50 protein-coding genes (1 of these 50 running past the window's edge) are annotated in these 57,671 nt (G+C 64.8%); 18 read left to right on the top strand and 32 right to left on the bottom strand.

Annotation, left to right across the window (positions count from 1 at the left end):
• Positions 1 to 127, top strand: the end of a protein-coding gene (locus F3J20_RS23460) for a ShlB/FhaC/HecB family hemolysin secretion/activation protein (protein ID WP_167284662.1). It extends 1,580 nt beyond the left edge of the window; 127 of the gene's 1,707 nt are visible here — the last part of the coding sequence; its start codon lies off the left edge, out of view; it ends in the stop codon at positions 125 to 127.
• A gap of 213 nt (positions 128 to 340) precedes the next feature.
• The gene (locus tag F3J20_RS23455; RefSeq protein WP_167040157.1) at positions 341 to 826 is read left to right on the top strand and encodes a DUF2147 domain-containing protein; all 486 of its coding nucleotides are present in this window, start codon (positions 341 to 343) and stop codon (positions 824 to 826) included.
• A gap of 171 nt (positions 827 to 997) precedes the next feature.
• Here F3J20_RS23455 and F3J20_RS23450 read toward each other — a convergent pair whose 3' ends face one another.
• The 6 genes from F3J20_RS23450 to typA form a co-directional block, all read right to left on the bottom strand.
• Complete coding sequence (locus F3J20_RS23450; RefSeq protein WP_167284661.1) at positions 998 to 1,456, bottom strand: transposase; 459 nt, start codon at positions 1,454 to 1,456, stop codon at positions 998 to 1,000.
• A 120-nt stretch (positions 1,457 to 1,576) separates the two neighbouring features.
• Positions 1,577 to 2,674 (bottom strand): cell division protein ZapE, encoded by a 1,098-nt coding sequence (gene zapE / locus F3J20_RS23445; RefSeq protein ID WP_167040161.1) that lies wholly within the window; start codon positions 2,672 to 2,674, stop codon positions 1,577 to 1,579.
• 89 nt (positions 2,675 to 2,763) lie between these two features.
• Complete coding sequence (gene lpdA, locus F3J20_RS23440; RefSeq protein ID WP_167284660.1) at positions 2,764 to 4,194, bottom strand: dihydrolipoyl dehydrogenase; 1,431 nt, start codon at positions 4,192 to 4,194, stop codon at positions 2,764 to 2,766.
• Positions 4,195 to 4,329: 135 nt separating this feature from the next.
• Positions 4,330 to 5,598 (bottom strand): 2-oxoglutarate dehydrogenase complex dihydrolipoyllysine-residue succinyltransferase, encoded by a 1,269-nt coding sequence (gene odhB / locus F3J20_RS23435; protein ID WP_167040165.1) that lies wholly within the window; start codon positions 5,596 to 5,598, stop codon positions 4,330 to 4,332.
• 158 nt (positions 5,599 to 5,756) lie between these two features.
• Entirely contained in the window at positions 5,757 to 8,618 is a 2,862-nt protein-coding gene (locus tag F3J20_RS23430) for a 2-oxoglutarate dehydrogenase E1 component (RefSeq protein WP_167284659.1), read from the bottom strand.
• Positions 8,619 to 8,898: 280 nt separating this feature from the next.
• The gene (gene typA / locus F3J20_RS23425; protein WP_167040169.1) at positions 8,899 to 10,725 is read right to left on the bottom strand and encodes a translational GTPase TypA; all 1,827 of its coding nucleotides are present in this window, start codon (positions 10,723 to 10,725) and stop codon (positions 8,899 to 8,901) included.
• 343 nt (positions 10,726 to 11,068) lie between these two features.
• Between typA and F3J20_RS23420 the strand changes: the two genes are divergently transcribed.
• From F3J20_RS23420 to F3J20_RS23405, 4 genes are all read left to right on the top strand, one after another.
• On the top strand, positions 11,069 to 11,584 hold the full coding sequence (locus F3J20_RS23420; protein ID WP_167040171.1) for a MarR family transcriptional regulator: 516 nt from the start codon (positions 11,069 to 11,071) through the stop codon (positions 11,582 to 11,584).
• Positions 11,585 to 11,633: 49 nt separating this feature from the next.
• A complete protein-coding gene (locus tag F3J20_RS23415) occupies positions 11,634 to 13,160 on the top strand; it encodes an efflux transporter outer membrane subunit (RefSeq protein ID WP_167284658.1) in 1,527 nt (508 codons plus the stop codon).
• Between the two features lie 84 nt (positions 13,161 to 13,244).
• A complete protein-coding gene (locus F3J20_RS23410; RefSeq protein WP_167040175.1) occupies positions 13,245 to 14,486 on the top strand; it encodes an EmrA/EmrK family multidrug efflux transporter periplasmic adaptor subunit in 1,242 nt (413 codons plus the stop codon).
• A 45-nt stretch (positions 14,487 to 14,531) separates the two neighbouring features.
• Positions 14,532 to 16,094 (top strand): DHA2 family efflux MFS transporter permease subunit, encoded by a 1,563-nt coding sequence (locus F3J20_RS23405; RefSeq protein WP_167040177.1) that lies wholly within the window; start codon positions 14,532 to 14,534, stop codon positions 16,092 to 16,094.
• Positions 16,095 to 16,176: 82 nt separating this feature from the next.
• On the opposite strand, the gene truB is transcribed toward F3J20_RS23405, so the two are convergent.
• From truB to F3J20_RS23360, 9 genes are all read right to left on the bottom strand, one after another.
• The gene (truB, locus tag F3J20_RS23400) at positions 16,177 to 17,112 is read right to left on the bottom strand and encodes a tRNA pseudouridine(55) synthase TruB (protein WP_167284657.1); all 936 of its coding nucleotides are present in this window, start codon (positions 17,110 to 17,112) and stop codon (positions 16,177 to 16,179) included.
• A gap of 75 nt (positions 17,113 to 17,187) precedes the next feature.
• Complete coding sequence (gene rbfA / locus F3J20_RS23395) at positions 17,188 to 17,553, bottom strand: 30S ribosome-binding factor RbfA (protein WP_167040181.1); 366 nt, start codon at positions 17,551 to 17,553, stop codon at positions 17,188 to 17,190.
• A 125-nt stretch (positions 17,554 to 17,678) separates the two neighbouring features.
• On the bottom strand, positions 17,679 to 20,600 hold the full coding sequence (infB, locus tag F3J20_RS23390; protein WP_167284656.1) for a translation initiation factor IF-2: 2,922 nt from the start codon (positions 20,598 to 20,600) through the stop codon (positions 17,679 to 17,681).
• Between the two features lie 94 nt (positions 20,601 to 20,694).
• The gene (gene nusA / locus F3J20_RS23385; protein ID WP_167040185.1) at positions 20,695 to 22,170 is read right to left on the bottom strand and encodes a transcription termination factor NusA; all 1,476 of its coding nucleotides are present in this window, start codon (positions 22,168 to 22,170) and stop codon (positions 20,695 to 20,697) included.
• A complete protein-coding gene (gene rimP / locus F3J20_RS23380) occupies positions 22,167 to 22,625 on the bottom strand; it encodes a ribosome maturation factor RimP (protein WP_006052964.1) in 459 nt (152 codons plus the stop codon). Before rimP ends, nusA begins: the two co-directional genes overlap by 4 nt.
• 654 nt (positions 22,626 to 23,279) lie before the next feature.
• Positions 23,280 to 25,046, bottom strand: coding sequence for a 23S rRNA pseudouridine(2605) synthase RluB (rluB, locus tag F3J20_RS23375; RefSeq protein WP_167284655.1), 1,767 nt, complete (start codon positions 25,044 to 25,046; stop codon positions 23,280 to 23,282).
• 64 nt (positions 25,047 to 25,110) lie between these two features.
• Positions 25,111 to 26,259: an SMC-Scp complex subunit ScpB gene (gene scpB, locus F3J20_RS23370; RefSeq protein ID WP_167284654.1), complete on the bottom strand. Its 1,149-nt coding sequence runs from the start codon at positions 26,257 to 26,259 to the stop codon at positions 25,111 to 25,113.
• Between the two features lie 533 nt (positions 26,260 to 26,792).
• On the bottom strand, positions 26,793 to 27,992 hold the full coding sequence (locus F3J20_RS23365) for a pyridoxal phosphate-dependent aminotransferase (protein WP_167040191.1): 1,200 nt from the start codon (positions 27,990 to 27,992) through the stop codon (positions 26,793 to 26,795).
• Between the two features lie 123 nt (positions 27,993 to 28,115).
• Complete coding sequence (locus tag F3J20_RS23360; RefSeq protein WP_167040193.1) at positions 28,116 to 29,018, bottom strand: LysR family transcriptional regulator; 903 nt, start codon at positions 29,016 to 29,018, stop codon at positions 28,116 to 28,118.
• A 406-nt stretch (positions 29,019 to 29,424) separates the two neighbouring features.
• On the opposite strand from F3J20_RS23360, the gene F3J20_RS23355 reads away from it, so the two are divergent.
• Entirely contained in the window at positions 29,425 to 29,826 is a 402-nt protein-coding gene (locus F3J20_RS23355) for a transposase (RefSeq protein ID WP_167284653.1), read from the top strand.
• 370 nt (positions 29,827 to 30,196) lie between these two features.
• Positions 30,197 to 30,451, top strand: coding sequence for a hypothetical protein (locus tag F3J20_RS23350; RefSeq protein WP_167040197.1), 255 nt, complete (start codon positions 30,197 to 30,199; stop codon positions 30,449 to 30,451).
• A 369-nt stretch (positions 30,452 to 30,820) separates the two neighbouring features.
• On the opposite strand, the gene F3J20_RS23345 is transcribed toward F3J20_RS23350, so the two are convergent.
• A complete protein-coding gene (locus F3J20_RS23345; protein ID WP_167040199.1) occupies positions 30,821 to 31,144 on the bottom strand; it encodes a hypothetical protein in 324 nt (107 codons plus the stop codon).
• Between the two features lie 267 nt (positions 31,145 to 31,411).
• Here F3J20_RS23345 and F3J20_RS23340 point away from each other — a divergent pair, with 267 nt between their 5' ends.
• From F3J20_RS23340 to F3J20_RS23330, 3 genes are all read left to right on the top strand, one after another.
• Positions 31,412 to 32,131, top strand: coding sequence for a YdcF family protein (locus tag F3J20_RS23340; protein WP_240158863.1), 720 nt, complete (start codon positions 31,412 to 31,414; stop codon positions 32,129 to 32,131).
• Positions 32,132 to 32,396: 265 nt separating this feature from the next.
• On the top strand, positions 32,397 to 32,639 hold the full coding sequence (locus F3J20_RS23335; RefSeq protein WP_167040203.1) for a hypothetical protein: 243 nt from the start codon (positions 32,397 to 32,399) through the stop codon (positions 32,637 to 32,639).
• A gap of 415 nt (positions 32,640 to 33,054) precedes the next feature.
• A complete protein-coding gene (locus F3J20_RS23330) occupies positions 33,055 to 33,312 on the top strand; it encodes a hypothetical protein (RefSeq protein ID WP_008923870.1) in 258 nt (85 codons plus the stop codon).
• Between the two features lie 185 nt (positions 33,313 to 33,497).
• Here the strand turns inward: F3J20_RS23330 and F3J20_RS23325 are convergent, their stop codons facing one another.
• A complete protein-coding gene (locus tag F3J20_RS23325; protein WP_167040205.1) occupies positions 33,498 to 33,788 on the bottom strand; it encodes a putative quinol monooxygenase in 291 nt (96 codons plus the stop codon).
• Between the two features lie 564 nt (positions 33,789 to 34,352).
• On the opposite strand from F3J20_RS23325, the gene F3J20_RS23320 reads away from it, so the two are divergent.
• A complete protein-coding gene (locus F3J20_RS23320; RefSeq protein WP_240158864.1) occupies positions 34,353 to 35,675 on the top strand; it encodes an EAL domain-containing protein in 1,323 nt (440 codons plus the stop codon).
• A 74-nt stretch (positions 35,676 to 35,749) separates the two neighbouring features.
• Here the strand turns inward: F3J20_RS23320 and arfB are convergent, their stop codons facing one another.
• Positions 35,750 to 36,154, bottom strand: a complete 405-nt coding sequence (gene arfB, locus F3J20_RS23315) for an alternative ribosome rescue aminoacyl-tRNA hydrolase ArfB (RefSeq protein WP_167040207.1) — start codon at positions 36,152 to 36,154, stop codon at positions 35,750 to 35,752.
• A 217-nt stretch (positions 36,155 to 36,371) separates the two neighbouring features.
• Here arfB and F3J20_RS23310 point away from each other — a divergent pair, with 217 nt between their 5' ends.
• Positions 36,372 to 37,013, top strand: a complete 642-nt coding sequence (locus F3J20_RS23310) for a VC0807 family protein (RefSeq protein ID WP_167284652.1) — start codon at positions 36,372 to 36,374, stop codon at positions 37,011 to 37,013.
• 104 nt (positions 37,014 to 37,117) lie between these two features.
• Here F3J20_RS23310 and F3J20_RS23305 read toward each other — a convergent pair whose 3' ends face one another.
• The 7 genes from F3J20_RS23305 to F3J20_RS23275 form a co-directional block, all read right to left on the bottom strand.
• Positions 37,118 to 39,310, bottom strand: coding sequence for an AAA family ATPase (locus F3J20_RS23305; RefSeq protein WP_167284651.1), 2,193 nt, complete (start codon positions 39,308 to 39,310; stop codon positions 37,118 to 37,120).
• On the bottom strand, positions 39,307 to 43,035 hold the full coding sequence (recB, locus tag F3J20_RS23300; RefSeq protein ID WP_167284650.1) for an exodeoxyribonuclease V subunit beta: 3,729 nt from the start codon (positions 43,033 to 43,035) through the stop codon (positions 39,307 to 39,309). The genes F3J20_RS23305 and recB overlap by 4 nt, the downstream gene beginning before the upstream one ends.
• Positions 43,032 to 46,436, bottom strand: coding sequence for an exodeoxyribonuclease V subunit gamma (gene recC, locus F3J20_RS23295; protein WP_167284649.1), 3,405 nt, complete (start codon positions 46,434 to 46,436; stop codon positions 43,032 to 43,034). Before recC ends, recB begins: the two co-directional genes overlap by 4 nt.
• A 202-nt stretch (positions 46,437 to 46,638) precedes the next feature.
• A complete protein-coding gene (locus F3J20_RS23290; protein ID WP_167040223.1) occupies positions 46,639 to 47,013 on the bottom strand; it encodes a hypothetical protein in 375 nt (124 codons plus the stop codon).
• The gene (locus F3J20_RS23285) at positions 46,995 to 47,216 is read right to left on the bottom strand and encodes a hypothetical protein (protein WP_167040225.1); all 222 of its coding nucleotides are present in this window, start codon (positions 47,214 to 47,216) and stop codon (positions 46,995 to 46,997) included. Before F3J20_RS23285 ends, F3J20_RS23290 begins: the two co-directional genes overlap by 19 nt.
• Positions 47,203 to 47,619, bottom strand: a complete 417-nt coding sequence (locus F3J20_RS23280; protein WP_167040227.1) for a DUF4279 domain-containing protein — start codon at positions 47,617 to 47,619, stop codon at positions 47,203 to 47,205. The genes F3J20_RS23285 and F3J20_RS23280 overlap by 14 nt, the downstream gene beginning before the upstream one ends.
• A gap of 10 nt (positions 47,620 to 47,629) precedes the next feature.
• On the bottom strand, positions 47,630 to 47,845 hold the full coding sequence (locus F3J20_RS23275) for a hypothetical protein (protein ID WP_167040229.1): 216 nt from the start codon (positions 47,843 to 47,845) through the stop codon (positions 47,630 to 47,632).
• A 120-nt stretch (positions 47,846 to 47,965) separates the two neighbouring features.
• Here F3J20_RS23275 and F3J20_RS23270 point away from each other — a divergent pair, with 120 nt between their 5' ends.
• Positions 47,966 to 48,280: a D-Ala-D-Ala carboxypeptidase family metallohydrolase gene (locus F3J20_RS23270; protein WP_167284648.1), complete on the top strand. Its 315-nt coding sequence runs from the start codon at positions 47,966 to 47,968 to the stop codon at positions 48,278 to 48,280.
• Positions 48,281 to 48,420: 140 nt separating this feature from the next.
• Here F3J20_RS23270 and F3J20_RS23265 read toward each other — a convergent pair whose 3' ends face one another.
• The 4 genes from F3J20_RS23265 to F3J20_RS23250 all read right to left on the bottom strand — a co-directional run bounded on the left by F3J20_RS23265 (position 48,421) and on the right by F3J20_RS23250 (position 49,952).
• Entirely contained in the window at positions 48,421 to 48,675 is a 255-nt protein-coding gene (locus tag F3J20_RS23265) for a hypothetical protein (RefSeq protein ID WP_167040231.1), read from the bottom strand.
• The gene (locus tag F3J20_RS32210) at positions 48,672 to 49,163 is read right to left on the bottom strand and encodes a hypothetical protein (protein WP_240162878.1); all 492 of its coding nucleotides are present in this window, start codon (positions 49,161 to 49,163) and stop codon (positions 48,672 to 48,674) included. Before F3J20_RS32210 ends, F3J20_RS23265 begins: the two co-directional genes overlap by 4 nt.
• Before the next feature lie 16 nt (positions 49,164 to 49,179).
• Positions 49,180 to 49,374: a hypothetical protein gene (locus F3J20_RS23255; RefSeq protein ID WP_167284647.1), complete on the bottom strand. Its 195-nt coding sequence runs from the start codon at positions 49,372 to 49,374 to the stop codon at positions 49,180 to 49,182.
• Between the two features lie 125 nt (positions 49,375 to 49,499).
• Positions 49,500 to 49,952, bottom strand: a complete 453-nt coding sequence (locus tag F3J20_RS23250) for an Arm DNA-binding domain-containing protein (protein WP_167284646.1) — start codon at positions 49,950 to 49,952, stop codon at positions 49,500 to 49,502.
• Positions 49,953 to 50,083: 131 nt separating this feature from the next.
• Here F3J20_RS23250 and F3J20_RS23245 point away from each other — a divergent pair, with 131 nt between their 5' ends.
• Positions 50,084 to 52,630, top strand: coding sequence for an FUSC family protein (locus F3J20_RS23245; RefSeq protein ID WP_167284645.1), 2,547 nt, complete (start codon positions 50,084 to 50,086; stop codon positions 52,628 to 52,630).
• A gap of 45 nt (positions 52,631 to 52,675) precedes the next feature.
• Here F3J20_RS23245 and F3J20_RS23240 read toward each other — a convergent pair whose 3' ends face one another.
• Positions 52,676 to 52,888 carry a hypothetical protein gene (locus F3J20_RS23240; RefSeq protein WP_167040239.1) on the bottom strand — a complete coding sequence of 71 codons (213 nt, stop codon included), beginning with the start codon at positions 52,886 to 52,888 and terminating at the stop codon, positions 52,676 to 52,678.
• Between the two features lie 345 nt (positions 52,889 to 53,233).
• Here F3J20_RS23240 and F3J20_RS23235 point away from each other — a divergent pair, with 345 nt between their 5' ends.
• Together F3J20_RS23235 and F3J20_RS23230 are read left to right on the top strand one after the other, a co-directional pair.
• Complete coding sequence (locus tag F3J20_RS23235; RefSeq protein WP_167284644.1) at positions 53,234 to 53,752, top strand: DUF2778 domain-containing protein; 519 nt, start codon at positions 53,234 to 53,236, stop codon at positions 53,750 to 53,752.
• Complete coding sequence (locus tag F3J20_RS23230) at positions 53,733 to 53,993, top strand: hypothetical protein (protein WP_167284643.1); 261 nt, start codon at positions 53,733 to 53,735, stop codon at positions 53,991 to 53,993. The genes F3J20_RS23235 and F3J20_RS23230 overlap by 20 nt, the downstream gene beginning before the upstream one ends.
• A gap of 45 nt (positions 53,994 to 54,038) precedes the next feature.
• Here the strand turns inward: F3J20_RS23230 and F3J20_RS23225 are convergent, their stop codons facing one another.
• On the bottom strand, positions 54,039 to 54,521 hold the full coding sequence (locus tag F3J20_RS23225; protein WP_167284642.1) for an Lrp/AsnC family transcriptional regulator: 483 nt from the start codon (positions 54,519 to 54,521) through the stop codon (positions 54,039 to 54,041).
• Positions 54,522 to 54,817: 296 nt separating this feature from the next.
• On the opposite strand from F3J20_RS23225, the gene F3J20_RS23220 reads away from it, so the two are divergent.
• Positions 54,818 to 55,327: a cysteine dioxygenase family protein gene (locus F3J20_RS23220; protein WP_240162879.1), complete on the top strand. Its 510-nt coding sequence runs from the start codon at positions 54,818 to 54,820 to the stop codon at positions 55,325 to 55,327.
• A 168-nt stretch (positions 55,328 to 55,495) separates the two neighbouring features.
• Here F3J20_RS23220 and F3J20_RS23215 read toward each other — a convergent pair.
• A partial coding sequence (locus tag F3J20_RS23215) for a mechanosensitive ion channel domain-containing protein (RefSeq protein ID WP_167284640.1) occupies positions 55,496 to 57,671 on the bottom strand: 2,176 nt, incomplete at its 5' end.

Below are 57,671 nucleotides of genomic sequence, written 5' to 3'. Positions count from 1 at the left end.
CCGCATTACCGATGCGCGCTTCTACAGCCTCGATCTGTCGGTCGCGAAGGCGGTCGGCGACGCGCCGGTGGAAAGCCCGTCGCGCAGTCCGCGCATCAATGCGACGTTCTCCTACCAGTTGAATTGACACGCCTGCGCAAGCATCGGGTACGCGTTGCCGATTAGAAGTCCTACTATCAAACGGCATGCGTACTTTCGCGTATTCTGCGCTGACGATGCCAACGGCAACGCGCCGGCATCGTCCCGCATCGCGCCGGCCGGTGGCGCATCAGCCGCCGGCAACGATGCTCATAACGCCGCGCGACCACGATCGCGCCGTCTCTCATCAAGGAGGAAGACAATGACGCAATTCACTCAACGCGCCCGCGCGATCGCGCTGCGCACCGCCCGGCACGCAGCGCTCGCCGGCGCCCTGCTCGCGAGCGCCGTGACGGCGATGGCGCAAACCGATACGCCGGTCGGCACCTGGCAAACGATCGACGATCACACCGGCCAGCCGAAGGCACTCGTGCAGATCACCCAGGACGGCAACGGCGAGTTGAGCGGCAAGGTCATCAAGGGGCTCGGCGCGAACGACCAGCCCGATCGCCGCTGCACCGAATGCACCGATGCGCGCAAGGACCAGTTGATTCTCGGCATGACGATCGTCGACAGCATGAAGAAGGATGGCGACAGCTGGGATCACGGGCAGATTCTCGACCCGGAGAACGGCAAGGTCTACAAGTGCAAGATGCATCTCGAAGACGGCGGCAACAAGCTCGTGGTGCGCGGCTATATTGGCGTCTCGCTGCTGGGCCGCTCGCAGACGTGGGTGCGCCAGCAGTAAGACACGACGCGTAAAGCGCGGCAGCCCGCCCGGCGCCTTGCCTGAACGAATGCGAAGCGGCAGCGCAGATCGATAGCGCGTTCGTGCGAAAGCGCGGCATACAAAAGAAGCGGCCGGCGATGAAAATCGCGCGGCCGTTTTTTATTGGCGGACGTCCCTGCGAAATAACAGCTATGCGGCCTGCCTGAGCGACGTGCCATAGACGAACGGCGACTCCGACGACGGCGTGGCGATTGCGGGACTGCACACGCCGGGCTTCACGTGCACCACCGCGGGCGCCTTTGCCGCGGCCTTGCCCTTCTGCGGCACGTTCGCATGCGTGCGCATGCGCGCTTCCATCAGGCGACAGAGTTCCTCGCTCGACGCACCGAGCAGCAGCCCGGTCACGCGCTTGAGCACGCCGGACTCATACCATGTTTTGAAGCGGCGGTGACAGGTTTGATACGACGGGTATTTGCGCGGCATCGCGGACCAGGTCGCACCGCTGTACATGACCCACAGCACGCCATTGAGCACCGCGCGCGTATTGGCAAGCGGCCGGCCGCGCAACTCGACGCGCGGACGCAGTTCGGGCAGTAGCGGCGCGACGCGGCGCCATTCTTCATCGGTAATATCGCGGTACGGATTCATGCTTCCTCCTTTGTCAGAACTACAACAAAAGATAGCCAGTCATCCGTTCGCGGAATATAAGACGACTCCGAATCTTGAAATGCGTTGTCCGATAAATCCGGATGCGCGACCGCAGCCGGCTTACGTCAGCGACGTATCGACGATCCGGCGCGGCGTATCGAGATATTCCTTCGACTGCATCTCGACGATGCGCGACACCGTGCGCGTGAATTCGTTAGCCATCGGCCCGTCGACGTACAACTGCTCCGGCGGCACCGCGGCCGACATCAGCAGCTTGACCTTGTGGTCGTAGAACACGTCGATGAGCCATGTGAAGCGGCGCGCTTCCGAGGCCATGCGCACCGTCATCTGCGGCACGCCGGAGAGAATCACCGCGTGAAAACGGCTCGCGAGCTCAAGGTAGTCGTTCTGCGAGCGCGGGCCGCCGCACAGCGTCGCGAAGTCGAACCAGACGACGCCGTCGGCGCGGCGCAGCGCCTTCAGCTCGCGCTTCTCGATATGCAGCAGCGGGCTTTCGTCGGGCACCGCGGCAAGCCGCGCGAAAGCGTCGCGCAGCGCCTTGTCGGCGGCGGCGCCGAGCGGCGAGTGATACATCTCGACCTGCGCCAGCGTGCGGCGCCGATAGTCGATGCCCGCATCGACGTTGAGCACGTCGAGCCTGTTCTTGATGAGCTCGATCGCGGGCAGCATGCGGTCGCGATGCAGACCGTCCGGATACAGCGTATCGGGATCGTAGTTGGACGTCATCACGAACTGCACGCCGTTCTCGAACAGCTTGTCGAGCAGACGGTACAGAATCATCGCGTCGGCGATGTCCGACACGTGGAATTCGTCGAAACAGATCAGCCGGTAGCGCTTCGCGATGCGGCGCGCGAGTTCGTCGAGCGGATCGGCCTGGCCTTTCAGTTCTTCGAGTTCGCGATGCACTTCGCGCATGAACTCGTGGAAATGCAGACGCGTCTTTCGCTGCACCGGCACGATCATGTAGAAGCTGTCCATCAGGAAGCTCTTGCCGCGCCCGACGCCGCCCCACATGTACACGCCGCGCGGTAGATCCGGGTGATTGATCAGCTTCTTGAACGCATTCGAGCGGCGCGACTTGTATTCGACCCACTCTTCATAGCACCGCTGCAGGCGGTCGACCGCCGCGCGCTGCGCCGGGTCCGATTGATAACCGCGAGTCTGCAGTTCTTTTTCGTAGTATTCGGTGACGTTCATCGTGTTGCTGCAAAAAAGAAAGGCGGGAGGGAGTGAACCCGCCCGCCTTCGGCGATACCAGGATTGCGTTTCGGCTCAGGCGTGCGCGCTTACATGTTCAGCGCGCGCTTGTCCACGGCGAGTGCCGCTTCGCGCATGACTTCCGACAGCGACGGGTGCGGATGGCAAATGCGGCCGATGTCTTCCGAGGCTGCCTTGAATTCCATCGCCACCACGGCTTCCGCGATCAGGTCCGATGCGTTGGCCGAAATAATGTGCACGCCGAGCAGCTCGTCGGTCTTCGCGTCGGCGATCATCTTGACGAAACCGTCCGCCTTCGCAATGCCGAGCGCGCGGCCGTTCGCCATGAACGGGAACTGGCCCGTCTTGATCTCGCGGCCTTCGGCTTTCAGTTGCTGCTCGGTCTTGCCGACCCATGCGATTTCCGGCTCGGTGTAGATCACCCACGGAACGCAGTTGTAGTCGATGTGCGGCTTCTGGCCGTCGATCACTTCCGCGACCAGCACGCCTTCGTCTTCGGCCTTGTGCGCGAGCATCGGGCCGCGCACCACGTCGCCGATCGCATACACGTTCGGCACGGCCGTCGCGCAGTGGTCGTTCACGTCGATGAAGCCGCGCTCGTTGGCCTTCAGGCCGATCGCTTCGAGGCCGAGGTTGTCGGTGTTCGGCACGCGGCCGACCGACACGATCAGACGGTCGGCTTCGAGCGTCTGCGCGTTGCCGTCCTTATCCGTGTAGGCGATCGTCACGCCGTTCGCGCTCGTCTTCACTTCGCCGACCTTCACGCCGACGTGAATGTCGAGACCCTGCTTCTTGAACTGCTTGGCCGCTTCTTTCGAGAGCGCCTGGTCAGCCGCGCCGAGGAATTCCGGCAGCGCTTCGAGCACGGTCACTTCCGCGCCGAGGCGGCGCCACACCGAGCCGAGTTCCAGACCGATCACGCCCGCGCCGATCACGGCCAGCTTCTTCGGTGCCGAGTCGAACGAGAGCGCGCCTTCGTTGTCGGCGATCAGCTTGTTGTCGACCGGAATGCCCGGCAGATGACGCGCCTTCGAACCCGTCGCGATGATCACGTTCTTCGCCGTGACGACTTCGGTTTCGCCTTCGCCGCTCACTTCGATCTGCACGCCGGCGTCGGTCTTGCCGGCGAACTTGCCATGGCCCTGGAGCCACGTGATCTTGTTCTTGCGGAACAGGAATTCGATGCCCTTGGTCATCTTCTCGACGATGCCGTCCTTGCGGGCCATCATCTTCGAGATATCGACCGTCACGTCGCCTACCGAAATACCGTGGTCAGCGAGGTGATGCGAAGCGTTTTCAAACTCTTCCGACGACGCGAGCAGCGCCTTCGACGGAATGCAGCCGACGTTCAGGCAGGTGCCGCCGAGCTTCAGCGCGCCGGCCGGATTCTTCCACTTTTCGATACATGCGACGGTCTTGCCGAGCTGCGCTGCGCGAATGGCGGCGATATAACCGCCGGGGCCCGCGCCGATCACGACGACGTCAAATTCTTTGGACATGACAATCCCTTTGATGACGGAACGGCGCCGGGCCATCTAAGGTGGCGCGCGCCGTTCCGGTACTGCTGAATGCTTGAAGACTTACTGCGGATGGCGCCGGCTGGCCACGCCGGCCGGCGCCAGTGGAACGTGCGCTTACAGGTCGAGCAGCAGGCGCGCCGGATCTTCCAGCGCGTCCTTCATCGCGACCAGCGACAGCACCGCTTCGCGGCCGTCGATGATACGGTGGTCGTACGAGAGCGCGAGGTAGTTCATCGGGCGGATCACGATCTGGCCGTTTTCGACCACAGCGCGTTCCTTGGTGGCGTGCACGCCGAGAATCGCGGACTGCGGCGGGTTGATGATCGGGGTCGACAGCATCGAGCCGAACACGCCGCCGTTCGAGATCGAGAACGTACCGCCCGTCATTTCTTCGATCGACAGCTTGCCGTCCTTCGCCTTCTGGCCGAATTCGGCGATCTTCTTCTCGATGTCGGCGAGGCTCATCTGATCCGCATTGCGCAGGATCGGCACCACCAGACCGCGCGGCGAACCGACCGCGATACCGATGTCGAAGTAGCCGTGATAGACGATGTCGTTACCGTCGATCGACGCGTTCACGAGCGGGAACTTCTTCAGCGCGTGAACAGCCGCCTTCACGAAGAACGACATGAAGCCGAGCTTCACGCCGTGTTCCTTCTCGAACTTGTCCTTGTACTTGTTGCGCAGGTCCATGACCGGCGCCATGTTCACTTCGTTGAACGTCGTGAGGATGGCGTTGGTTTGCTGCGACTCGAGCAGACGCTCGGCGATACGCGCACGCAGACGCGACATCGGCACGCGCTGTTCCGGACGGTCCTTGAGCCACTGGTCGGCCGATGCCGGAGCCTTGACGTCCGGCAACGACGGCTTGGCGGCCTTCGGTGCGGCAGCCGGTGCCGGTGCAGCCTTGGCAGCCGGAGCGCCGGCGGCGAGCACGTCGCCCTTCGTGATGCGGCCATCGCGGCCCGTGCCGGCGACGTCGCCAGCAGCCAGGCCCTTCTCCGCCATCAGCTTGCCGGCAGCCGGCGAAGCCGCGGTGTTCGAACCCGTTGCGGCGGCAGCCTGAGCGGCCGGTGCCGCAGCAGCTTCGGCAACCGGAGCCGGCTTCACTTCGGCTTCGACGGCAGCGGCGCCTGCCTTGCCTTCGGTGTCGATCTTCGCGATCACCTGGTCGGCCACGACGGTGTCGCCGTCGTTCGAGATGACTTGCGCGAGCACGCCCGCAGCCGGAGCCGGCACTTCGAGCACGACCTTGTCGGTCTCGATTTCGATGAGGATTTCGTCCTGGGCGACAGCCTCGCCCGGCTTCTTCTTCCACTGCAGCATGGTGGCTTCCGAGACCGACTCGGAGAGCTGGGGAACCTTGACTTCAACAATAGCCATTATGAGTATCCTGAATACGTATCGGGTGACGGCGCTTCTTCACGACCGCCTGCGAACCTCGGGCGCCGCGCCTGAACCTCATGGGAACCGTTCGACGCGGTTCGGCGCGGCGCGGGAAAAATGCACTACGGTGCACCTTTCCCGGCTCGACTGTTTCCTTATTTAGCGATCGACGCGCTCTTGAGGCGGCCGAAAGCGCCTTCGACCAGCGCCTTCTGCTGCTCGTAGTGCTTCGCGTAGTAACCGACTGCCGGCGAGGCCGAAGCCGGACGGCCGCTGTACGCCAGCTTCTGCCCGTCCTTCATGCCTTCCTTCAGGTGGTGCTCGATGTAGAACCACGGGCCCTGATTCTGCGGCTCGTCCTGCACCCAGACCACTTCGGTCGCGTTGTCGTACTTCTTCATTTCCGCTTCGAACTGCTTGTGCGCGAACGGATAGAGCTGTTCGATACGGATGATCGCGACGTCGTTCGCCTTCGCTTCGCGGCGATGCGCGACGAGGTCGTAGTACACGCGGCCCGAGCAGGCGATCACGCGCTTGACCTTCTTCGCGTCGATCGACTCGTCGGTTTCGCCGAGCACCGGCTGGAACGAGCCCTTCGCGAGTTCCGACAGATCCGACACGGCTTCCTTGTGGCGCAGCAGCGACTTCGGCGTGAAGACGATGAGCGGCTTGCGGAACAGGCGGATCATCTGGCGACGCAGCAGGTGGAAAATCTGCGCCGGCGTGGTCGGCTGAACGACCTGCATGTTGTGGTCCGCGCACAGTTGCAGGAAACGCTCGATACGTGCCGACGAGTGCTCCGGACCCTGGCCTTCGTAGCCGTGCGGCAGCATCATGGTCAGGCCCGAGACGCGGCCCCACTTCACTTCGCCCGACGAGATGAACTGGTCGATCACGACCTGCGCGCCGTTCACGAAGTCGCCGAACTGCGCTTCCCATGCCACGAACGTGTTCGGTTCAGCGGTCGAGTAGCCGTATTCGAAGCCGAGCACCGCTTCTTCCGACAGCACCGAGTCGATCACCGTGAACTTCGCCTGACCTTCGGCGATGTTCTGCAGCGGCACGTAGGTGCCGTCGTTCCAGCGCTCGCGGTTCTGGTCGTGCAGCACCGCGTGACGGTGCGTGAACGTGCCGCGGCCCGAATCCTGACCGGTCAGGCGCACCGCGTAACCCGATGCGACCAGCGACGCGAACGCGAGGTGCTCGCCCATGCCCCAGTCGAGCTTCGCTTCGCCGCGGCCCATGGCGCGACGGTCGTTGATCACGCGCTCGACGAGCGGGTGCACCTTGAAGTTTTCGGGAATCGTGGTGATGCGCTCGGCGAGGCGCTTCAGTTCCGCGAGCGGCACGGCCGTGTCGGCCGCGTCGGTCCACTTGCGGTTCAGGAACGGCACCCAGTCCACCGCGTACTTGCTCTTGTAGTTCGAGAGCACCGGGTCGACCGTGTGGTGGCCTTCGTCCATCGCCTTGCGGTAGGCCTTGACGAATTCGTCGCCTTCGTCGGCCGAGATCACGCCTTGCTGCACGAGCTTTTCAGCGTACAGCGCGCGCGTGCCCGGATGCTTCGCGATCGTCTTGTACATGAGCGGCTGCGTGACCGCCGGGGTGTCCTGCTCGTTGTGGCCGAGCTTGCGGAAGCAGACGATGTCGACGACGACGTCCTTGTGGAACTGGATCCGGAAATCGATCGCGAGCTGGATCGCCAGCACGACCGCCTCGGGATCGTCGCCGTTCACGTGCAGCACCGGCGCCTCGATCATCTTGACGACGTCCGAGCAGTACAGCGTCGAGCGCGAATCGCGCGGGTCCGACGTCGTGAAGCCGATCTGGTTGTTGATGACGATGTGCAGCGTGCCGTGCGTGCCGTAACCGCGCGTTTGCGCGAGGTTCAGCGTTTCCATCACGACGCCCTGGCCCGCGAAAGCCGCGTCGCCGTGGATCTGCACCGGCAGCACCTGCAGGCCGGTTTCGTCGCCGCGACGGTCCATACGGGCCTTCGCCGAACCCTCGACCACCGGGTTGACGATTTCGAGGTGCGACGGGTTGAACGCGAGCGACAGGTGAACCGGGCCGCCTTCCGTTGCGACGTCCGACGAGAAGCCCTTGTGGTACTTCACGTCGCCGGCCGGCAGATCGTCGACGTGTTTGCCTTCGAATTCGGCGAACAGGTCGGCCGGCATCTTGCCGAGCGTGTTGACCAGCACGTTCAGACGGCCGCGGTGCGCCATGCCGATGACGATTTCCTGGACGCCGTTCGCGCCGCCGTGGCGCACGACTTCGTCCATCGCCGCGATGAAGCTCTCGCCGCCTTCGAGCGAGAAGCGCTTCTGGCCGACGTACTTGGTGTGCAGGAAACGCTCGAGGCCTTCAGCGGCCGTCAGGCGGTTCAGGATGTGCTTCTTCTTGTCGTTGCTGAAGTTCGGCGTCGAGCGGATCGATTCGAGCCGTTCCTTCCACCAGCGCTTCTGCTCCGGATCGCTGATGTACATGTACTCGGCGCCGATCGTGCCGCAGTACGTGTCGCGCAGCGCCTTGACGATGTCGCGCAGCGTCGCCCGCTCGAACCCGAAGTACAGGTTCGTTGCACTGAACTCCTGGTCCATGTCGGCTTCGGTGAAGTCGTAGAACGCGGGTTCAAGTTCGGGGATTGCGGGACGTTCGCGGCGCTTCAGAGGATCGAGATTGGCCCATTGCGAGCCGAGGAAGCGATATGCGCCGATGAGGGACTGGACGTAGACCTGTTTGCGGGAAGTGGCGAGGTCTTCGCCGCCGGCCGTTGCGCGCGGCAGGAAGGCATTGGCCTTGGCGCGCTGGGCAAACGACTCGACGATCGGGCCGTGGGCCACGTCGTTGGCGTTGCTGCCGTCCGATGCGGGCACGTTTTGCAACGCATCGAAATAGCTGCGCCAGGTCTCGGGCACTGACGCCGGATTATCGAGATACGCTTCGTACATTTCTTCGACGTACGGAGCATTGCCGCCGAACAGATAAGAGTTCGACTGGAATTGCTTCATCATTTTTACGCTCACCTTTCTTCGAGCTTCTCGAGAAATAGCGGGTTACAGAACCTTCCGCGACACGGCCTGACCGTTTAGCGGATTGCGCGAATCAAGTCTTGCTTGGAAGGACCTAAAACAGTGCACCCGGGAGCATAGCACAGAACGAATAGCCCAGATAGCGAACCGCATAGGGGCAAACGCCCGTGACGGCGGGCGTTTCACGGATGGGCCGAAAACAGCGAAGCCACCCGAAGGTGGCTTCCATTACTGCTATCCGGTCACGCCGGCTTGCGGTCGCTTACTCGGCAACCTTGTTGCGGCTCGCGCTGCGGCGCTCGTGTTCCTTCAGGTAGCGCTTACGCAGACGGATCGACTTCGGCGTGACTTCGACGAGTTCGTCGTCGTCAATGAATTCGACCGCGTATTCGAGCGACAGCTGGACCGGCGGCACGAGACGCACGGCCTCGTCGGTGCCCGAGGCGCGCACGTTGGTGAGCTGCTTGCCCTTGATCGGATTCACGACGAGGTCGTTGTCGCGGCTGTGAATGCCGATGATCATGCCTTCGTACAGCGCCTCGCCCGGCGACACGAACATGCGGCCGCGGTCCTGCAGCTTCCACAGTGCGTACGCAACGGCCGCGCCGTCGTCCTGCGAGATCAGCACGCCGTTGCGGCGCTCGCCGACCGCGCCGTCCTTGACCGGCTGGTACGAATCGAACGTGTGGCTCATCAGGCCCGTGCCGCGCGTGAGCGTGAGGAATTCCGACTGGAAGCCGATCAGGCCGCGCGCCGAAATGCGGTACTCGAGACGCGTGCGGCCACGGCCGTCCGATGCCATGTCGAGCATTTCGCCCTTGCGGCGGCCGAGTTCTTCCATCACGCCCCCCTGGTGGGTGTCTTCCATGTCGACGGTCAGGTTTTCGTACGGCTCGTGCTTGACGCCTTCGACTTCCTGCATCACGACGCGCGGACGCGACACGGCCAGCTCGTAGCCTTCGCGGCGCATGTTTTCGACCAGAATGGTCAGGTGCAGCTCGCCGCGGCCCGCCACTTCGAACGTGGTTTCGTCGCCGGTATCGCGCACGCGCAGCGCGACGTTGTGATTCAGTTCCTTCATCAGGCGGTCGCGAATCTGGCGGCTCGTGACGAACTTGCCCTCGCGGCCCGCGAGCGGCGACGAGTTGACGAGGAAGTTCATCGTCAGCGTGGGTTCGTCGACCGTGATCATCGGCAGCGCTTCCGGCTGTTCCGGCGAACAGATCGTCACGCCGATGCCGACTTCCTCGATACCGTTGATCAGCACAATGTCGCCCGCTTCAGCCGAGTCGACCTGCACGCGGTCGAGCCCCTTGAACGACAGCACCTGGTTGATCTTGCGATTGAGGATTTCGCCTTCCGGACCCGAGCGTACCGCGACGGCCATGCCCGGCTTGATGCGGCCGCGCGTGATACGACCGATACCGATACGGCCGACGTACGACGAATAGTCGAGCGAGGTGATCTGCAGTTGCAGCGGACCTTCCGGGTCGGCCGGGCGCACCGGCACGTGCTTGAGGATCGCCTCGAACAGCGGCCGCATGTCGCCGTCGCGCACGTCCGCCGTGAGGCCGGCATAACCATTGAGACCCGATGCGTAGACGATCGGGAAATCGAGCTGCTCTTCGCTTGCGCCGAGCTTGTCGAACAGGTCGAAAGTCTGGTTGATGACCCAGTCGACGCGCGCACCCGGGCGGTCGACCTTGTTGACCACGACGATCGGCTTCAGGCCGAGCGCGAGCGCCTTCTTCGTGACGAAGCGGGTTTGCGGCATCGGGCCTTCCACCGCGTCGACGAGCAGCAGCACCGAGTCGACCATCGACAGCACGCGCTCCACTTCGCCGCCGAAGTCGGCGTGCCCCGGCGTGTCGACGATGTTGATGTGCGTGCCTTCGTACTCCACCGCGCAGTTCTTCGACAGGATCGTGATGCCGCGCTCCTTTTCGATGTCGTTCGAGTCCATCACGCGCTCGGCGATCTGCTGGTTCTCGCGGAACGTGGCGGTCTGGCGGAGGAGCTGGTCGACGAGCGTGGTCTTGCCGTGGTCGACGTGAGCAATGATGGCGATGTTGCGTAGGGCGCGGGTCATAGGAAACCTGGAGACAGTTGGAGTGCGCCGCTTGCTTATGCTGCTGGTTGGGGAGATCACCCCGACAACAAGCCCAAAGCGCACTTTTGGGAACCCAACATTATAGCATGGCGAAATGATGCTCTCTGGTATTCCCTGATAGACCGCTCTCTTTTCCTCTTCCCCAGTGCGCGCCGATCCGCAGCCCGGCCCGATGCCGCTGCCACGACGAACCATCTCCCTTGACGCCCAACCGGAAAACAATCGGGGAAAAATCCTTGCCTAAGCTGTAAGAACGCTTGTCGCGTCAATCAACAGCCGACTATACTAATGCCTAGTCAACCATTGCATTCGCACGAGAATCATGTCGGAGCCGTCCACCGAATCCATGCCGGACCTTAGCGAGTATCAACTCGGCGAAAGCGTCGGCTATCTCCTCTCGCGGGTGAAATCGACCATGTCCAACCTGATCACGCAGCGCAGCATGGCCGAGTTGGGCATCACCAGCCAGCAGGGCAGCATCCTGTTCATGGTGGCGAGCGGCAAATGCCTGCTGGCCGCCGAACTGGCCCGCGAATACGGCATCGACGCCAGCGCCGTCACCCGTCTGATCGACCGGCTCGAAAAGCGCGGCCTGCTCACCCGGGTGCGCAGCAACGAAGACCGGCGCGTCGTGCGCCTCGCGCTGACACCCGAAGGCCACGCAATCGCCGCCCGCATGCCGGGCATTTTCAATAGTGTGCTCGACAGCCTGCTGAACGGTTTCACCGCCGAGGAAGTGGGTTTCCTGAAGAGCATGCTGCGCCGGGTGCTCGTCAATTCCGGCGAACAGACGGGACTGACCCGCGAGGCCGCCGGCAATCCCGACGGTAAATCCTGAGAAATTGCTTGCTGCGTCCATCATTACCTTCCACTCAAAGAGTCGAGCGATGAAATCCCTTTTCCTGTCCGCGCCCGCGCTTCCGAGCCGGGCCGCCGTCGCCGCCGCGGTGACGGCGCTCGCCCTCACGGGGTGCGCGAACTACATCGGCGTGAAGAGCGACAAGCAGATCGCGTCGCCGGCGCAGTATGAGTCGACGCAGAGCCTGCCCAGCGAAGGTGGCCAGTGGCCCTCGCTCGACTGGGCCAACCAGTTCGGCGACCCGCAACTGCCGAAGCTGATCGCGGAAGCGCTCGAGGGCAGCCCGTCGATCGCCCAGGCGCAGGCGCGTCTCGCGAAGGCTTCGTCGTATATCGAAAGCTCGCGCTCGGCGCTGTTCCCGAAGGTCAACGGCAGCTATTCGTGGACGCGCGAACTGTTCTCGGCGAACGGTCTCTACCCGCCCCCGTACGGCGGCACGTGGTTTAGCGAAAACAACGTGCTCGCGAGCGCGTCGTGGGACCTCGACCTGTGGGGCAAGAACCGCCAGCGTCTCGGCCAGGCCGTGTCGCAACAGAAAGCCGCCGAAGCGGACGTACAGCAGGCGCGCGTGACGCTCGCCGCGTCGGTGGCGAGTACCTACAACCAACTCGCGCAGCTGTATGCGTTCCGCGATATCGCCGCGCGCGAGATCGCCAACCGCCAGGATGTCGGCCGCATCACCAACGGCCGCGTGGCCGCCGGTCTCGACTCCAACGTCGAGAAGCAAACGGCCGTCGGCAACATCGCGACCAGCCAGTCGAACCTGACCGACCTCGACGGCCAGATCACGGTCGTGCGCTATCAGCTCGGCGCGCTGCTCGGCAAGGGCCCGGACCGCGGCATGCAGATCGCCAAACCCGCGCTCACGGGCGGCGACACGGTCGCGCTGCCGGACAACATCCCGGCCGATCTGGTGGCGCGCCGCGCGGACATCGTCGCCGCCCGCTGGCAGGTCGAAGCCGCGATGCACGACGTCAAGGAAGCGAAAGCCGAGTTTTTCCCGGACGTGAACCTCGCGGCCGGTTTCGGTTTCGACGCGCTCGGCTGGGGGCGCTTTCTGACCGCGGCGAGCCGTCAGACCCAGTTCGGCCCGGCGATCCATCTACCGATCTTCGACGCCGGCGCGCTGCGCGCGCAGCTGAAGGGCCGCTATGCCGACTTCGACCTCGACGTCGCGAACTACAACCAGACGCTGATCAACGCGCTGCAGGACGTGTCGACGCAGGTATCGTCGATCCGCTCGATCGACCAGCAGTCGGGCGACGCCCAGCGCGCGCTCGACGCGTCGAGCAAAGCGTATCAGCTCGCCGTGGTGCGCTACAAGGCGGGCCTGTCGCCGCAGTTGCAGGTACTGACCGCCGACGAGAACAGGCTCGCCGCCGAGCAGACGGTGACGGGGCTGAAAATGCGCCGCCGCGATCTGCAGATCGGCCTCATCAAGGCGCTGGGCGGCGGCTTCGACGCAACCCGGAGCGGTCTCGTGGTGCCGACCGACGCCCCGGCATCGGCAACGGGCACCGATACGAGTGCCGCCGCCAGCACCGCCGCGAAATAAGCCGCCCACCGCCACGCCGACGCCAACGCATCCGCACGAATCAACGAGTCAACGACGCCGTACAAAAGAACCCGGAGCACATCAATGAGCACTCCCCAACAGCCCGCCACCCCGCCGCAAACGGCGAACAACGGCAAACGCAAGCGCATGATGACGCTGCTCGTCATCGTGATCCTGATTGCCGCGGTCGCGTACGGCCTGTACTACTTCCTCGTCGCGCGCTTTCATGAAGACACCGACGACGCTTACGTGAGCGGCAACGTCGTGCAGATCACGCCGCAGGTCACGGGCACCGTGATCGCGGTGAACGCCGACGACACACAGGTCGTCAAGGCCGGCGACCCGCTCGTCGTGCTCGATCCGGCCGACGCGCGCGTCGCGCTCGAACAGGCCGAGGCCAATCTCGCGCAGGTGGTGCGCCAGGTGCGCGGCCTGTTCGCCGACGACAGCCAGTACGAAGCGCAGGTCGCGGCGCGCCAGGCCGATCTGTCGCGCGCCGAGGACGACCTCAAGCGCCGTCTGGCCGTCGCGCAAACCGGCGCGGTGTCGCAGGAAGAAATCTCGCATGCCCGCGATTCCGTGAAAACCGCCCAGGCCGCGCTCGACGCCGCCAAACAGCAACTGGCGGCAAACCACGCGCTGACCGCGAACACCACGATCACCGATCACCCGAACGTGCAGGCCGCCGCCGCGAAGGTTCGCGACGCGTATCTGAACAACGCGCGCAACACGCTGCCGGCGCCGGTCACGGGCTACGTCGCGAAGCGCTCGGTGCAGGTCGGCCAGCGCGTCTCGCCGGGCACGCCGCTGATGGCGATCGTGCCGCTGCACGACGTGTGGGTCGACGCGAACTTCAAGGAAGTGCAGCTCAAGCATATGCGCATCGGCCAGCCGGTCGAACTGACGGCCGACGTGTACGGTTCGTCGGTGCCGTATCACGGCAAGGTGGTCGGCTTCTCGGCCGGCACGGGTTCGGCGTTCTCGCTGCTGCCGGCGCAGAATGCGACCGGCAACTGGATCAAGGTCGTGCAGCGTCTGCCGGTGCGTATCGCGCTCGATCCGCAGGAACTCGAAAAGCACCCGCTGCGCATCGGTCTGTCGATGCAGGCTGACGTCGACATCAAGGACGAGACCGGCGGCCAGCTCGGCCAGGCACCGACCACGGCCTACCAGACCAATGTCTTCGACAAGTACGGCGACGAAGCCGATGCGGTCATCGCACGCATCATCGCGGAAAACGCGGGGCCGAATGCGAACGGCGGTGCGCAGAAGTCGACGGTGCAAAACGGCGGCGCGGCCGCCCAGCCGACGGCGAAGAAGGGCTAAGGAACAGCTAAAACTCCGCGCGACGATTCATAGAAGGCTTTTTCAATGGCTCAGGCTCAGGCGCAAGTCCCTCACCCGCCGCTCGAGGGCGCGCAACTGGTGATCGGCACCATCGCGGTGTCGCTCGCCGTGTTCATGAACGTGCTCGACACGTCGATCGCGAACGTGTCGATCCCGTCGATTTCCGGCGACCTCGGCGTATCGTCGGACCAGGGCACGTGGGTCATCACGTCGTTCGCGGTCGCCAACGCGATCTCGGTGCCGCTGACTGGCTGGCTCACCGACCGCATCGGCCAGGTGCGCCTCTTCATGGCGTCGATCGTGCTGTTCGTGATCTCGTCATGGATGTGCGGACTCTCGCCGAACCTGCCGTTCCTGCTCGCCTCGCGCGTCTTGCAAGGCGCGGTGGCCGGTCCGATGATTCCGCTGTCGCAAACGCTGCTGCTCGCGAGCTATCCGCGCGCGAAGGCGCCGATGGCGTTGTCGATGTGGGCCATGACCACGCTGATTGCGCCGGTCGCCGGCCCGATTCTCGGCGGCTGGATTTCCGACAATATCTCGTGGCCGTGGATCTTCTACGTCAACATTCCGGTCGGCGCGATCGCGGCCGCCGCGACATGGATGATCTTCCGCAACCGCGATTCGGTCATCAGGAAGGCGCCGATCGACGGCGTCGGCCTCGGCCTGCTGATCGTCTGGGTCGGCTCGCTGCAGGTGATGCTCGACAAGGGCAAGGACCTCGACTGGTTCTCGTCGACGACGATCGTCGTGCTCGCGCTCGTTGCCGTGATCGCGCTCGCGTTCTTCATCGTATGGGAGTTGACGGCCGAGCATCCGGTGGTCGACCTGTCGCTCTTCAGCCGGCGTAATTTCACGGGCGGCACGGTCGCGCTGTCGATCGGCTACGGGCTCTACTTCGGCAATCTCGTGCTACTGCCGCTGTGGCTGCAAACCGATCTCGGCTACACCGCAACCGAGGCCGGACTCGTGATGGCGCCCGTCGGACTGTTCGCGATCCTGCTCTCGCCGATCACCGGCAAGGTTCTGCCGCGCACCGATCCGCGCTATATCGCGACGCTGTCGTTCCTGATATTCGCGCTGTGCTTCTGGATGCGCTCGCGTTATACGACCGGCGTCGATACGTGGTCGCTGACGCTGCCGACGCTGATTCAAGGCATCGGCATGGCCGGCTTCTTCATCCCGCTCGTGTCGATCACGCTGTCGGGTCTGCCGGGTCATCGCATTCCGGCGGCATCGGGTCTGTCGAACTTCGTGCGGATCATGTGCGGCGGCATCGGCACCTCGATCTTCCAAACCGCGTGGGATCACCGCACGATCACGCATCACGCGCGGCTGACCGCGCAGGCGAACGTGTACAACCCGGTGTTCGATCAGTCGATGCAGCAGATGGGTAGCGCGGGCTTCAGCCAGGCGCAGACCTACGGCCTCTTCAACAACATGGTCTCGCAGCAGGCCGCGCAACTCGGCGTGAACGATCTGTTCTTCACTTCAGCCGGCATTTTCGTCGCACTGATCGCGCTGATCTGGATCACACGGCCGGAGCGGGCGGGCGGCGATGCCGGCGCGGCAGCGGCCGCGGCGCACTGAGGTTTCGTAACGGTTCGGCAACGTAAGCAGGACGGCATGAAGTCGCTGCGCTTCCGGATCAGACATCACGCGTTACGCGAGCCTAGCTCCCGGTCGTCACCACCAGGCGTTCGGGCGCCAGCACGCCTTCGCCCTGTTTCGCGACGCCGAGGAGCCGCCCCTGTGCCGCGTACACCCTCACGCGCGGCGCGTTCGCGGCGTCGGCGCCAATCGTCAACGACGACAGCTTCAGGCGCTGGCCGTGCAGAAAGCGACGCGTGTCGTCTTCGTTCAGGTGGACCTCGGGAAACGTCGACAGCAACGCATCGACCGGTTGCAGCCATCCGTCTCGCTCGGCTTGCGTCGCGTCGGACAAGGCATCGAGCGTAACCGCGTGTTCGAGCGTCAGCGCGCCGACGCCCGTGCGCCGCAGCGCAACCAGATGCGCGCCACAACCGAGCGCTTCGCCGATATCCTCGGCCAGCGTGCGCACATAGGTGCCCTTGCTGCACGTCACGCGAAACGTCACATCGGGCAGCGCGCACGCGATCAGTTCGAGCGCATGGATCGTCACCTGACGCCCTTCGCGCGCGACCGTCTGCCCGGCCCGCGCGTATTCGTAGAGCGGCTTGCCGTCGCGTTTGAGCGCCGAATACATCGGCGGCACCTGGACGATATCGCCAATAAAGCGCGCCAAGGCCACCCGCACTGCCGCTTCGTCGCAGGTCACGGCGCGCGTGTCGAGCGCTTCGCCTTCAGCGTCGCCGGTGGTCGTGCGAATGCCGAGGCGCATCGTGGCCTCGTAGGTTTTGTCGGCTTCGAGCAGGTCTTGCGAAAACTTGGTGGCCTCGCCGAAACACAGCGGCAGCAGACCGGTCGCGAGCGGGTCGAGCGTGCCGGTATGGCCCGCCTTTTTCGCCAGATAGAGACGCTTCGCGCGAATCAGGGCGTCGTTGCTCGACAGCCCGATCGGCTTGTCGAGCAGCAGCACGCCGTCGAGCGCGCGACGCGGCACGCGGGGGCGTTGAGGTGCAGTCATGTCAGTGAGGCAAAGACTTCGAGGAATACGAAACGGCGCCGGGCGCTACGGCGAACACCGCGGCACGGGACACGCTCAGTCGTCTTTCGCGCGCGTGGCGTTCGCCTCGTCGATCAGACGCGACATCTCGACGGCGCGCTCGATCGTTTTGTCGTAATGGAAATGCAGCGTCGGCACCGTATGGATATGCAGGCGCTTGAACAGCATGTTGTGCAGATGGCCCGCCGCATGACTGAGCGCTTCGAGCGTCTGCTGCGGGTCACCGGTCAGCGTCGTGAAGTAGACCTTCGCGTGCGCATAGTCTGGCGTCAGCTCGACGCTCTGAATCGTGACGATGCCGATGCGCGGGTCCTTGACCTCGCGCAGCAACTCCGACAGGTCGCGCTGGATCTGGTCGGCGATCTGCACGTTGCGATTGGGAGAAGAACGTTTTTTAGGCATGGTGTTGATGATCCGCGTTGACGGATACAAAAAATGGTTCGCGCGGTCGCGCAACGGCGGCCTCAAAAACAACGGGCGGAGCGGGCGTTAAAGCCCGCTCCGCCCGTTGTGCCGTGTCGCGTGAATTACAGCGTACGCGCGACTTCGGTGACCTCGAACACTTCGAACTGATCGCCTTCGACGATATCGTTGAAGTTCTTGATCGACATACCGCACTCGAAGCCCTGACGGACTTCCTTGACGTCGTCCTTGAAGCGCTTGAGCGAATCGAGCTCGCCCGTGAAGATGACGACGTTGTTGCGCAGCACACGCACCGACGACGAGCGCTTGACGAAACCGTCCGTGACCATACAGCCGGCCACCGCGCCGACCTTCGGCACCTTGAAGACCTGGCGCACTTCGACCGTGCCCGTCACGACTTCGCGCTTCTCCGGCGCCAGCATGCCCGACATGGCCGCCTTCACCTCATCCACTGCGTCATAGATGATGTTGTAGTAGCGAATGTCGACGCCGTTGGATTCCGCGAGCTTGCGAGCCTGCGCATCCGCACGGGTGTTGAAGCCTATGATGACCGCCTTCGACGCCGTTGCCAGGTTGACGTCCGACTCGCTGATGCCGCCGACCGCGCCGTGCACGATCTGCACGCGCACTTCGTCGGTGGAGAGCTTCTGCAGCGACTGGACCAGCGCTTCCTGCGAGCCCTGCACGTCGGCCTTGACGATGAGCGGCATGTACTGCACTTCGCCTTCGCCCATCTGCTCGAGCATGTTTTCGAGCTTCGCGGCCTGCTGCTTCGCGAGCTTGACGTCGCGGAACTTGCCCTGACGGAACAGCGCGACTTCACGCGCCTTGCGATCGTCCGGCATGACGATGACTTCTTCCCCGGCCTGCGGCACTTCCGACAGCCCCTGGATTTCGACCGGGATCGACGGGCCAGCGGACTTGGTCGGCTTGCCGGTTTCGTCGAGCATGGCACGCACGCGGCCGTAGGCACTGCCCGCGAGCACGACGTCGCCACGGTTCAGCGTACCCGACTGCACGAGGATCGTGGCCACCGGGCCCTTACCCTTGTCGAGCTTCGCTTCGATGACGAGACCCTTGGCCGGTGCTTCGACCGGTGCCTTCAGTTCCAGCACTTCGGCCTGCAGCAGCACGTTTTCGAGCAGATCGTCGATGCCCGCGCCGGTTTTCGCCGACACCGGCACGAACGGCGAATCGCCGCCGTATTCTTCCGGCACGACACCTTCCGCGACGAGCTCCTGCTTCACGCGCTCGAGGTTCGCATCCGGCTTGTCGATCTTGTTGATCGCGACGACGAGCGGCACGCCGCCGGCCTTCGCGTGGGAAATCGCTTCCTTCGTCTGCGGCATCACGCCGTCGTCGGCGGCCACGACCAGAATCACGATGTCGGTGGCCTTCGCACCGCGTGCACGCATTGCCGTAAAAGCTTCGTGACCTGGCGTGTCGAGGAACGTGATGACGCCGCGCGGCGTTTCGACGTGGTAAGCGCCGATGTGCTGCGTAATGCCGCCCGCTTCGCCCGCCGCCACCTTCGCGCGGCGGATGTAGTCGAGCAGCGAGGTCTTGCCGTGGTCGACGTGACCCATCACGGTGACGACCGGCGGACGCGGCAGCGCTTCGGCATCGCTCACTTCGCCTTCGACCAGCATCGCTTCCGGATCGTCCAGCTTCGCCGCGACCGCGTGGTGGCCCAGTTCCTCGACGATGATCATCGCCGTTTCCTGGTCCAGCATCTGGTTGATCGTGACCATCTGGCCGAGCTTCATCATCACCTTGATGACTTCCGACGCCTTCACCGCCATCTTGTGCGCGAGATCGGCAACGGTGATAGTTTCCGGCACGTGCACTTCACGCACGATCGGCTCGGTCGGCGCCTGGAACGTGGTGGACTGTTCCTGATGCTTGCCGCGGCCCTTCGGACCGCCGCGCCAGCCGCGATCGACGCCACCGCTCGAATCGCCGCGCGTCTTGATGCCGCGGCGCTTCGCTGCGTCGTCCTGCCAGCTGCCGCTCTTGCCGCCGCCGGGCTTTTTCTTGTCGCCGGCGGACGGAGCGCTCGTGGTCGAGGCCGGCGCCGCGGCTGCCGGCTTTTTCGCAGCCGGACGGGCCGGCGCTTCGCCTGCCGGACGGGCCGGCTTGTGCAGCGTGCCCTTCGCTTCGGCGGCCTTGGCCGGCTCGACGGGCTTCGGTGCTGGTTCCGGCGCCTTCACCTGCGCCTTGCGCGGCGTGTTCATCATTTCGCGAATCGCGCGCGCTTCGGCTTCCGCCGCCGCGCGGCGCTTGGCGATTTCTTCCTGCTCGGCACGCGCTTTCTCGGCGGCCTGACGCGCGGCGTCTTCCGCTTTTTTCGCGGCTTCGCGTTGCGCAGCACGTTCCGCCGCCGCGCGTTCGTCGTCCTGCTCGCTGCCCTTCGCGGCAACCGGCTCCGCAGCCTGTGCCGCCTGCTGGGCCTTCTCGCGAGCCGCCGCTTCGGCCACAGCCGCCGCGCGCTTCTTCGCCTCTTCTTCCGCGCGCTGACGCTCGGCTTCCGCAGCCTGCTCGCGCGCCTGGCGCTCGGCCTCTTCGCGTTCGAGCTGTTCCTGGCGAGCTTTCAGTTCCTGCGCCTGCTTTTCGAGCAGTTCGGCCTCGTGACGCGCTTCCTCTTCACGACGCTGAAGTTCGAGATCTTCGGCATCCGAACTCTCGGCCACATGATTCGATGCATCCCCGCCTTCCGCGACGGTCTCGTCGCGGCGGACGAACGTGCGCTTCTTGCGCACCTCGACCTGAATGGTGCGAGCTTTGCCCGTCGCATCGGACTGCTTGATCTCCGACGTATGCCGGCGCGTCAGCGTGATCTTGCGCTTGTCGGCATCGTTCGAGCCATGCGACTTGCGCAAGTGATCGAGCAGACGCGCCTTGTCCGCCTCGGACAGGTTGTCGTCTTCGCTCACCTTCTGGACGCCCGCTGCCTGCAGCTGCTCGAGCAGCACGCCAGCAGGCATTTTCAGTTCCGCGGCAAATTGGGCTACGTTGTTACTCGCCATTCATTCCTCTTAATGCAAGGACCGATTCCTTGCGGTTAGCATCGGGTCATGCGGCCTCGCGGCCGCGTTCAATTCAGTGCGCCATGGTCATTTCTCACTGGAACCAGTGTTCACGTGCTTTCATGATCAACGCCTTAGCGGCATCCTCTTCCATTCCGGTCATCTCGACCAGTTCATCCACGGCCAGCTCGGCGAGTTCGTCGCGCGTCTGAACCTGATGTTCGGCCAGCTTCGCGAGCAGGTCGGCGTCCATGCCGTCCAGGCTCTTCAGGTCGAGCGCTACATTTTCGACCTTTTCTTCGTTCGCGATCGCCTGCGTCAGCAATGCGTCGCGCGAGCGGTTACGGAGTTCGTGAACGGTGTCTTCGTCGAATGCCTCGATTTCGAGCATTTCGTTGAGCGGCACGTAGGCGATCTCTTCGAGGCTCGTGAAGCCTTCGTCGATCAGGATGTCGGCGACTTCCTCGTCGACATCGAGACGCGCCATGAACAGGTCGCGCAGAACGCCGCGCTCCTGATTCTGCTTCTGCGCAGATTCGTCCGGCGTCATGATGTTGATCTGCCAGCCGGTGAGTTCGCTGGCAAGACGCACGTTCTGGCCGCTGCGGCCGATCGCGACCGCGAGTTCGTTCTCGTCGACGACGACGTCCATCGAATGTTTTTCTTCATCGACGACGATCGACTGCACGGCTGCCGGCGCGAGAGCGCCGATCACGAACTGGGCGGGGTCTTCCGACCATAGCACGATGTCGACGTTTTCGCCACCGAGCTCATTACGGACGGCCTGCACGCGCGAGCCGCGAATGCCGACACAGGTGCCGATCGGATCGATGCGCTTGTCATAGGCGACCACGCCGATCTTCGCGCGCACGCCCGGATCGCGAGCGGCGGCCTTGATCTCGAGCAAACCCTGCTCGATTTCCGGCACTTCCATCTCGAACAGCTTCATCAGGAATTCGGGCGCCGTGCGCGACAGCTCGATCTGCGGACCACGCGCGGTGCGGTCGACCTTGGCGATATAGGCGCGCACGCGGTCGCCCACGCGCAGGTTTTCCTTCGGAATCAGCTGGTCGCGGCGCAGCAACGCTTCGACACGGCCCGATTCGACGATGAAGTTGCCCTTGTCGAGGCGCTTCACCGAGCCGGTCATGATGTGCTCACCGCGCTCGAGGAAGTCGTTCAGGATCTGCTCGCGTTCGGCGTCGCGCACCTTCTGCAGGATCACCTGCTTGGCGGCCTGCGCGCCGATACGGCCGAATTCGATCGACGGCACCGGTTCTTCGATGAACTCGTCGAGCTGGATATTGGGCTGCTGCTCGCGAGCCTCGAACAGCAGGATTTCCTGATCCGGCTCCTGCAGCCCGGCTTCGTCCGGCACCACCTTCCAGCGGCGAAACGTTTCGTGCTCGCCGCTTTCACGGTCGATATGGACGCGGATATCCGCATCTTCTTCGAAGAGTTTCTTGGAGGCCGAAGCGAGAGCCGCTTCGAGCGCGGCAAATACCACGTCCTTATCGACATTCTTCTCGCGTGCCAGCGCATCCACCAGCATCAACACTTCGCGACTCATTGTTTGCGGCTCCTAAAGTCAACTTTCGGAACAAGGCGCGCCTTGTCCATGTCCGCGAGCGTGAAATCGAGCATCGCGGCGCCTTCTTTTCCTTCAAATTCCAGACCGATCGTCTCGCCTTGCGGAGCATGCAGAATGCCCCGGTACGATTTCCGTCCGTCCAATGGCTTTTTCAGTGTGATTACCGCCTCGCTGCCCGCGAAGCGCTCAAAATCCGCCAGTTTTTTCAGCGGGCGGTCGAGACCCGGCGACGACACTTCAAGCCGCTCATAATCGATATTTTCGACCGTCAGAACGTGCTGGAGCTGACGCGTGACCTTCTCGCAGTCTTCGATCGCGATGCCGGCCGGCTGGTCGATATAGATACACAACATGCCGCGCCCGGTGCGCTCGAGATCGACGAGCTCGTAGCCGAGTCCCACGACCGTGGTTTCAATCAGTTCCGTCAGTTGCACAGTGCCCTCTTAGATGTTCGCGCAGCGAGCCTCGCGCCTCTTCAGCAAACAACCAATGCGGGCCGCGCGCCAAGCCGGCGCACGTTCGTGCGAACCCGAGATGCCGAACCACGCTGAAGTAAGCGGCAAAAAAAAATGGGCTGAACGCCCATCATCTTGTTGCCGGTGGTCGCACCTGAGCCGCACATGAAAAACCGTACGCCCAGCGACTCCGCGATTGTAGCCATTTTTCGGCCCAAACGCAATCCGCCGAACGCTGCACGGCGCGCATTTCCGCTTGATTTAATAGGAATCTTTGGGAAAAGCGGCGGCAAGATCGGGCTTTTACGGAACGGCCCGTATTGCCTCAAACAGCACCCGGACGAATCTCGCCGTTGAGTTTGGGCGACTCGTCCCGCATTGATTCGCGCCGCGGTTTCGCGCGCATTCCCAAATCCGAAAGACCTGCTGAGCGCGGCCAATGGCGAGCCGGAAAAACCGCTAAAAACGAGTCACGGCTCGCTGTCGTGCGCAAACGGCGTCGCTTGCCGAAGGGATCGATCAAGCGCCCGACGCTGTCGATGGCAGCATGACCGCCATCCGCTGATTACCTGGGGACAGCCGCCTTGCCTCGTTCAAGCAGGCGGCCGCCCCAACCACCACGAGAAACTCCGCTTAGCGGCCGCGCGAACGGCCGCGTGCCGTACCGCCACCGTTGCCACGATTTGCGCCGCCCGCCCCTGTGTTGCCGCCGCCGCGATTGCCGCCCGGTGCGCGATTGCCCGTGTTACCGGGAGCGGCACGCTTGCCGCCCGGGCGGGCGCGATTGCCGTTGGGCGACGGCGCACGATTGCCGTCGACATCGCGGCCGCGCTGACCGCCGGCACCGCGGTTGCCGTAGCCGGTACCGGCACCGCCGCCCATACCCGTACCGAAGCCGCCGCCCGCCGCACCCCGGCGGCCCTGACCGCGCGGCTGCTGCTCGAAGCGGCTATGCGACATCAGCACCGGCTCGCGGTTGATGAAGCCCATCGACGTCTGCATCGGGTCCGGCTGCCGGCGCTCCGGCGCCGCATTGCGGCCACCGCGCTCCTCGCTCGGCGCCTTCAGGCCGACCGACGCCATCAGCGCGCGCACCTGGTTGTCGTCGAGTTCCTCCCAGCGGCCGCGTTTCAGCCCCTTCGGCAGCGAGATCGGGCCGTGGCGCGTGCGGATCAGCCGGCTGACCATCAGCCCGGCTGCCTCGAACATACGGCGCACCTCGCGGTTACGCCCTTCGGCAAGCGCGACGTGATACCAGTGATTGGTGCCTTCGCCGCCGCCATCGCGGATGCGCAGGAAATTCGCCGGACCGTCCTCGAGCTCGACGCCGTGCAGCAGCTTCTGGCGCATGCCTTCCGCGAGTTCGCCGACCACCCGCACCGCGTACTCGCGCTCGACGCTGTAGCGCGGATGCATGAAGCGGTTCGCGAGATCGCCCGAGGTGGTCAGCATCAGCAGACCTTCGGTGTTGAAGTCGAGACGGCCGACGGCGACCCACTTGGCGGTCTTCATCGGCGGGAGTTTGTCGAACACCGACGGACGGCCTTCCGGGTCCGCGTGGCTGACGATTTCGCCGGTCGGTTTGTGGTACAGCAGCACGCGCGGCGGCTTGCTCGCCAGCTTGCGCTTGACCGGCTTGCCGTTGATGCGAACCTGGTCGGTCGGCATGATGCGCTGGCCGATGTGCGCCGGTTCGCCGTTCACCGACACGCGGCCGGCGATGATCAGCTCTTCCATGTCGCGGCGCGAGCCCATGCCCGCTTCGGCGAGCACCTTGTGCAGCTTCGGCGCGTCGTCGTCCGGCGACAGCACGCGCTTCGGAGCAGCCGCCTTGCCTCGGCGCAGCATCGGCGCGCGCACGCCGCCGGTCGTGCTGTTGTCGGCGTCGAACGCCGGCGACGTCACGTACGAGAACAGATCGTCTTGAGCGGAATCCGCAGCCACGCTTGCGTCGGCGCCGCGACGGTTCTGGCGCTGCCCCTCGCGTTGACCCTCACGCGGCTGACGCTCGCGCTGGCCTTGCTGACCCTCGCGTTGCCCCTCTCGTTTCGCGCCGCCCGCATTGCGCCGCGCGCCCTGCTTCGCGCCCGCGTCCTTGCGCGGCATGCGCACCTGCGCGACGACCTCGCCATCCGGCGGCGCCTCGGTAACGACCGGCGCGGCCTGCATGGACGCGTTTTCGGCAGCCTTCGTCTTCGCCCCGGCGCGGCGGCGCGCGATCAGGCTGCGCGGCCCGCGACGCAGACCGCGGCGCGGACGCTCTTCGCCGTCGGCTTCCGCGCTCTGTGCCGGGCGCTCGCCCTCGCCTGCCGGCGCTTGCGGGTTGCGCGCTTCGTCGGCCCGCGCCGACGGCACGGCGCGCTCGGATTCGGACGAATCGGTGTCGTGGGTATGTGTCAAAACAACCTCAAAATGTCAGGTCGCGCGCGCCCGTTGCGGGCGCGGCAAAAAAAGTTCGGTTACGTCAGGCGCTGCGCGACTCGGTTTCGTCGTCGGTCAGAAAGCCTGCGTCCTGTGCGGCCTCACGGCGATCCTCGGAATCGTCGTGCGCCGCCTCGATCGGGTTCGGCCCGGTCGCATGCTCCGTGTTGCGAGACATGCCCGAGTCGTGCGCGAGTGCTGCCGAATCGGTCTGGGAGACCGGATCGTGATGCTGTGCAGTCCCGGCGACGCCGCTCCGCGGTACTGCGTTTGCCGTTTCGGCGTGTTCTTGAGCGGCGTTTGTGGCGTCGCTTGCTGCGGGGTTGGTTGCGTCTGTCGCGTCGTTTGTAACTTCGTTCGTGACTTCGCGTATTGCTTCGTGCGCCGCGCCAGTCTCGCCGACGGCGCCGCCCGGCCCGGCCATATCCGGACGCTGTGGCGCTTCGAATGCCGGCCCGGTCTGTGCTGCCTGGCCGGCCGGTTCCGTTTGCGCCGACTTCTGCGCCGCTTCCGGTTCGCCCGTCACGTCAGTCGCCACGGCCATTTCAACGGGCGTTACCGACTCCGACGACGGCTCGTCGCCCTCGCTCTGCGCATCGCCCGCTCCCCGCGCGGCCTCAGCCTCGCCCTCGGCGAACTCGATGGCGTGCTGGCCCAGCAGATCCGCATTCAGTTGCGCCGACGGATCGGCAAGCGGCGGCAATTCGTCGAGCGCCGTGAGTCCGAGGTCGTCGAGAAACTGGCGCGTGGTCGCGTAGAGCGCCGGACGCCCCGGCACGTCGCGATGACCGATCACTTCGATCCAGCCGCGATCCTCCAGTTGCTTGACGACCTGCGTATTCACCGTCACACCGCGAATTTCTTCGATATCGCCCCGCGTGACCGGTTGCCGGTAGGCAATGATCGCGAGCGTTTCGAGTACCGCACGCGAATATTTCGGCGGTTTTTCCGGATGCAGACGATCCAGATACGAACGCATCGCGGGCTTGCTTTGAAACCGCCAGCCCGACGCCAGCCCGACCAGCTCCACACCGCGCCCGGACCAGTCCCGCTTGAGGTCTTCGAGCAACATCCGAACGGTGTCTGCCGACACGCCATCGGCAAAGAGCTTGCGCAAATCGCCGAGCTTTAACGGCTCCTGCGCGCAGATCAAGGCAGTCTCGAGGACGATCTTCGCCTCTTGGGTATTCATGCAGCTAGGTCAGACCCTGTGGTCAAAGAACCGGATCAAACAGACGATGTGGAACTGAAGACGCGCTCGCCCGATTCTGATCGGTCATATTGATGGGAGCACGCACCGGGGGGCGGCGAACAGACTTATCGAACCTGACCCAGCCGGACGGAGCAGCGATATTCCTGAAGGGAATCGCGTGACTGAGCGCCATATTACGCAAAAACGACCGGGGCGTAAAGCCGGAATCCCCCACGTACCGTCTCGTCGCGCGCCGACGGACACGCCCGGGCGCCAAACGGATGAACGGAAACAGAAAATCCGCCGAGGCCATTTTTTTGCCGTTCGCGAGGCGTAGGCCACCGGCCGGGGGGCGGGTCTGCTGCCTACGCATTTCCGGCAGCGACCGAGGCAAAGTTCGCCGGAAGCCTCATCGATTTCCGCTCAGCTTCAGCCGCGCGCTATCCGAGCCTCAGCCCCCATTCGGCCCGGGCTTCGGGCTCAGTCGCGAAATCCCGCTCGACGCCGGAATCCGCGCCGCCAAGCCTCCGCGCTCAGGCGCCCGCGGGGCGCGCCAGAAACTTTCTCAGCCGCTCGACGCCCGCATCCAGCCGCGCCGTATCGCACGCATAGCACCAGCGCACGAAGCCCTCGCCCTGCGGCCCGAACGCGCTACCCGGCGCAATACCGAGCCCCGCCTCGCGCACCATCGCCTTGCACAGTTCGAGGCTGTGCGCCGCGCCCGGCATCGAGAAGAACAGATACATCGCGCCCAACGGCGCCTTCACGTCGACACCCGGCACCGTCGATAACGCCTGCACCAGATGATCGCGCGACGCCTTCAGGTCGCGCACCAGCTCCTGCGTGAACCGCTCGCCCTGCTCGAGCGCGGCAATGCCCGCCTGCTGGACGAACGAGGGTGCGCACGACGTGTTGTACTCGACGAGCTTGGCCAGATCGTCCATCAACGCGGCCGGCGCGACGATCCAGCCGAGCCGCCAGCCCGTCATCAGCCATGCCTTCGAGAACGAATTCACGCAGATCACACGTTCGTCGCGCGTGGCCAGATCGAGAAACGACGGCGCGGTGCGCGCGCCGTCCGCGTAATAGAGCCGCTCGTAGACCTCGTCCGCGACGATCCAGATGCCATGACGACGGCAATGCTCGAGCACGCTGCGCTGATCGTCGCGGCTCATCACCCAGCCGGTCGGATTGTTCGGCGAGTTGATCATCAGCATCTTCGTGCCGGGCGTCAGCGCGGCCAGCAATTGGCCGACGTCGAGTTGCCAGCCGCGCTCGCCATAGCCGAGCGAAACGGTTTCGACATGCGCGCCGAGAATCTTCGGAATCTCGACCAGGTTGGGCCACAGCGGCGTCACCGCGACCACGCGATCGCCGGCGCCGACCACCAGTTGCGCGGCCAGCATCAGCGCGTTGACGCCGGCGCTCGTCACCGCGACGTGATCGGCCGACGTCGCACCGTGCAGCTCGCTCACATAGCGGGCCAGCGCCGCGCGCAACGGCGCGATGCCGAGGTTATGCGTGTAGAACGTGGCACCGGCGGCCAGCGCGGCACTGGCGGCGTCGCGGATAAACGCGGGCGTGACCCGGTCGGACTCGCCGAACCAGAACGGCAGCACGTTCTCGACACCGAAACCGGCATTGGCGACTTCGCGGATTTGCGACGGACGCAGCGCGCGCACGGCGTCGCGCGCATTCGGGGTGGAGGGCACGGGCAGGTCCAATTCGCTCATCGAGGCTTCCGGATGGATGAAAGATAGCGGCTCGGGGCGCACGCGCGACAGGCGTGCCCGGCCAAGGCGGTAGTTTAGCGCGCCGTGTGGCCGGGCAGCGGCGCGGTGGCTGCGGATTGCCCGCTAGGGCAACTCCTCGGCCCGTCCCGGCAACTGCCGGATCAGGTTCCACACGGCCTCGGCCGCCGGCGACAGCGATCGATCGCGCCGCCGCACGAGCTCCACCCGGCGCTCCGCGCGCGGCACGAGCGCTCGCGCGACCAGCGACGCGCCAGCCGGCAACGGCAACGCGAGCCACGGCAATACGCTGATGCCGACGCCCGCCTCGACAAGCCCGAAGACGGTCGCGGAATGCCCGAGCTCCTGCACGACGCTGGCGTTCACGCCCTGCTCCTGCATCACGGCGTCGATGATCGGCCGGCTGCCCGAGGCATAGTCGAGCATCACGAGCCGCTCGCCGTCGAGATCCCGCCACGCGACCTGGTTGCGCGCGGCGAGCCGATGATCGTTGCGCGAGACGACGCAGAACGAGTCGGTCATCAGCGTTTCGCTGAGCAGATCGTCGTCGGTGAAAGGGCCGATGATCACGCCGAAATCGACCTCGCCCGACTTCACCTTGCGCATCACGTCGCTCTGCACGTCGTCGCGCAAGCCCAGCGTGACGTACGGAAACTGCTGCACGCACGACGCCACCACGCGCGGCATCAGCCGGCACGCGACGGTCGGGCTCGCCGCCACCACCACGCGGCCGCGCCGCTGCTCGCCGATTTCGCGGATTTCGCGCAAGGCGTCGTCGAGATCCGCGAGCAGCCGCGACACGCTCGACACGAGGTTGCCGCCGACGTCGGTCAGCTGCACCTCGCGCGTCGTACGGTCGATCAGTTTCAGGCCGATCTCGCTCTCGAGTTCGCGCACGCAGCGACTGACCGCCGACTGCGTCAGGCCGATTTCATCGCCCGCCCGGCTGAAGCTTTGCAAGCGGGCCACCTCGATGAAAACCCTGAGTTGCCGCAGCGTCACATTCATTTATCTACCTCATCAATAGCGCGATTTGATGCGCATTCTAAGGCCAAATGCAGGCGTATCGCGCCTTCGGCGGGATTCGCTGCAATGCGGCAAAAAAGGCGCAAACGCACGCTGGCCGGGCTTGACTGCACAAGATTGGTGATTGTCCCGATTTGCGAAATGGTTTTTTTGGATTCTCATACGGCCCTGGCTGGCGCCCGCACTGGCCCGCTGCCACGGGGTTTTCAGGCGATCTGAACCAGATTGGCACACTTCGTGCATGAGGAGACGCACAGGGTCGGCGCCATGACTTCTGGCCGATTAGCGGATCGTGGCGAGCCGTCCCCTTTGGCACTCGCCCTGTCGAGTGCGGAAAGAGTGCGCGGCGCGGGGCAGCGCACCGGAGTTAGCTTCGCTGAGGTGAAACATGATGCTGTTCGACGATTTGAGAGACAACGAGTGGGCGCTGGTCGAAGCTTTGTTCTGCGCCGAACCGGCGCGTAGCGAACGGCGTGGCCGGCCGCGCGTGGAAGCGCGCGCGGTGGTCAATGCCGTGCTTTGGGTGCTGTCGACGGGTGAAGGCTGGTCCAAGTTGCCGGGCCGTTATCCGTCCCCGCCGACTTGCCGCCGGCGCTTCGACGAGTGGCAGGCCGATGGCACGCTCGCGGAAATAGTCAAGCTGCTTGGCACGAGCGGCCGTGAAATTTCGCTGCGCGGCCGGATCGGGGCAACCGCCGCGAAACCGCCGGCGCCGCCGAGCCGCGATCGTCTGCGCGGCGCGTTCTGGACCAATCCGGAATCGTGGCGCGCGCCGGCCAAGATGGCCTGACGCAACACTGCCGAAACTGCCTTAATTGCCTTGCCACCGGGCGCCTGCGGGCGCCCGGTTTTTATCCGGCCGCGATCCGCATCGTGGTTCGTACGCGAGCCCGAGACTTGCCGCGGGCGCCCCGCTTCCCGCGCTCCCCTTCCTGTCTTCCTGTATCCGCTCGCGCTTACGCATAGGGAGCCTGCTTTTCCTTTCCGTCCACCGCCAGGCGCGCCTCGTCCCGCGCCGTCTCCGGCAGATACGCCGGGCCACGAACGGCTCCGGGTGAAACATCCATTTACTATTAATTACAGCGCGCTTTCGCGACCCGGCCTACCTTTGTAGCTATGCAAACAGGCCTTGACTCCAGGGGCTTGAGGGGGACCTCAGCATGAAACCAATGTCCGTGCTTGTGTGTGGCATTGTGATTTCAGCGATGGCCGCACCAGCAGTCGCTCAACAGCATCCGCAGGGATGGAACTGGCGGCCGGACCGGCCGGCCACGCTCGAAGCATGGCAGCACGGCGATGCGCGCAACCGCGACTTCACACCGCCCGTGCCGCGCGGCGACTTGCGCGGCGATATCGCCAGCAATGTGCGGGCGCGGCCCGATGCTCAACGCGACGATCAATCGCGACGTCGTTAGTCGTGCATGGATCGGCGTCCGGCCCGTGGGCGGCGGGGCCGATCGCATGAAGTCGTATCCCGATCGAATCATCGGGGAACCACCGGGCGCCGGGCGCAGTCTGATTCAACGCCATTAGCACAGCGTGGCAGTAGTAATTCCGGTACGCCCGTATCTTCGCGATACGGGCTTTTTTTCGCGCACGCGCAACGGCATCGCGCAAGCGCGCCGGAGGTTCATCGAGGAATGGAAGCAGCGGATCACCACCTGCCGTGCGATGCGGCCGGTCAGCGGAAGAAACCGCCCGCCGAGGAAACGATGGACCTATGCGGACGTTACACGAGCAATGGCAAACAACCGGCGCACATTGCGCCTGAGGGAACGATGAACCTAATTCCGGGCTTCGAGCGTCGCGGCGGACTGCGGTTCGGCCGCGGCGAGCACATAGTCGTTCATGCGCTGCGCGGTCCACGTGAGCATCCGCTCGTCGTGCTCGAGCCTTGCGAATTCGGCTCTGCCCCGCTCGGTGAGCACGGCGATGTCGACGGGGGCATGAAACCCCGGCGCCGGCGCGACGGTGCGCTGTCGAACGGTATCCATCAGACCCAGCGCGCGAAGATACTGGAAAACACCAGGCCTTCTGGCCCAGGGAACCTGACGATATTGCGCTCGCCGCAGCGCTTCAAGTACAGCTTCGTTGGAATACGTTGTCATCTCACTTCTTTCTTAAAGTGCAGCCATGACACATCCATGCCAACACGTCACCGCGCCACTGGTCACGCGTGTGGCACCCGCCTCTCTGGCCCGCGGCTCGGCCTAGGCCGGCTCGCGGATTTCCGCCAGGTGCTGCCTGGTCTCGTTTTCGGAACCCCCGTCCGAACGGCATGTTAGCGTTCTGTCTACGAACCGACGATGCAACCGCCGCGGCGCGATGGCAAGCCCGTAGATTTGTCCCGAAAGATATACGTTACCGCATTTAAATTGATTCTATTCACTTTATTGACGCTTTTTTTTGCAGCAATCGTGTTATGGAAACGCGTGCGCCGCCCTCTGGCCGTTTGCGCGATCGTCCTGTTCTGGCTGCTCGCGGCCGGCTGGCTGACCGTGCCGCTGCTCGATCTCGCGCAGCCCGACCGGCATAGCGCGGCGCCCGCGGCGTTTGCGCCGCGCACCGCGATCATCCTGCTCGGCGGCGGCACGATCTACGACGACAACGACGTGCTCGTGCCGCCGCGCGACGCGCTCAGGCGCATCGAGGTGAGTGCGCAGAACTACGCCGCCTGCAAGCAGACGGCGGCGACCTGCGCGGTGATCGTGAGCGGCGGCAACCCGCAGCGGCACAGCGCGACCGAAGCCGACACCTACCTGCCCTATCTGCTGCGCCGGCAGGTGCCGCGCGCGGACATCGTGCTCGAGAAAGACAGCCGCACGACATACGAAAACGCGCGCAACGTCTCGGCCATTGTGGGCCATTCACATTACGACACGTTGATACTGGTCACGTCGGCGTATCAGATGCCGCGCGCGCTGCTCGACTTTCATCACTTCGGGATCACGCCGCAGCCGCAGATTTCGAGCGCCCGGCATGTGCGGCTTGGGATGCTGCCGCATTACGACAATCTCGTGGCCGCCGAAATCGCGCTGCATGAGCTGATCGGGATTGCGCAATTTCACGTGTATCGGGCACTGGGCTGGTTCTGACGGCCTACGGCCCGACGCCGTGATGCCGCATGTCATTTAACAATGCGAAATACTCTCCCGGCTGCGCGCCAAACCGGCGCGGCACGCCCGATGCCGATTTGAAGCGGCTTGCAATCGATGGGAAAAACGACTAATTACAAGGTGTAACAAATGTTCATAGCGGTTACAAAGGTATCCGCTGGAGCGAAGATTGCTCGATAGAATGCATTGTCTTTCTCAATAGACATGCAATACTCGGGTCCACCACCACTCTACGGAGGTAACGATGAAGAAAGTGTCCCTGGCGATCCTGGTTTCCCTCTGTGCCGTAACGGGCGCGGCTTATGCGCAAGACAACGGCATCGTGACGAGCACCGATCCGGCCAAGGTGGCCGAGTTCGAGCAGCATGCGCAAGATCTGCAAAACCGCCAGCAAACAATGGGAGGCGCTCCCGCCATGCCGGCCAGGCATCACAAGATGGCACCGCATCACCACCACAAGAAGGCTCCCGACGCTTCGAGCTCCTGAGCGAGCCTGAAGTCCCGCTTCGCGGCCATGCCGTGAAGTGAAAAGCCGAAGCTGGCGCCGCCGGTTTCGGCTTTTTTGTTGTCCGCCCGGTGTCGACCATAGATTTCGGATACGGCGCGTAAAGCGCGTGAGGCGGGGCCTGTGTCGCCAGTGCGTGGCGGCATGGCGGTGGTGATCCGGCATGCTCGATACCTGTTCGATGCACGCACCCAAACGCTCTGCGGAAACAGGCTTGCGACATCCCTTCGAGCCCCGCCCGGGCGGGCCCGGTTCGCGCGCTTGCTGGCATCCGCCCGCCATCGCCCGTTCGCCGCGGCATGCCGTCGGGCCGCCGCTTTCGGTATGCTAAAGTCGCGCACCGGCCGGCACCCTGCCGGCATCCCTAACCCGTGCGCACCCCGGTGCGGAGGACAGCATGAGCAACATCCAGCTAGATATCGAATGGACGGAAGCAGCATCTCGCAAAATCGAAAAACTGATGCCGCGTGGCGGTCAGGAAGCGTACCTCGCGCTGCCGCCCGTCGAATGCCTGCCGATGGAAGGCGACGTGCTGTTTCTCGGCCCGGCTGGCAAGCAGCAGCCGTTCATCGTCGCGGAACGCCAGTATCACCATGACGGCGACGCGGACTGGACCATCATCCTGATCCTCGACGTACCGCAAGCAACGCATTGATGCCCGGCGGCAAACCGCGGCGCGACGGATCGGCCGCCTTACCGCCTTACCGCCTTACCGCCTTACCGCCTTACCGCCTTACCGCCTGGCCGATCCAGCCGGACCACCGCGCCGCCTCGTGCCCGGTGCGCGCCGGGCTCTTCACCCGGCACCTGCCCGCTTGCGGCGCTTCAACCCACAGACACTCAGACGATCTTCGACACGACGCGAATTTCCGAGTGCTCGACCCAGTCGGCGACCGCTTTCCGGTACGCCAGGATATGCGCCGACTTCGCATGCGCAGCAAGCGCTTCCTGGCTCTCCCAACGCTCGACGAACACGAACCGGCGCGGCTCCTGCACATCGCGATGCAGGTCGTACTGAAGCACCCCCTGCTCATTGCGCGTCGGCCCGACGATGCCTTCCAGTACCGTGCGCAGTTGCTCCTCGTACCCCGGCTTTGCCACCGAAATTGCGACCACCGCGATTTCCGACATGCGTCTCTCCTTTCGACAAAAAGCAGCAGCATACCTGCCGCTCGCCGACTCTGCCCGCGATGCGGTCCACGCTCCGCGCTCCGCGAACGACACCGCCGTGCCGCCTCGACCAACCCCAGCGCCCTGAACCGAACGCGTCGAACACGTCGGAAAAGACACAATCCCGGCCATCGCCCCCGAGCACCGTCCGCGCCTGGAATTTGGCGGGCGGCCACTGACCACCCTGCTACCCTCGGCTGATACAGCATGCGATTGAGCATCGGTTTCGCGCGAGACAAGCGCGCAAGACAAGCCGGCACATTGTTTGAAACGCATGATCGGATGGCCGTGAGCAGACGGTTTGCTGACCGCCAGGGTGCTCGGGCGTCTGTGATAACCCGCACATTCTCGCCCCCTGCAAACTGCTAGACTCGTTTTGACCAATTCGCCGGAGTCCAGCATGGCTGGCATCGCGCTTCGCGTTTGCGGGCAGTATCCGTCGTGCCCCGTCGACGCTTCGGGCGTGCAACCGTTGCGCGCCGAATGGGTTTGCGCGCCCCCTCACCCGCTTGCCGCAAGATTCCCATGTCAGCTCTCATGCCCGCTTCCATGCCATCCGTCAGCGAATTGACCGTCAGCGGCCTGCTCCCGCATCTGGTCCGCGGCGAATCAGGCTGGACCGCGACATGGCGCGCGCTGACGCTGCACAGCGTGTTCCAGCCGGTGCTGTCGGTGACGCATCAATGCGTGGTCGGCTACGAAGGGCTCTTGCGCGCGTTCGACCCGGTCGGCCTGCCCGTTTCGCCCGACGTGCTGTTCTCCGGCACGCGTTCGGCCACCGAGGCGCGCGAACTGGACCGCATCGCGCGCTGTCTGCACGTCGCCAATTTCATGGAGCAAGGCATCAGCACGGGGTGGCTGTTTCTGAACACGCGCCCGCAGGTATTCGAAACCGGCTGGCCGCAGCGCGCGTTCATCGACGAGCTGTCTGCGCATTTCGGGCTACCGCAGGAGCGCATCGTGATCGAAGTGCTCGAGCAGCCCGCCGACGATGAATCCGCGGTCGCGAGCATGCTCGCGGCGTCGCAACCGCGCGACTTCCTGATCGCCATCGACGACTTCGGCACCGGCTTTTCGAACTTCGACCGCGTCTGGCGCTTCCGTCCCGACATCGTCAAGCTCGACCGCTCGCTCGTCGCGCGGGCCGGCAAGCACGAAGGCGACGATTCGATGATCAGCCACCTGATCGCGATGCTCCATCAATCCGGCACGCTCGTGCTGGCCGAAGGCGTCGAAACCGACGAGGAGCTGATGCTCCTGATGCAGGCCGACGTCGATTTCGTGCAGGGTTTCTGGTTCGGCCAGCCGAAGGGCTCGGTGCAGGCAGCCTGCACGAAAGTGCCAAAGCTCGTCGAATCGATCTGGAGCAAGTTCGCCGACTACGAACGCGCGCACGACGCTCACCCGCGGCTCGGCTTCGAAGGATTCGCCGAAGCGCTGCTCGCCGCCGCCGACCTCTACAAGGCAACCGGCGACCTCGAACAGGCGGCGCAAAAAATCCTGCATCTGCCCGAAGCGCGCCGCGTATTTCTCACCGACGGCCAGGGCGAGCAGACCCGGCCGTCCGTGACGGCCGCCTCGGTGCCGCCGCCTCCGCAGCGGCTCGCGCCGCTCTATGCCGAAACGCGCAGCAACTGGTCGCGGCGCGCGTATTTCCGGCACGCGCTCGCCGCGCCCGGACGCGTCGCGATGATGGGCCCGCACTATTCGCTCGCGGACGGTCAGGACTGCTACACCGCGGCAATCGCGTTCGAGCATGACGGCATGCATGTGCTGTGCGTCGATTTCGTGCCGGCGACGGCAAACGCGGACGCGCGCCCAGGACAGCGCGGAGCCCGGCGCTCCTGAGCGAGCGCCGGCGGTTCGCGCCGTTATTCGCCGTTATTCGCCGTTATTCGCTGCTATGCGTTGTTGATGCGCCGTTATTCGTGGACCCGGCCGCGGCCCGATTTGACTTCGCCGCGTTTCGCCTTGCTGTCGAGGCGCCGCAGATTCGATGCACGCGTCGGCCGGGTCGCGACGCGCGGTTTGCGCGTGACGCTGACGCTTTCGATCAGCTCGTCGAGCCGCGCAAGCGCCGCCGCGCGATTCATCTCCTGAGTCCGATGCTCCTGTGCCTTGATAATCACCACGCCATCGCGCGTGAGCCGGTGATCGGACAGCGCGAGCAGGCGCATTTTCAGCACCTCGGGCAATGACGAAGCCCGCACGTCGAAGCGCAGATGAATGGCGCTCGACACCTTGTTGACGTTCTGGCCGCCCGCGCCCTGTGCACGCACGGCGGTCAATTCGATTTCGTTCGATGGGATCGGATAGCGGGATGTCATGGGCGGGATCGGGCAAAGGTCGGTCAGTGTACAAGCGGCAGCGGCAATGCGTGTGGCGCGGGTTGGACAGCGCGGCCCCCCGCTAGTAGCCGGTCATGTGAAACACCCACACCCGCGTGAAGCGACGGACCACCGGCCGCGAACATGACGAAAAACTATTTGCGTCGACGTGGCCTGTTCATCGATACTGCCTTTTTCGCTTACAGCGTAAATTAACATGAAGATTCGTCCCGGTTTTGTGCTCGAACTGGCCGTCAACTTCCTGCTGCCGTGGCTCGCCTACCGCCTCGCCTTGCCGCGCCTCGGCGAAACCGGCGCGCTGATCGCGTCCGCGGTGCCGCCGCTCGTCTGGAGCGCGATCGAGCTGGCGCGCTTTCGCCGCGTCGATGCGCTCAGCGCCATGGTCATCGCGGGCATCGTGCTGTCCGTCGCGGCCATGGCGCTCGGCGGCAGCCCGCGCATGCTGCTGCTGCGCGAATCGCTCGTGTCCGGTGCCGTTGGCGTGGCGTTTCTCCTATCGCTGCCGATGCGCCGCCCGCTGATCTTCTATCTCGCCCGCGCGACGGTCGCGCGCGAAATGGAAGGCGGCGCCGCGCGCTTCGAGGCACTGTGGCGCGAGCGTCCGGGTCTCGCACCGGCCATACGAACGATGACGCTGATCTGGGGCCTCGGCCTGACCGGCGAAACCGCGCTGCGCGCCTGGATGGCGCTGACATGGCCGATCGGGCGCTTCCTGATCGTGTCGCCGTTCATCGGCTATGGCATCTACGGCGCGCTCGCACTGTGGACGCTGTGGTATCGAAAGACGATGCGCAGCCGTGTCGAGGCGAGTGCGCGCGCGAGCGGGATCGCAGGCTGAAGGGTGGCGCGCGAAAGAGAAGGCTACTATGCCTCGCGCCAGCCGCATCGTCCGGCGTGTCGCCGCCCCTTGCTCCTTGCTGCCCTTCACCGCCCTTCACTACGTTAGCTCCGCGCGTCGCTCTTCATCGCCACATTCGCACCGGCAATCCGCGCGGCCAGCCCCGAATCGCGCTGTGTCGGCGTCGCGATCGCCTGCGCGAGCACGGCCCGCGCGCCGATCACCTCGACCCGCTCGCGCGCACGCGTAATCGCCGTATACACGAGTTCGCGCGACAACACGCGGCTAAACACCGACGGCAACACCAGCACCGCGTGCTCGAACTCGGAGCCTTGCGACTTGTGGACCGTCAGCGCAAACGCGGTGTCGTGCGGCGGCAGCGCGGCCGGCGAAACCGCCCGCACGGAACCGTCGCCGGTACGGAAATACACGCGCAACGCGCCGCCCGCGCCCGGCAGCGCAATGCCGATGTCGCCGTTGAAGAGGCCTAGCGCATAGTCGTTGCGCGTCACCATTACCGGCCGCCCGGCAAACCACTGCGCACCGACCGCGAGCGTCACGCCCGCGGCACGGCGCACCTGAGCCGCCATCGCCGCATTGACCTGATCGACACCGCGCGGCCCGAGACGGGTCGCGCACAGAATGCGGAAGCGGTTCAACGCATCGAAAAGCGGTAACGGATCGGGGGTATCGCCGGGGAGTGCCACGGCGAGGGCCTCCGCGTACGGAGCGAAGCCGGCGGCGAGCCGTGCGACGGTGCGCTCGGCAAGCGTCGCGTGCGCGTCTTCGCGCAGCGCCGCCGCGCAGGGTTCGGCGGGATCGATCCGCAGCACGTCGAGCGCGGCGCTGGCCGAGCCGTTGCGGATTGCGAGCGACAGCTGGCCGATCGGCGATTCGAGGCCGAACCGGTAATTGCGTTCGAGCCAGATGACACAATCGGCAAGCGGGCTGGCGTCGTGCGCCGGTAGCGACTCCGCGATTGGCTCAGCGTTGGCTGGCGCGGGCGCGTCGAACAGATCCAGATTCGCCGGCGGCGCTGAGTCGAAACCCTCGAACCTGTCAGGCGGGGCAAAAAAATCGTCGGCGGGTATCTCACCGAGATCGCGCGATTCACGCGGCAATGCGCTCTCGAACCGTGCCTCGCCGATACCGAGCGCCTGCGCCACGCGCCGCACGCCACGCGGCGTCAGCGCCGGCCGCGCGCTCAGTTCGGCGAACACCGCACCGGCTTCGACGGCAGCCAACTGATCCTTGTCGCCGAGCATGACGAGACGCGTGCGCGGCGCAATCGCATCGAGCAGATGCGTCGCCATCGCGACGTCGATCATCGACGCCTCGTCGATCACCACCACGTCGTACGGCAGCGGATTGTCGCGATGATGGCGGAAGCGCCCGCCCGGCCCCGACCCGAGCAGGCGATGCAGCGTGTACGACGTCTGCGGCAAACGCGCGGCGAGTTCGGGCGGCAGATCGCCGGCCCGCGCGAGCAGCGCTTCCTGCATGCGCTGCGCCGCCTTGCCGGTCGGCGCGGCGAGCGCGATGCGCAGATCGGCGCGCGCATCGAGCAGGCACGCGAGCACACCGACCACGGTGGTCGTCTTGCCGGTGCCCGGCCCGCCGCTGACGATCGTCAGCCGCCCCGACAGCGCCATCACGGCCGCGACGCGTTGCCAGTCGATCTCTTCGTCTTGCGGCGGCCCGAAGTAGCGCAGCAGACGCTCGCGCAACGCGGCAAGGCCCGCGTCGGGCTGAACCGAAGACTCGGCGGCAAACTCCGTTGCAGATTCCGCGGCGACATGAACCGCGCGATCGGCCACGGCATCCGATGCGTGCCCTTCGCCCGTTGCATGCGCGACCAGCGCGCGCGCGAGGCGCCGCTCGTAATCGTAGTAGCGCGCCAGATACAGCCGGCCCTGCTCATCGATCACGAGCGGCCGCAATACCGCCGCATTTTGCGCGCCGTTGTCCGTCATGCTGCTTGCCATGCCGCTCGCAAGCAGCGCTGCGCGCACCTCGGCGCTCGATGCCTCGAAGCGGCGCGCAAGCGTCGCGAGCGGCACGCATACGTGGCCTTCGGCGGTCGCGCGGCTCGCCGCGAACGCCGCGCGCGCGGCCCACCTGAGCGCCTCGCCCGATGCGCCGCCGCGCCGCGCGAGCATGCCGATACGGCGCGCGAAACCCTCGGCGAGCGCAATGCTGAAATCGGCCGGCGCAGGCAGATTGACGCCGATGTCCTCGAGCCCGAGCGGCGCGGCCGCGCGTTCTTCGAGTGTGCCAGGCGTGCCGGGCGTGCTCATGCGCTACCTCCGATCATCGCCGCGTCGAGCAGCGCCACCAGTTCGAACGGCGCGCGCCGCCGATGCACGCCGGCCGGCCCACCGGCATCGCGCCACTCGGGTCGCACGCCGCGCACGAACAGGTACAGATAACCGCCGATGTGCGTGTCGTATGCATAGTCGCGCACCCGCGTCTTCAGATAGCGATGCAGCGCGACCGTATAGAGCAGCGCCTGCAGGTGATACGCGTGGCTCGCCATCGCCGCTTCGAGCGGCGCGGCCGCGTAGTCGGCAGCGGTGTCGCCGAGGTGATTCGATTTCCAGTCGACGATCCAGAAGCGGCCGTCGTGCTCGACGATCATGTCGATAAATCCTTTGACGAACCCACGCAACACGCCGGACTCCAGCGCGACATCGGGATAACCGTACTCGATCAGCAGTTCGCGCAGCCCCGGAAAATCGAGCGACGGCGCAGCGAACAGAAACTCGAGTTCATTCAGACGCCGGTGCGGATTCAGCTTCGCGAGCGCCATGCCCGGCACGAGTTCGGTCGTGACGACGTCGCCGATCAGCCGGTGCATCATCGCGGGCAAACGCGCGGCGAGTTCGGGCACGGCCGGCGCCGGGCGCTCGCGCAGCGCACCGCGAATCGCCTCGGGCCACGTGCTCGCGTCGGTGAAATCGGCGAGTTCGAACATGCGATGCAGGCAGTCGCCGGCCGCCGCGCCACGCGGAAACGCGAGAATGTCGTCGGCGGCATAGGCAGGTGTTGGCGGAACAGAGGCCGGCGCGAGCAACGGCGCGAATTCGAGCGCGTCGGCAATTTCATCGTGATCGGGACGCACGTCTTCCGGCAGCGCATGCAGGTCCGCAGCCTTGCCGCCCGCCGCGATCAAACCGCTGAAACTCGCCATGCGCCACTGATCGCGCAGCGGCCGGCGATAGGCTCGCGCGAGCCATTGCGCGTCATGATCCTGCAGACTTTCGAGCGGCGTACGACGCGCCACTTCAGGCAAGGCCTGCAGCGCGACAGGTCCGCCCGCGAGCGCCTGCCAGCTTGCCGCGAGCGCGGCTTCGTCGGGCGGCTCGGCAAGCCAGGCGTCGAACGCATGGCCTGCACCGCCGACGAGCCAGTTCAGCACGCTGCGGCGCGACTCCTTTGTCGAGCGCGACGACAGGTAGGTGCCCGCAACCAGATAGCAGCGATACACCGCGCGCGTGAGCGCCACATAAACGAGCCGCGCACGCTCGGCCGCCTGCTCGCGCACCGCGTAACGCGAGGCGCGCTCGGCCTCGTCGTCGTCGCAACCGTAGTGCAGCACCGCGTCGCCGCTGTCGTCGTGATACTCGCGCGCATCGGGCAAGCCGGACGAAGGCGGCTCGCGCAAGCCGCCGTCATTGAGAAACGGACAGAACACGACCGCGTATTCGAGCCCCTTCGACTTGTGGACCGTGACGATCTGCACGAGATTGCGATCCGATTCGAGCCGCAACTGCGCCTCTTCGCCGCCGCCCTGCTCGCGCTGCGCGGCGAGCCAGCGCAAGGTCGGCGCGATGCCGGGCTGCGTGGCCGCACGCGCCTGCACGAGTTCGGCGAGATGGCTCACGTTGGTCAGACGGCGCTCGCCATCAGGACCGGCGACGAGCCGTTGCGCGACGCGCAACTCGCGCATCAGCGTGCGCCACATCACCGCGAAACCGCGTTCGTGCCACAACACGCGGTAACGCGAAAAGCGCTCGACCCAGCCCATCGCGTCGGCCGCATCGAATGCTTGCGCGGCTGCGTCGACGGCGGCGGGCGTGTCGGCCACCTGCGCGAGCCGCCATAGCGCGGCGGCATCGAGCCCGAGCCAGTCGGTCGCGAGCGCGGCGCGCAGCCGGCGCAGATCGCCGGGCGTGTCGATCGCGGCGAGCACGCGCTCGATCTGCTCGGCATCGAGCGTCGCGAACACCGACGCCTGCGCCAACTCCACGCTGCCGACGCCCCATGCCGCGAGCACGCGTTTGACGAGGCTGCCCTGCTTGTGCGTTTGCACGAGCACGGCGACGTCGCCCGGCGCAAGCGGCCTGTCGCCGATCGTCACCGTGCCTTCGCGCGCGCCGCGCAGCAATCGCACGATCTCGGCCGCGCACGCTTCGCTTGCGGCGCGTTGCGCATCGCGTTTGCTCAATGCGGCCTCGCCTTGCGGCAAGGTCCAGATGCGGAAATCGCCGCCGCTTGCAGCAGGGCCGGCAGCAGCAGCGGTATCGGCAAACGGCGCGCGCCGCCGCGCGCCCGCGCGCACCGGCTGATAGTCGAGCCCGTCAAGCACGAACGCCTGCGGGTTCGCTTCGAAGATCCGGTTGCACGCCTCGACGATCGGCGCAGTCGAGCGCTGGTTGACCGCGAGCGTGTAGCACGCGGACGCCGAGGCGCGCGCCGCGAGGTACGTATGCAGATCGGCCGCGCGGAAACTGTAGATCGCCTGCTTCGGATCGCCGACCAGGAACAGCGGCCCGGCCGGCGCGAAAATGCGGCTGAAGATCGCGAATTGCAGCGGATCGGTGTCCTGGAACTCGTCGATCAAGGCGGCCGGATAACGGCTGCGCAACGCATCGGCGAGCCACGGATGCGCGGCCAGCGCGCGATACAGGTTCGCGAGCAGATCGTCGAACGAGACGACGCGGCGCGTGCGCTTGCGCGCGACCAGTTCGGCGGGCGCGTAGTCGAGCCACGTCTGGACCAGCGCAAGCCAGCGCGCGCGTTGCGCGGCCTCGGCCGCGACAACGGCAGCGGCCAGCGTTTCGGCGTGCTCGAAGAACGGATGCGCGGGCGGCTCGAACTTGACCTTGGTTGCCTTCTTCAACGCCGACACGGTCAGCTTCAACGCGGCGCGCGGCGGCGGTGCATGGCAGTCGCCCTGCGCGAAGTAGTCGTTCCACGCGGCAATCGCGGCGCTCACGTGATCGGGCTTGTGCGTGGTCTTGCTCAGGCGCTCCTGCGCCTCGGCGAGCAGCGCGACGATCGCCTCGCGCTCCGCCTGCCAGATCGCGCGGGCGGCATCGAAACCGGCTTGAGGATCGGTGCTCGCACCGTCATCCACCTTGCCCCAGCGCAGTTGCGCGAGCGGCTTTTTCAGACGCCGTGCAAGCTGCTCGTCGAGCGACGCGGGGCCCGCGCGTTTCGCCACGAGCCATGCGGCAAACGCGGGATGCGCATGCGCCTCGGGCTCGACCTGCTCGCGCCAGAAATCGGCGGCGAGTTCGAAACGCAGGGCTGCGTCGTCGGCTTCCATCTCGAACGCGAACGGCATCGCGGCGGCGAACGGCGCTTCCTGCAAGGCGCGCTGACAGAACGCGTGAATCGTGTGAATCGCGGCCTGGTCGAACGTGCGCAGCGCACGGCGCACGACCTTCAAGGCGACCTCGCGCTCGATGCCGCGCTCCGGCGCGAGCGTCGTTTCGAAGAGCCGCCGGATGAACGGATCGCCACCGTCGTCATCCATGTCGATCGCGCGGTGGAGTTCCGCGAGACGGCCGCGAATCCGTTCGTGCAGTTCCGCTGTCGCCGCCTTCGTAAAGGTAACGACGAGAATCTGATCCGCGTTCAGATTCTTTTCGAGCAGCAGCCGCACATAGAGCGCGCAGATGTTCCATGTCTTGCCGGTGCCCGCCGATGCCTCGATCTGGTTGACGCCGTCGAGCGAACAGGCGAACACGTCGAGTTCTTCGGCCACCAGCGTGTGATCGCGCAAGGTACCGCTCATGAGGCGCTCCGCAGATGTGCGAGAAGCGGCTTGAAGACGATCGCGGCAAGGCTGCCGAACGGCTCGTCGAGCGTGAGCGGCGTGCCGCGCAACGCGATGCGCAGTGCCGGGTCGTCGGACTCGCCGCGCACGCGGTCGTTGATCCACACGCCCTGCGCCGCCGCATCGCTTTCGCTGATTTTCGTCCACGCGCTCTTCGGGAAAAAGCGTAGCGGCAAGCGGCGCCCGGCCTTGAAGAGCGCGGCCAACGGCGCGAGTTCGTCGAGCGGCGCTGTGACCGGCGCGAGCTCGAAGCTCTCGCCACTGCCGTGCCATACGGTGCGGCGCGGGCCATCCGGGCGCACCGCGCAATAAACCAGATGCGCGAGCCACGCGGACAGATAATCGCGCGCGGTGGCCTTGGCATAACGAAACATCACTTGCCCCGTTCCGGTCAGCAGATTCAAGGTGCCGCGCAATTGCAGCGGCGTTTCGGCGGCCTCGCGCAGCAGCGCATCGTGCGGGCCGAACAGCGCGCCGACGATATCGGCGCCGGCGGGCCAGCGCGGCGCCACGTCGAGCACGAACGGCAAGCGCTCGATGCCCGAGGCCACTTCGCGGCGCACGCTTGTCGCGAGTTGCTGCAACGCGCTCAATTCGCGCGCGCGCCATACCGCGCCGGTCGCGCCGCCCGGCAACTCGGGGCTCGCCTCGGCGACGCGGCGCACGCGGCTGAACATCGCGTCGTCGTCCGTGCCTGCATCGAGCAGCACCGGCAGCAGGCGCTCGGCGAGCGCGTCGCGCCCCGCGTAATCGAGATCGAACGGCTCGGTGTCGAGCAACTCGCCCTGCGCATCCGACAACGCGACGCCGAGGCGGTCGCGCAACAGCGAACGCGCCGGATGACGCCAGAAGCGCACGAAATCGTCGAACCCGACTTCATGCGTCTCCTCGGCCGGCAGCGGCTGATCGAAGAACGGCGCGGCGGCTGGGTGCCGCGGCGCGGCGAGCAAGGTGGCAAGCTCGGCGCGATCAGCGTCGTAGGTGAACAGGTCCGGTTGAGCCGCGAAATAGTTCGAGGCGAACGCCTGCAACGGATGCTCGACGATGAACGCGTGGCGCGCCGCATCGACCTCCGCGGGACTCGCGCCCTCGCCCGCCGACACCTGCGCGAGATGATCGAGCAGTTCGTCGACGAGCGCGGCCGGCGGCAGCGGCGCGTTGTCGCGAATGCTGCGCCCCGTGTAGGCGATGAAAAGCCGCTCGCGCGCGGCGAGCAGCAGATCGAGGAACAGATTGCGCTCGTCGTCGCGACGCTGACGGTCGCCGACCTTGCCGAACGCGGCCATCAGATCGAACTCGTCGGCCCGCGCGAGACTCGGCAGCACGCCGTCGTCCATGCCGACGAGGCACACGACGCGAAACGGCAGGCCGCGCAGGCTCGTAAGCGACGAGAACGTCACGCTGCCCCACGGCACGCCGCCGCGCGCGGGATCGTCGAGCGCTTCGGTGAGCGCGCCGCGGATCACCGAGGCGGGCAGCGGCACGTCGTGCGCGCCGGCCTGCATCGCGTCGCTCATCGTGTCGAGCGCATCGCGCACGGCCGCGAGCGAATCGGCGAAATCGACGCCGCCGTCGAAGCACTGCGCGAGCGTTTCGAGCAGCTGTTGCGACCATTCGGCCGGCGTGCGCTCGATCGCGCACTGCGCCGCGAAGCTGTCGATGTCGTCGACGAAACGCGACAGGCGGCCGAGCAGTTCGGCGTCCGAGCCGTCCGCGCCTTCCACCGGCAACCACGCGTCGACCGGCTCGCCGCTGGCCGGCATCGCGTAGCCGAGGTAAAGACGCGTAAGCGCATCGGCAAATGTGTGGCGCGCGACCGGCACGTTTTCGCCGGCTGGTTCGAGCGGCGCGAGCCCACGCCGCGCGCCGGCCGCCGCGAGCCATTCCTGCGCGGTTTCGAGCGAATTCGCGTCGATGCCGTAGCGCACCGCGACCGCGTCCACGCGCAGCCATTCGATCAGGTCCGGCGCGCCGACACTGCGCTCGGGCAGCGCGAGCCAGTCGAGCAGCAGCCGCGCAACCGGGTTCGCCTGCGACGGCGGCAAGCCGGTGATCCGATACGGAATGCGGCGCGTGTCGCCGGCGGGCGTGGTGCCGAACACGGCGTCGATCAACGGGCCGGCCGCCGCGAGATCGGACACGGCGACGAGCACGTCGGACGGCTGCAGATCGTCGAATTCGTCGAACCAGCCGAGCAAGCGGTCGTGCAGCACTTCGAGCTGCCGCGACAGGCTGTGGCAAACATGGACCTCGATACCGCGTTCGAGCGGCAACTCGTCGGCATCGGCTTCGTTGCGCAGATCGAGAATGCCGTTCTGCACGGCCGCGAGCCAGCTCGGCTCTGAATTTTCCGTGAAGTCGCCGGTCTCGGCCGAGGCCGCGCTCTCGGTCAGCTCGTGCAGCATATGCAGCTGCGCCTGCGTCTGACGCCCCCATTCGGCGAGCAGCGGATGACCGACTTCCTGATAGTCGAGTTGCCCCGCCGCGTCGAGCGCCTGTACGCGCCCTTCGCTGACCACGTCGAACCAGAACTCGCGGCACGGGTTCATCACGTACAGGCGCACGTCGATCCAGCGCGACAGCGCGCGCAGCAACGCGATATGCAGCGGCGGCATGGTCGGCAAGGCGAACACGCTGACCGCTTCGGGCCATTGCGCGTTCGAGATCGCTTCGAGGTCGAGCGTGCCGATTTCGTCGAGGAAACGATACGCGGGCGGCAACGCGGCCGCGGACGTTTGCGCATGACCGTGGGCCTGCGCGAGTTCGGCGAGCAGCGCGCGCCACAGCGCGGCCTGCCAGCGCTCGTCCTCGCGCGCCGAGTCGCTCGCGCCGCTCAGACGCGGGCCGGTCTCGTCGGCGCCGTTGCCTGGCATGCCGCCCGCGAATATCGAACCGCCCTTCTGCCATTGCAGCAGCCATTCGGGGCGATAGGTCAGATAGTGGTCGAGCACGGTCGCGACGCGCCGCGCGAGTTCGTAGCGCATCGACGCGTCGGCCGCATCGAGATAGGTGCGCAGACGCGGCGACGCGTTCCACGGAAGCGACGCGTCCGCCTCATGGCCGTTCTCGAGCAGCCGGTAGCAGCGCCACACGAGCCGGTCCGGCGCGAACGGCGACTGCCTCGGCACCTCGATCACGCCGCCGATCCGCGCCCACAGCCATTGCGCGAGATAACAGAAATCAACATTCGCGCAGATGCCCTGGCGCGCGGCGATATCGAGCTCGAGCCGCCTGCGCACGGCCGCGCTCGGCACGATCACGGGCCGCGCGGTCCACGGGTCGGCGGGCGCTTGCGCGAGGTCGTCGAGCAGCGCGCCGACCAGCGTTTCATAGCGGTTCGAGTAGAAGAGCTGGAGCATGGATTCCGGGTGAGGCGCAGCTCGCAGGCGGCGCATGAGCGGCGCGCAAGCCACGGCGGGCATTGAAGCGACAGCATAACAAACACGCTCCCCAAGGCATAACCTGGCCGAACGGACGAGGTCAGAACGCGCGCAAAATCAGTTAGACTCGACGGCAGTTTTCGAGCTGTCTCTTCAACTGCGGTTTTCTCGGTGAACGGATTCAGGTAGTCGATGCGCTATTCGGTCGAAATCGACATATCAGCCTGAAACCCTTGTAATACGGGGTTTTCATCAAAAAACACCCCCACCAACCCCCAATATAATTCTTTGAAAAATTCCGACGCACGGATTCTTTAAAATTCGCCTGACGGCTTCGTGCCCCCGCCCTTCCCGACACACGTACCGACCTTGACGAACGGCACAGCGGCCCGGACTTCAGGTCACGCCCCCCTTCCGCCTGACCGGTTTCCCACACGCCGCTGGCTTCTTCGCCGACCGCCTGCACTTCGGCTTCGGTCAGATCGGTAAAGCGGTGCAGTTCGCCCCCGGCGCGCACCAGCAGATAGACCGCGATCATCAGCAGCGTCCCGACCACGGGCGGGTCATCCGGTCGACAGTAAGTTCGGTCATCCGCTCCGGGCTCGCGTGACGCACGATCAGGCTTGACACGCTCGTATGCACCTGCGCGCAAAGCACCCGATACCACGTATAGGCTTCGCCCAAGCCCGCCCGCTTCAGCGGCCATGGCGGCGGCGTGGATCGGCTTGTGTATTCGAGCGATGCTCTATCGATGTTCATCAATCTCGACCGTGCCACCCATCGCTCCCATCATCGTGCGGATATCGTCGGGCACATCAGGTACGCGGTCGCCTCTTTCGTTGTACCAGTAGCAGAAGAAGCGCATTCGAGCGCCATTGTCTACAAGTATCTGCCGAAGATCGGCACGCGGCAGACCAAGACGCTCAACGAGGTAGCGCAAATGCGGCTCTAGCGAGTTGCTACGGACGGCGACTTCACTGCCTATCCTCCAAAGACCAACGCGTCCGGGAATGCGGCTCGGCCGTCCCGACGGTGTAATGAACGGCTGGCCCCTGGTAATCGCCAAATCTGGCTTGACGTTAAAGTACGCCGACCAGAAAGCTGGCTCCAATGAGTCTCCAGAAATGTAAAAGGTCGCGTGCGCAAGTTGGTGGTCTTTCATTGGAGTTATCTCAGTCCGCCCAGCCATGAAAATTTCCGATGTAGCTACCCTTAAAATACACGTCACCGTTGTCATGCCAGATGACGTTATCGGCTGGACCCAAACCATTGTCTGGCTTGAAAATGTGCAAGATTTTTCCGAACGTCTTGCGGTCATACCCAAGCATCTTCGCTGCGTAGTCCGGATCGTTCGTGCTCGCGGCAAGTTCTTCGGTATCGGCGCTCATCGCGTCCGGCTGATACGTAAATCCACGCGTCCACCTCGTTCTCCGACCAGCGCACAGCACGCGACTCGATGACGGGCACATTGTGGATGCAGCGAGTACCGACCGACTGGAATTTCTCAAGTGCGGTCTTCTGGCAGTGCGGCGCGGCTCGGGCTGCGCAACGTACCGGACGCGACCGAACTGAAGAACCTGCACGCACTCACCGCTGCACTTGAAGACGTGCGCACGGTGCCCGGCAATAAACCGATCCTGATTTCGTCGGGCTTTCGATCCGACGCGGTGAATCGCACCGTGGATGGTGTGTCGAACAGCGTGCACCGCTCGGGCCTTGCTGCTGATTTCATCTGCCCGGGGTTCGGCACGCCGCTCCAGATTTGCCGCGAGGTGGAGTCGAGCGACATCGACTTCGATCAGGTTATTCAGGAGGAGACGTGAGTGCATTTTGCGATTCCCGCACCGGGCAAGAGCGGTCGGCGGCAGGTGTTGACCGCGCACTTTTCGGGCTCGGGTGGTGCCACCTACACCAGCGGCCTTTAACTCGCTCTATCGATATTCTTGTATCCCTCAATGAAATATTAAATCGATACCTTGTTACCCTTTCCATCTGTGACTTCGAGAAAATCACGAAGCTCCGGGTATTGCGTCGCAAACCAGAGAAGCGCCGCACCGCCCAAGCGACGGGCAAATTCATCATCAATCGGATGGTCTTTGCCTACCTCGTGGGACATTGTCATGTTTATTCGTGCGTTTTTGAATAGCCGCGAGTCGACAAATCCTGTCTTGATAGTGCCGGATTCCGGGTCGTAGTAAGACACAAAATATTCAGTCATCGATATCCCCTGCACGCTTGATAGTCCTGGAAGGCTTGATCCTTACACGCCAGATAAGTGCGCATGTCACCACCATACATTTTGCTGAGCGCACTGCAATAGGTCATCCGTGCTTCGTACATCGCATCGCACTCCTCTTCCTCGGCTGCGCTGACTCCGCGCGCCGCGATGTCATGCACATCGTCGCTGATCGCACCCGGTTGGTAGCTGAACGGCTGTGCATTGCCGAGGTTCTGCGGCGGGGTTCGTGAGCGTCCGCGACAATTGCACGTCCATGCGAGCCCCTGTGCTTCGAGCATAGCGAAACCGGTTGGTAGCGAGCGCATCCGGTCAAACGGAAAGAACTCGCCGGTCTCGACGTTATAAGCCCGTGCCGATGATGGCATCGGCGGGAAGTTGGAATAGATCGAATAGGTAATGCGACAACTCTGGCACTCTTTCTGGTCCAACCAATCCGCCCAACCGTTTTCCTGTTTCATTTGCTCCATTTTCAGACACCTGGCATCAGTCAGGGACTCCGCTATGCAGCGGGTTCCCTGTGCCGGTGAGCACCACCCCGCGCCGATCAAGCAGGCCTTCGCAAGCCTGCTCAACAAACTCCCTCACTTCGTCGTGCTTCACCAGCACGTGCAACGCGGCCAGCGCGTTGACGGCATTGTTCCACGCGGTGCAGATTTGCCTGCGTTCGGTGAAGGTCATTGCGTGCCTCATGGGTTCCTCCCGTGGGTGAAACCTTCACCGTAGGAGCGCGGGCCGCTCGCGCGCTATCAGATAACTCCGAATTTGCCCGCTGAAGGGCTAACCCCTGATGGAGAACATGCAAATCAACGTATACAACGATGGCCGCGCGCCGCCTTCTTCCGCGAAAAACTACTGTCGGCGGCGTCAGTCGTTTTCTGGCGACCGCCGACGCCTGGCGGCACGTTCTTCAACAGTTCGTCGCAACGGCGAACGGCTCGCGCCGCCGTCTTCGCTTCGGATAGCGAGCGGCCCGGTTCGACAATCGTGTGTGCGCAACAGACCGAAAAAAGCCCGCGCAGGGCGGGCAAAGTCCCGATGCGGGCACCGGAGGCTTGCCACGGTGCCCGAAGCCAGCGGCCAAGCCCAAGTTCACGGCTCCGATTGTGTAGTTGATACTTCAAAACCCAACTTGCCACGCCGGTCGGCGTAATCTGGATGTTCAGTCCGTCGCCGTCCAGGTAATATCGTGCTTTCTTAGGCGAGTTGCTGATTAGTCGCTTGATGGTGGCGGCGGTCAGACGGTTGATGGTTCGCATTGCGGTACGCTCCGAGCCCTCAATCCACCCCCCAGTTTTACCCCCAACATTGGGCGCAATGCTTTGCGTTAGATTGAACTGATTTAGACCGGATTGTTATACCAAATCCCTTTGCTGACAAGGATTTGCAGGTGTCCAGAACCGCTCAACTCGACTCAAGAAATAACCCATTTTTCTATTCGGTCGAAATAAGAAAATTCCTTTATAGCCAGTACTTTTATGGCGGCCTGCGCATCGCGGTTGGCGTGTCGTTACCGGCCATCCTGTGCCTGATCGTGTTTCACGATCGCGACCTCGGCTTCACCATCGCGACCGGCGCGCTCGGCGCCTGCGTCGTCGACATGCCGGGCCCGCTCAAGTACAAGCACAACGAGATGCTGGCCTGCACGGTGATCGGCTTTCTGTCCGCGCTCGCCACCGGCCTCGCCACCGTCAATCCGGTCGCGTTGTGGTGCACCGTCGTGCCGCTCACGTTCGTGCTGTCGCTGATCGTCGTGTATGGCAACCGCTGGCCGCAGATCAGCTTCGCGACGCTGTTCATGATGATCATGACGCTCGAGGATCACTTCACGCCGCAGCAGGCGCTCGTCAACGCTTCGTGGATTCTGCTCGGCGGCCTCTGGTACACGTACTGGTCGACCTTCGTGAGCCGCTGGATGCTGAATCGGATCGAGCAGCAGGCGCTCGCCGAAAGCGTGTTCGCATGTTCCGACTACCTGCTCGCGCGCGCCGCGTTCTACGATCTCGACAACGATCTCGACGAGTGCTACCGCAAGCTCGTCGCCATGCAGATCGCCGCGGTCGAGCGCCAGGACGCCGCGCGCGACATCGTGCTGCGCAACCTGCCCAGGTTCCGGCGCGGCAAGCTCGAACCGCGCCGCGCGATGCTCTACAACCTGTTCATCAATACCGTCGATCTGCACGAGCTGTTCGTCGGCGCGCAAATCGATTACACGCTCGTGCGCAGCACGTTCGGCGGCTCCGATCTGCTCGTGTTCTACCGCGACCTGATCCGCAAGGCGGCCGAAGACCTCGAGGACATCGGCCTCGCGGTGCTGCAAAACCAGGCGCCGCGCCAGCGCGTGAACGTCAAGGCGGAACTGCGCGCGATCGAGTATGAAATCGAACTGATGCGCAAGCAGGGGCTGCCGGCGCGGGACCCCGAGGCCTATTCGGCGGTGTCGTCGAATTTCCGGCGCATCTGGAGCGCCACGCGGCTCATCGACAAGATGCGCAAGAGCCTGTCGACCGAACCGAGCCCGACCGAAACCGAACTGCGTATCGACCAGGCGCTGAGCCGCTTCGTATCGAGCCGCCGCGTGCCGTTCGGGCAGATCTTCTCGAATCTGACGATGGCCTCGCCGAGCTTTCGCCACGCGTTGCGCGTGACGATCGCGGTCGCCGTCGGCTTCTGGCTCGGCCGCCTGCTGCCGCTCACGAACGCCTACTGGATCGTGATGACCTCGGTCATCATCCTGAAGCCCGGCTATTCGCTGACCAAGCAGCGCAACGGGCAGCGGATCATCGGCACGCTGATCGGCTGCGCGGCGAGCATCGCGCTGATCGTCTTCGTGAAGGAGCCGCACATCCTGATGGTCGTGATGTTCGCGTCGATGGTGATGAGCTACAGCCTGCTGCTGTTCAATTACACGGCAAGCGTGGTGTTCACGTCGTCGTACGTGCTGCTGATGTTCCATCTGCTCGCGCCCGGCAGCATGCGCATCATCGGCGAGCGCGCGATCGACACCGTGGTCGGCTGCGCGATCGCGATCGCCGCGAGCCATCTGTTCCCGTACTGGGAATACCGGCTCATGGGCAAGCTCGTCAACACGATGATCGGCGCGACGCGGCAGTATCTCGAAGCAAGCTGGTGGTGGAGCGGCAAGCCCGCTGCCGCGGTCGTCGCCACGGTGACCGAAGCCGGCGCGCGCGCGCCGGCGATGGCCATGGCCGATCCGGGGATCGGCTTCGCCGGCCCGGTGCTCGCGGGCGCGGGGGTCGGGGGTGAGGCCGGGGTCGGCATGGGAGCCGCTACAGCGGCACCGCCCGTCGCGCAAGCGGAAGCAAAAGCGGAAGCGAAAACAGCCGATGCCTCCACGGGCACCCCCACGGCCGGCAACCCGGGCACGCGGCCCGCCCATGGCGCATCGGCCGCGGCGGCTGCGGCCGCTACCGCGCTCGATCGCGATTACCGTTACCGGCTCGCGCGCAAGAACGTGCACGTCGCGTTCGCGAATCTCGGCCAAGCATTCCAGCGCATGATGCTCGAACCGAAGTCCGCGCAAAAGTTCGTGCCGGAACTGAACGGCCTGCTCGTGCGCAGCCACGTGCTCGCCTCGCAGATCACGGCCGCCGCGCCGCTACTGCGCACGTCCGCGCAACAACAGCAGCAGGTCGAGGACATCTCGCTACAGCCTCTGCAGCGCGCCCTTTCGCTCGTGCGCGACAACCTCACCGAAGCCGAGGCGGGCACTGCCCTGCCCGCCGAGCAGAGCGAGCAGATCAAGCTGATGAACCGCGAACTCGATGCGATGGTCGTCGAAACGGAAAAATCGCCGGACTACACGGCCGATGCCGTGCACGACATGAAACTGCTCGCGCATCAATGCAAGCAGATGCTCGCGGCGTCGGCGCAGATTCGCAAGGATGCGAGCGTGATCCGCCTGCCGGACGAATGAAGGTGAACGCGCCGCGGCGTTACCGTGCGGCGTTACTGCGCGACGTTACTGCGCAGCGCCGCTCGCGGGCTTCGTCGCATCGGTTGACGCGGCCGCTGGCGACGAGGCCGACGCCCCCTGCGCATTCTGGCTCTCGTCGAACTCGTGCTTCTCGTGGATCGCGTTATAGAACAGCGTGGCAATCACGAGCAGGATCGCCACCACGATAAAGACGGCAACGCCAAAGGTCGGATTCTTCTTGCGCGGCGGTTTGTTCATGAAGCGGGCTCGGTTCGCGAAGCAATCGCGGATGGTGTGAGGAAAGGCGGCATTCTACGCCCACTGAGCTTGCACACGGCTTGCAGCCGACATGACTGGCGGGCTTTTTTTGCGATGACGTTAATTCTCGTCAATTTGCATTTTTCTTTGCTCTGGGTCGCTTCCCGATTCTCCGCCATTGATGCAGTGTAGCGAAGGCGCCACTCAAACAAGGCGCGTCTTTGTTAAAACGCTTCTCTCAATATCAGGAAATCTTCTTTGTATGGTCGTATCACGTGGCATTACCTTGACGGCAATATCAAATACACAGACTCTCAAAATGATCACGAATAAGGGGGCATAAAAATGGCATATACGGGAAAGTTTTTGGTCAATAACGAGCCTCTATCACCACTTACCATTTTGGGCATTGGCACATTTAAAGCGTATTCGGGAAACGGCCCATACCGTAACAAGGGTGGATGCACAGCTATTCCCGATAACGGCCCGATTCCTGCCGGTAAATACTGGATCGTGGATCGTCCTACAGGCGGCATCCGCTCCAGGACTATTGCAGGCGCAAAAGACGCCTGGAACACGTTCCTCGGCAGCTCCTCTCACCATGACGAATGGTTCGCGCTGTATCGCGATGATGGCAGCATTGACGATATAACCTGGATCAATGGTGTCAAGCGCGGACAGTTCCGCCTGCATCCGTCAGGCGGGCGCGGTCTTTCACTCGGCTGCATTACCCTGCCGAGCCATGTCGATTTCAAAATAATCCGCCAGGCCCTTCTGCGTACCGCCGCGGTCCCCGTGCGCAATTCAGGGCTTCATGCATATGGAAGCATCGAGGTCGTCACGTATGGCAATACTTGTCCGTAGGCTTTTCAAAATCGCTCTGTTTATTGGGCTATTCCTTCTGTCCGTCCGCTATGTCCACACCTACCCCTGGCCGATGCCTGAGAGCCAGGCACTGAGATGGTTGAGCATCGCTAACGGGTTTGGCCTGCATGACCCCGATGATGTCTATATTCCGGTCATGGTGGCGATTGAATTGATCGTCGCTGTTGTGGTGTATATGGCGATCATGAGGCTATGGCGGCACTATCGCACGAAGCAGTAAATGAAAGCCCCGGCAACGGGGCTTTTTATGGATCGCGGACTCTTACTAGCTATTGGACACCGTTATATGAGGCCGCACGGGCAGCGCCGTCGAATACTTGATCTGCTCCATCGCGAAGCTCGAACTCACGTCGTACAGCGGCACGGACGTAATCAGTTGCTTGTAGATCCGGTCGTAGTCGTCGATATCGGACACCACCACGCGCAGCAGATAATCGGTCTCGCCGCTCATCCGATAAACCTCGACCACCTCGGGAATGTCCCGCACCGCCTGCGTGAACGCGGTGGCCCATGCCTCGGTATGCTGATTCGTGCGCACCGCGACGAACACCGTGGTGCCGACGCCGAGTTTGCGCGCGTCGCACAGCGCCACCTGCGCGCGGATCACGCCCGCGTCCTTCAGGCGCTGCAGCCGCTTCCAGCACGGCGTCTGCGACAGATTCACGCGCTGCGCGAGTTCCGCGATCGGCATGGTTGCGTCTTCCTGCAGCAATTCGAGCAGTTTCCGGTCGATGATATCCATACCCATACGGCACTCCCGATAGGAAATTATTCTACTTTTAAGAGCCTCGGAGGAATTATATGGAAACTCTTTCTCCGGTCAAACCGGTATAAATATCGATACCGAAAATAGCCGACAAGCAGTGCATGCGCTGCATCACGACCATGAGCGACGACCTCCGCGCCCGCGCTTTCGAGCGCCTTTCCGAGCCCCCGGCGCCACTGCCGGCATCGGCCCGGCCCTACGCCGCCGGGCAATCCGCCGCCGCGTCGAACCCCCGGCAGCGCACGCCGCTCGAACGGCTCCGCGATACGCTCGACGCCATGTTCGAGGCCTGCGCGACTTTCCGCGAGCCGTCGCATTCGAGCTTCTTCGCGCGCAACATGCGCCTCGCGCTCGCCGAGGCGGCCGCCGATCCGGCCTTGCTCACGGCGGCGCAACGCGAGGGATCGCCCGAGAACTACCGGCGTCATCTGCTCGCCGCCGATCCACGAGAGCGCTATGCGATTGCCGCGCTGGTCTGGCAGCCGGGCCAGGCGAGTCCCGTGCATGCGCATCACACGTGGTGCGGTTACGCGGTGCTCGACGGCACGCTCAGCGAAACGATTTTCGAATGGGATGGCGCGCGGCACTGCGCCAGCGCGACGCGCATGCAGGCACGCCCAAGCGGCGCGGTGTCGTTCGTGCGCAGCGGACGCGGTGCGATTCATCGGCTCGGCAATCGCAGCGAGGCACCCGCTATATCGCTGCATGTTTATGGCGTGGCCGGCACGCAGCTCGGCACGCACGTGAACGACGTCGTGCGCGTCGCCGATGCGGCGGCACTGGTCTAGCCGCCGGCCCAGCGGGCAAACCAGCAAGGCAGCAGGCTATCACGAGAAAAGTCTTTGCTACGCGCGCCTCATAACCTCATAGCAGGTTCACGCCACGGGCGGGCAGGCAAGCATGCCTGCCCGCATAAGACACACGCCCTCCCTCACATCCGCCGAAAGCTCGTACCCTCAACGATTCCCGCCCGTATCGCCGGCCGTGGGAATCTGCGGCGGAATCGGCGCAGTCTGTCCGGTCGGCGGCGGCGCGGGTCGCGGTTCGTGCGATACGTCGCGGGCCGGCGCGAGCGGCGCATGCGCGCGCTCATCGGCCTCATCGGCCCCATCCGCCCCTTCGCGCGCGACAAAGCCCGTCATCTCGTCATCGCGCAAAGGCTCGCCCTCGCTATCCTTCGACGACGTATACACGCGCATCTGCGCTACCGGAATCTCGATTCCCGCCTGATCCATCCGGCGCTTGAGCCGCAGATTGAACGCGCGCGCGACGCTCCATTGCTGCAGCGGCCGCGTCTTGATCTGCCCTTTGACGACCATCCAGTTCGGATCGAAGCGGTCGAGCCCCCACACCTCGATCGGCCCGAGCATCTCGCGCCGGTAGCGGAAGTCGGCCATCAGCTCGGCACCGACCTCGCGAATCAGTTGCATGATCTCGTCGACGTCGGTCGAGAACGACATGCGCACCTCGAACACCGCGTACGCGAAATCGCGCGACAGGTTCTTCACGATCTTGATCTGCGAGAACGGAATCGCGTGGATCGCGCCCTGCCCGTCGCGCAGCCGCACGGTGCGGATCGACAGATGCTCGACGGTGCCCGCGTGGCCGCCGTCGACGTCGATCCAGTCGCCGACCGACACCGTGTCCTCGATGATGATGAACAGCCCCGTAATCAGGTCGGTCACGAGCGACTGCGCGCCGAAGCCGATCGCGAGGCCGATCACGCCGGCGCCCGCGAGCAGCGGCGTCACGTTGATGCCGAGATTGGCGGCCGTCACGATGCCCGCGATCGTCGCGATCGTGACGAGCAGCACGTTGCGCACGAGCGGCAGCATCGTGCGCGCGCGCATGCTCGGGCTGCGCGCCTTGTTGCGCAGACTGCCGGGATTGAGCGCCTCGGTGATCGCCGTATCGACGAGAATCCACAGCAGCCATGCGATGAACACGGTCGCGACGATCGCCGTCGCCGCATGCGCGATGCCGCGCGCCGCGACGCTGCGCTCGATCACCGCGGCCAGCGACACGCCCCACAGACGCGCCGCGGATTCGAAGCAGAACAACCAGACGAACAGCGTCGCGAGCGTGCCGGCAAAGCGCAGCAGCCGCGTCAGATACGGCGAGCGGCGCCGCGCGCGCGCACTGCGCGGACGCGTCATGCGCAGCACGATCGCCGAGAGGAAAAACGCCAGCACGAGCAGGAGCGCCGTGACGATCGAAATCTGCAGCACGTTCTCGCTGGAACCCGTGCCGCCGAGCGTGGCGACGATCGACGCGCTCGCGAGCACGAGCACCGGCACGTGCCAGAGCGCGGCGAGCACCTCGAAGGCGTCGGTCGCGGCCTTGTGATCGTTGCGCTGCTCATAGGGCCGGTTGCGGATCAGATGCGCGACGGGCCGCCGGAACGCGAGCGCGAAATAGCCGGTCAGCACGGCGGCCGTCATGTTGGCGGCGGTGGAAATCAGCGCGGCGAGGTTCGTGCCGAGCTGATGGGCGACGTCGTAATTGACGGCCGCGTCGCCGAGCGCGCCGCAAATACCGATCGCGAACAGTACGTGCCGCGCCTGCTCGATCAGCAGGCGCACCGCGACGCGCCGGTGCCCCGAGCCGAACAGCGAAAACATGATCAGACAGATCGCCGAAAACACCGCGCCCGTGACGATCGCATAGGCGACCACCATGCCGAGCGTGCGGCCGAGCGCATCGGGCATCGCGCGTACGAACAGGAGCGCCGCGAGGAACGCGATGATCCACGGACCGACGCGGCGCAGCGCGAAGATCAGCAATTCGCGGGTGGTCGGATTCGGCCGTAGTCGAACGTCGATGCGAAAGCGCCGCCGGAACCGGTGTTGCAGATAGATCAGCAGCCCGGCGCACGCGCCCCAGCCGGCCAGCATCCCGAGCATCGACAGCAGGATATGGCCGAGGCTCTCGCGCCCCTGGCCCGAGACGATCGTGTAGAGCTCGTTGGCCGCCGCGTTGATGCGTCCGCTCCAGTAACGCGCGGGCGTGCGCCCCTGGCGCACGTCGGATTCGAACGACGCGATGCCCGAAGCGATCGCGCCGAGCAGACCCGGACTCGGCTGCGCGGTCGCGGCGGGGCCGGCGGTTTGCGCGACGCTGCGCGAGGCGTCG

It is taken from the genome of Paraburkholderia sp. Cy-641, from assembly GCF_011752945.1.
Lineage (GTDB): Bacteria > Pseudomonadota > Gammaproteobacteria > Burkholderiales > Burkholderiaceae > Paraburkholderia.
The sequence above is the reverse complement of the archived record's forward strand: the minus strand, read 5'-3'. Positions and strand labels throughout refer to the sequence as shown.

Coding starts and splice junctions, on each gene's coding strand:
- nusA (WP_167040185.1), bottom strand. CDS start 22,170: ATGAGTCGCGAAGTGTTGATGCTGGTGGATGCGCTGGCACGCGAGAAG.
- rbfA (WP_167040181.1), bottom strand. CDS start 17,553: ATGCCTAAAAAACGTTCTTCTCCCAATCGCAACGTGCAGATCGCCGAC.
- F3J20_RS23255 (WP_167284647.1), bottom strand. CDS start 49,374: ATGACCTTCACCGAACGCAGGCAAATCTGCACCGCGTGGAACAATGCC.
- F3J20_RS23415 (WP_167284658.1), top strand. CDS start 11,634: ATGAAATCCCTTTTCCTGTCCGCGCCCGCGCTTCCGAGCCGGGCCGCC.
- F3J20_RS23405 (WP_167040177.1), top strand. CDS start 14,532: ATGGCTCAGGCTCAGGCGCAAGTCCCTCACCCGCCGCTCGAGGGCGCG.
- recC (WP_167284649.1), bottom strand. CDS start 46,436: ATGCTCCAGCTCTTCTACTCGAACCGCTATGAAACGCTGGTCGGCGCG.
- F3J20_RS32210 (WP_240162878.1), bottom strand. CDS start 49,163: ATGGAGCAAATGAAACAGGAAAACGGTTGGGCGGATTGGTTGGACCAG.
- F3J20_RS23350 (WP_167040197.1), top strand. CDS start 30,197: ATGAAACCAATGTCCGTGCTTGTGTGTGGCATTGTGATTTCAGCGATG.
- F3J20_RS23285 (WP_167040225.1), bottom strand. CDS start 47,216: ATGAACATCGATAGAGCATCGCTCGAATACACAAGCCGATCCACGCCG.
- F3J20_RS23240 (WP_167040239.1), bottom strand. CDS start 52,888: ATGAACAAACCGCCGCGCAAGAAGAATCCGACCTTTGGCGTTGCCGTC.
- zapE (WP_167040161.1), bottom strand. CDS start 2,674: ATGAACGTCACCGAATACTACGAAAAAGAACTGCAGACTCGCGGTTAT.
- F3J20_RS23345 (WP_167040199.1), bottom strand. CDS start 31,144: ATGACAACGTATTCCAACGAAGCTGTACTTGAAGCGCTGCGGCGAGCG.
- F3J20_RS23230 (WP_167284643.1), top strand. CDS start 53,733: ATGGCAATACTTGTCCGTAGGCTTTTCAAAATCGCTCTGTTTATTGGG.
- F3J20_RS23305 (WP_167284651.1), bottom strand. CDS start 39,310: ATGAGCACGCCCGGCACGCCTGGCACACTCGAAGAACGCGCGGCCGCG.
- F3J20_RS23455 (WP_167040157.1), top strand. CDS start 341: ATGACGCAATTCACTCAACGCGCCCGCGCGATCGCGCTGCGCACCGCC.
- F3J20_RS23275 (WP_167040229.1), bottom strand. CDS start 47,845: ATGAGCGCCGATACCGAAGAACTTGCCGCGAGCACGAACGATCCGGAC.
- recB (WP_167284650.1), bottom strand. CDS start 43,035: ATGAGCGGTACCTTGCGCGATCACACGCTGGTGGCCGAAGAACTCGAC.
- F3J20_RS23280 (WP_167040227.1), bottom strand. CDS start 47,619: ATGAAAGACCACCAACTTGCGCACGCGACCTTTTACATTTCTGGAGAC.
- infB (WP_167284656.1), bottom strand. CDS start 20,600: ATGGCGAGTAACAACGTAGCCCAATTTGCCGCGGAACTGAAAATGCCT.
- F3J20_RS23235 (WP_167284644.1), top strand. CDS start 53,234: ATGGCATATACGGGAAAGTTTTTGGTCAATAACGAGCCTCTATCACCA.
- F3J20_RS23450 (WP_167284661.1), bottom strand. CDS start 1,456: ATGAATCCGTACCGCGATATTACCGATGAAGAATGGCGCCGCGTCGCG.
- F3J20_RS23430 (WP_167284659.1), bottom strand. CDS start 8,618: ATGATGAAGCAATTCCAGTCGAACTCTTATCTGTTCGGCGGCAATGCT.
- F3J20_RS23220 (WP_240162879.1), top strand. CDS start 54,818: ATGTTCGAGGCCTGCGCGACTTTCCGCGAGCCGTCGCATTCGAGCTTC.
- typA (WP_167040169.1), bottom strand. CDS start 10,725: ATGACCCGCGCCCTACGCAACATCGCCATCATTGCTCACGTCGACCAC.
- F3J20_RS23265 (WP_167040231.1), bottom strand. CDS start 48,675: ATGACTGAATATTTTGTGTCTTACTACGACCCGGAATCCGGCACTATC.
- odhB (WP_167040165.1), bottom strand. CDS start 5,598: ATGGCTATTGTTGAAGTCAAGGTTCCCCAGCTCTCCGAGTCGGTCTCG.
- truB (WP_167284657.1), bottom strand. CDS start 17,112: ATGACTGCACCTCAACGCCCCCGCGTGCCGCGTCGCGCGCTCGACGGC.
- F3J20_RS23225 (WP_167284642.1), bottom strand. CDS start 54,521: ATGGGTATGGATATCATCGACCGGAAACTGCTCGAATTGCTGCAGGAA.
- F3J20_RS23355 (WP_167284653.1), top strand. CDS start 29,425: ATGATGCTGTTCGACGATTTGAGAGACAACGAGTGGGCGCTGGTCGAA.
- arfB (WP_167040207.1), bottom strand. CDS start 36,154: ATGACATCCCGCTATCCGATCCCATCGAACGAAATCGAATTGACCGCC.
- F3J20_RS23360 (WP_167040193.1), bottom strand. CDS start 29,018: ATGAATGTGACGCTGCGGCAACTCAGGGTTTTCATCGAGGTGGCCCGC.
- F3J20_RS23320 (WP_240158864.1), top strand. CDS start 34,353: ATGTCAGCTCTCATGCCCGCTTCCATGCCATCCGTCAGCGAATTGACC.
- scpB (WP_167284654.1), bottom strand. CDS start 26,259: ATGAATACCCAAGAGGCGAAGATCGTCCTCGAGACTGCCTTGATCTGC.
- F3J20_RS23410 (WP_167040175.1), top strand. CDS start 13,245: ATGAGCACTCCCCAACAGCCCGCCACCCCGCCGCAAACGGCGAACAAC.
- F3J20_RS23250 (WP_167284646.1), bottom strand. CDS start 49,952: ATGCGAACCATCAACCGTCTGACCGCCGCCACCATCAAGCGACTAATC.
- F3J20_RS23365 (WP_167040191.1), bottom strand. CDS start 27,992: ATGAGCGAATTGGACCTGCCCGTGCCCTCCACCCCGAATGCGCGCGAC.
- F3J20_RS23310 (WP_167284652.1), top strand. CDS start 36,372: ATGAAGATTCGTCCCGGTTTTGTGCTCGAACTGGCCGTCAACTTCCTG.
- F3J20_RS23325 (WP_167040205.1), bottom strand. CDS start 33,788: ATGTCGGAAATCGCGGTGGTCGCAATTTCGGTGGCAAAGCCGGGGTAC.
- lpdA (WP_167284660.1), bottom strand. CDS start 4,194: ATGTCCAAAGAATTTGACGTCGTCGTGATCGGCGCGGGCCCCGGCGGT.
- F3J20_RS23330 (WP_008923870.1), top strand. CDS start 33,055: ATGAGCAACATCCAGCTAGATATCGAATGGACGGAAGCAGCATCTCGC.
- F3J20_RS23335 (WP_167040203.1), top strand. CDS start 32,397: ATGAAGAAAGTGTCCCTGGCGATCCTGGTTTCCCTCTGTGCCGTAACG.
- F3J20_RS23420 (WP_167040171.1), top strand. CDS start 11,069: ATGTCGGAGCCGTCCACCGAATCCATGCCGGACCTTAGCGAGTATCAA.